The sequence below is a fragment of the Actinokineospora terrae genome (genome assembly GCF_900111175.1).
In the GTDB taxonomy this organism is placed as follows: domain Bacteria; phylum Actinomycetota; class Actinomycetes; order Mycobacteriales; family Pseudonocardiaceae; genus Actinokineospora; species Actinokineospora terrae.
The window spans coordinates 172233-229903 of sequence record NZ_FOGI01000008.1 but is presented as its reverse complement, the minus strand read 5'-3'; the positions used below and the strand labels follow the sequence as shown (position 1 = coordinate 229903).

The following is a 57671-nucleotide window of genomic DNA, read 5'->3' as shown; positions in this document are numbered from 1 at the left end:
GCGCCGAGGAAACCGCTGCTCAGCGCGAAGAAGCTCGGGTCGAGCCGCTCGGCGGGGAGCACCACCGCGCTCGCCTGCGCGCCCCAGGCCTCCCCGATGATGTCGAGGGCGTCCTGCTCGCCGGTGAGGACCGGGCCGTCCGCCGCGCAGTGCAGCACCGTCTCGACGCCGATCCGGGTGACCGTCATTCGCTTGCCCCTCCCTGGTTGGTGACCGCGTCGACCAGCCGCAGCAGCTCGGCGGTGGTGATAAGACCGCCGAGCAGCATCACGGTCATGCTCGCGCGCTGCTCGTCGTAGGAGAGCTGCACCCGCACCCGGTCGCCCGCTGTCCCCGATCCCGCCGCGGCGGTGAGCAGGGTCGCGACCCGGTCCATGTCACCGCGACTGATCGCGTCAACTCGCACCGTTGTCGCTACCTCGACGTGCCGGTGTCTGCGCACGGGAGGCGCGCCAGTCACCGCGTCCAGGTCTATCCGCGCGATCCGGTACTGCTTCCCGATGCGGACGGCCTTCAGCTTCCCGTCGCGCACGTAGTTGCGCACGGTCCGCACGTGCAGCCCGAGCTCTTCGGCGACCTGCTCGACCGACAGCCACTCCATATTCCCCAAAGTACCGTATAGAGCGCAGCGATAGGGAAGTTTACGGAGCGGTGAGCGCGGTCACGACCTTCTCGATCCGCCGCCGCCGGGTCGCGTCCGTCTTGGCGTCGGTCACCGACAGCACGTGGGCGCGCTGGTGGGAGTACGACAGCTTGTCGAACGCCGCCCGGCCGCCCGCCGCCGCCAACGCCGCCGCCAGGTCTTCCGGCACCTCGACCACGCGCGGCTCGTTGTCGACCTCGATGTCCACCGTCACCGCGTCCCCCGCGGCCACGCCTGCGGCCTTCCGGTTCTCGGCGCTGAGAGGCACGAAGTACCCATCGCCGTACGGTCCTACCGTCGTCCGATAGCTGTGACCGCCGACGGTGACCTTTACCGGCAGCCGCTTCTTGGTGCTCAACGCGGCCACGACCTCCTCGGGCACCCGCAACCCGGTGGCGTTCTTGCCGCCCAACTCGACGCTCGTCTCGAATCGCATGCCGAGAGTATTAACCGGCTGGACGCCCTGGGCTTGGAGGATGTCCGGCATGGACAGCGTCGGACTCGGCACGATCGCCCGCGAGTGGGGCCGGATCGGGTGCATCGGTTTCGGTGGCCCGCCCGCGCACATCGCGCTGCTGCGCGACCTGTGCGTCGTGCGGCGCCGGTGGCTCAGCGACGCCGAGTTCGAGGACGGTGTCGCGGTCACGAACCTGTTGCCCGGACCGGCCTCCACCCAACTCGCCATCCTCTGCGCGTGGCGGCTGCGGGGCGCGGCGGGGGCGATCGTCGGCGGCGTGTGCTTCATCGTCCCGGGTCTGGTCCTGATCATCGCCCTGGCCGTGCTGCTGCTCTCCGACCACGCGCCCTCGTGGGTGCTCGGCGCCGCCGCGGGTGCCGGGGCCGCGGTGCCCGCCGTCGCCGCGCACGCCGCGTACGGACTCGTGCCCGGGAGTTGGAAGCGGGTCGGCGCGGCGACCGCGGTCAGGGTCCGGTGGGTCGTGTATCTCGTACTGGGCGGGGTGGCGGCAGCGCTAACGGGGCCGTGGCTGGTGTTGGTGCTGGTCGCCGCCGGGATAGTCGAGATGACGGTGCGGGTGCCGTCCAATCGCCAGGTGGCGTGGCCGGTGCTCGCGGCGATGCCCGCCGGTGGGGGACTGGTGTGGGTGGCGGCCAAGGTCGGCGCGCTGTCTTACGGCGGTGGGTTCGTGATCATCCCGCTGATGCGCGAGGACGCTGTCCACACCTACGGCTGGATGACCGACTCCGAGTTCCTCAACGCTGTGGCGCTCGGCCAGATCACCCCGGGGCCGGTCGTGCAGACCATCGCCGTTGTCGGCTACGCGGCCTCTGGCGTCACCGGAGCGCTCTTGGCCGCTGCTGCCGCGTTCGCCCCATCGTTCGCGTTCGTCCTACTGGGTGGCCCACGCCTGGAACGCCTTCGCGACAACAAGCGCGCCCAGGCTTTCCTTACGGGAGCGGCAGCCGCCGCGATCGGTGCTATCGCGGGCTCGGTCATCCCGTTGGCTCTAGTCCTGTCGCACTGGTGGCAGTTCGTGCTGCTCGCGGCCGCAGGCGCGTGGCTGCTCCTGCTGCGCCGAGGTGTTGTCGCCGCGTTGATCGGCTCGGGCGTGGTGGGGGCGTTGGTCAGCCTGCTCTGACGGCGATCCCGTCCAACAGCACGCCGAGGCCGGCCTCGAAGCTCACGCGGGCCTCGTGCTCCATGTACGGCACTGTCTCGTTGGGCTCCTTGTCCGTCTCCAGCCACGTGAGCAGTGGGTACCGGCCGTCGAACCCTGGCGCTACATCGCCCAGCTCCGCCGATCGCGCGTACCACCACACGTCGTCGGTTTGCCCTGTCTCACGAGCGGCCCGCCGGGAGTCGTTGACCATCGTCGCCGCGCCCTGCACGAGATAGGTCAGGCTGCTCACGATCCCCCGCGCTACCGGAGCGCTCAGACCGGCAGGCTTGAGCACGCGCAGCAGCCGTTCGGTCGAGTCCAGCTCGTTAGGCCCAAGGACCGGCCGCGCCATCGACACGTGCAAGACCCACGGGTGGCGCAGGTAGAACTCCCACCGCTCCTCGGCCCAGGCCGTGATCCCGGCCCGCCAGTCGTCGACGACATCGGCGGTCAGCTCGGCGTGCACGTGGTCGTACATGAGGTCGAGCAGCTCGGCCTTGTCCGCGACGTAGGTGTAGAGCGCCATCGCGGTGCGGCCGAGGCGTTCGCCGACCGCGCGCATGGACAACCCGGCCATGCCCTCCTCGTCGGCGACCGCCACCGCGGCCTCGATGACCGCCTCCACGGTCAACGTCGGTCGAGGTCCCGGGCGCACCGGGGCGGCCCCCTGTTCGCGCCAGAGCAGGGCCATCGTCCGACGCGGGTCGCCCTGTGCGGCGAACACCACCACGCACCATCTCCTTATAGCGTAAAGTGACCGGGCCGACCTTAGTTTACCGCGTAAGGAATCACCGCATGCAGCACGTTCACCCCGCGGACAGCCACGACGTCATCCAGGTCAGGGGGGCGCGGGAGAACAACCTCGCCGACATCTCCCTCGACCTGCCCAAGCGCAGGCTCACCGTGTTCACCGGCGTGTCCGGCTCCGGCAAGTCGTCGCTGGTGTTCGGCACCATCGCCGCCGAGTCCCAGCGCATGATCAACGAGACCTACACCGCGTTCGTCCAGTCGTTCATGCCCAGCCAGGGCAGGCCCGACGTGGACGCGCTGCACAACCTCAGCGCCGCGATCATCGTCGACCAGGAGCGGATGGGCGCCAACGCCCGATCCACTGTCGGCACCGCCACCGACGCGTTCACCATGGTGCGGATCCTGTTCTCCCGCCTGGGCACCCCGCACATCGGCGGCGCGGGCGCGTTCAGCTTCAACGGGCCGGAGGGCATGTGCCCGGAGTGCGAGGGCCTCGGTCGGGTGTCCGCCATCGACGTGGACGAGCTGGTCGACCGCGACCTGTCGCTCAACGAGGGCGCGATCACCGTGCCCAACTTCGCCGTCGACTCCTGGTACTGGCAGGCCTTCGTCCAGTCCGGCCTGCTCGACGCGGACAAGAAGATCCGCGACTACACCGCGACCGAACTGGCCGACTTCCTGCACAAGCCCGCCACGAAGATCAAGACCGGCACGATGAACCTCACCTACGAGGGCCTGGTCGTCAAGGTGCAGCGGCTCTACCTGAGCAAGGAACGCGACTCCATGCAGTCGCACATCCGCGCCTTCGTCGACCGCGCGGCCACCTTCGCCACCTGCGGGGCCTGCCGCGGCGCCCGGCTCAACCCCGCCGCGCTCTCGGTCACCATCGACGGCCGCACCATCGCCGACTGCGCCGCGATGCAGATCAGCGACCTCGCCGCGTTCGTCGGCAAGGTCGAAGACCCGTCGGTCGGCCCGCTGCTCGCCGTGCTGCGCGGCACGCTCGACTCCCTTGTCGAGATCGGGTTGGGCTACCTGAGCCTGGATCGTGAATCGGGAACCCTCTCCGGCGGCGAGTCGCAACGCGTGAAGATGGTGCGGCACCTCGGGTCCAGCCTCACCGACGTCACCTACGTGTTCGACGAGCCCACCGTGGGCCTGCACCCGCACGACATCGCCAGGATGAACGACCTGCTGCTCCGGTTGCGCGACAAGGGCAACACGGTGCTCGTCGTCGAGCACAAGCCCGAGGTCATCCGGATCGCCGACCACGTCGTCGACCTCGGCCCCGGCGCGGGCACCAACGGCGGCACCCTCTGCTACAGCGGCGACTTCGCGGGCCTCGCCACCTCCGACACCCTCACCGGCCGCCACCTCGGCCACCGCGCGCGCTTGCGCCCGACCCCGCGTACCGCGACCGGCCAGATCCCGATCCGCGGCGCCAGTACGCACAACCTGGACAACGTCGACGTGGACGTCCCGCTCGGCGTGCTCACCGTTGTCACTGGCGTCGCCGGGTCCGGTAAGAGCTCGCTCATCCACGGCTCGCTGTCCAAGCGGCCCGGGGTGATCGTGGTCGACCAGTCCGCCATCCGCGGCTCCCGGCGCAGCAACCCGGCCACCTACACCGGCCTGCTCGACCCGATCCGCACCGCGTTCGCCAAGGCCAACGGCGTCAAACCCGCCCTGTTCAGCGCCAACTCCGAGGGCGCCTGCCCGACCTGCAAGGGCATCGGGCTGGTCTACACCGACCTGGCGATGATGGCCGGGGTCGCCTCGGTGTGCGAGGACTGCGAGGGCAGGCGCTTCACCCCGCAGGTGTTGGCGCACAAGCTCGACGGCCGCTCGATCAGCGACGTGCTGGCCATGTCCATCGCCGAGGCGCACGACTTCCTCAAGGTCCCGGCGGGCCGCAAGATCCTGGACCGGCTCGTCGACGTCGGCCTCGGCTACCTCAGCCTCGGCCAACCGCTGACCACCCTCTCCGGCGGCGAGCGGCAGCGCCTCAAGCTCGCGATCCGCATGGCGGAGAAGGGATCCACCTACGTGCTCGACGAGCCGACCACCGGCCTGCACCTCGCCGACGTCGACCAGCTGCTCGGGCTGCTCGACCGGCTGGTCGACGACGGCAACACGGTCGTGGTCATCGAGCACCACCAGGCCGTGATGGCGCACGCCGACTGGATCATCGACCTCGGGCCGGGCGCCGGGCACGACGGCGGCCGGGTCGTGTTCACCGGCACCCCCGCCCAGCTCGTCGACAGCGCAGGCACGCTGACCGCCCGGCACCTGCGCGAGTACGTGACCACAGTGGCCCCCTGACTCGACAGCCCCTGGCTCGACGGCCCCCTGACTCGACCGGGCCCGCTGAGCCGCATGGGCCCGCCAGCCCCTGACGGTGGACCGGTCAGGTGAGGTCGCCGGTGGCCTGGACCCGGTGCGTAACATCGGAAGGAGCCCAGGCCGAGGAGGCGCGCGTGGACGGCATCGGCATCTCCGTGACGCTCGACGGGGGCCACCTGTCGGTCACCCCGACCAACGCCGTGGGCAGGCTGGCCCTGGGCGGCGGGCCGCTCACCGTCGACCTGCGCGACATCGCGGCGGTCACCGTGCACGAGGCGGGGCCGCTGCGCAACGGCAGGCTCGACCTGCGGCTGCGCGACGGCCGCAGCTACCAGTTGGCGTTCACCCGAGCGCACCAGGACGATTTCGCCCGTCTGCAAGGCATCCTCGTCGCGCGACGGGGGCCGCAGGTTCCGTTGCCCCGTGCGGCGGACCTAGCGCCTCCGTTGCGCGGGCGCGGTTTCTTCAACGTGCCGGTGTTAGAGGAGACCGCGGTGGTTCGCACTCTCTGCGGTCCGGCGCCGACGGGGGAGCGGGTCTCCGAGGCGGAGCTGCGACTTCGGGACGACCACGTGCAGGTCTTGGTCGAGGGTTACGCGGTGGGGATCCTGTCGACGGCGGCCGCTTATGCCTACCGAGTCCCGTTGGAGCGTGTCGGCGGTTCTGGTCGGTGCCGTGTTCGATTGTGGTGGACTCGGGAGCACCCCGAGTTCGCCTGTTCGGTGGCGCTCGACCTCGCCGAGCCGGAGTTCACGCTGCCGCTCAACACCGTCGACCCGCTCGCGCCGCACCTGCCGCCCGGTCGGCCGTTCCGGCTGACCGGGGAACGCGAGCACCTCGACGTGCTGGTGCCGCTGATGGACTCCGCCTACCTGCCGGGCAAGGCGCTGGTGGTCGCGAGCCTGCACCTGGTCGAGCGGGCCGGGCCGCGGTCGACCAGCATGGTGGTGGCGCTGCGGGTGGACGGGCGCGACATCGGCGAGCTGGGCAGGCAGACCTCGGGCCGGTTCCGGCCGCTGGTGGGCCCGCTGGAGGAGGCGGGCCTGCCCTGCCACGCGGACGTGGTGCTCGTCGGCAACGCCATCGCGGTCGAGGGCAAGGCGCTGCTCACCCCGCCCGAGGAGCTGCCGGACGAGTTCATCCAGCGTGTCCGGGGCCTTCTTCGCGCCTGAGCATGGTGATCAGCCGGTCCAGCACCGCGCCGTCGCTGACCCGCAGCCCGTCGTGCTCGTACTCGGCGGTGAGCCAGGACCGGGTGCCCGCGATCGTGCGCGCGGTGTCCAGCGACAGCTCGCGTGCCACGTACATGTCGTCGTTGTAGACCGCGGCCGCGACGGGGACGGTGTTCGCCTTGAGCCGGTCGATGTCGTAGAGCTGTGGCCAGGCGTCTTCGGCGGCGATGAGGTGCGCGGTGTCGCGGAACGGCTGTAGCGCGGGATCGCTGTCGAACAGGGCCGGGTACACCATCTCGCCGGTGAACAGCAGCGGGTCGTCGTTGCCGAACTCGGGGAACTCTTGTCGTACCCGCTGCGCGGACCACTGCGTCGCGCCGTGTCCGCGGGCGTAAGAGGCCTCGTGTAGCAGGAAGTACAACGGTGCTGTGCTGGCCCAGGAGAGCTCGCGTTCGACATCGGTGAGGAACGCGTCCGCGAGGTGGTCGCCGTCGAAGGGCGCTTCCAGCAGGTAGTGCAAACGACTGCTTCCGGTCGACGCGCCCAAGAGGTTTCCCAAGCCCTGGAAGGCTTCTACCGTGAGGGTGCGCCCGGTGGGGAGTAGGACGGTGTTGTCCTTGAGGAAGCGTGCGACCGTACTGGCTCGTTCGACGTCTTCGGGGTAACGCTTGTAGTGCGCGATGTTCTTGCCTACGACTGTCTTGTAGAGCGTGTGGTAGATCTCGTCCGCTGTGGACTCCAGCGGGGGGAGGCCGCCGGTGATGAGGACTTCCGCGAGTGCCTCTGGCGCGAACGACAGGTACGTGACGGCGCAGTACCCGCCGAAGCTCTGGCCGAGGACACTCCACTGGTCGACCGCAAGCGCTTGCCGGATGGTTTCGGCGTCCTTGACGATGGAGTCGGCTCGGAAGTGCTTGAGGTAGTCGACCTGCTGCCTAGGAGTCCCCTGCCACGCAAGGGAATGCCGGGTGACTGGAGTGGACCTACCGGTGCCGCGCTGGTCTAGCAGCAAGAGGCGGTACTCGGCCAAGGCGCGTGTGATCCAACCTTCGCCGCCTAGCGGCCGCGGTGAGGGGAAGCCAGGGCCGCCGTTGAGATAGAGAAGGTAAGGGAGGTCTGTGCGGCCTCTAGTAACCTCTCGCGCATAGAGCTCGATTGTCGGGCCGCTGGGGTTCGCGTGGTCTAGCGGGACCGTGAAGGTGCGGTCGATGTTCATGCCGTGCCCGCGCTCTGCCACGCGGCCACACTGGCGGCCGTCTGCTCGCGCGTTCGGCCTACCTTGGTCCAGCCGCTGTCTGTCGCTAGAGCCGCCTCGTCGTCACTTAGGTCGGCGGCGCCGGTGAGGGCGGGGTAGCGCGTGGTGAGGTCGCCGAGGTAGGCGAGGACGAGGTCGTCCGCCTCGTAGCCGCGCTCGTCGAGGACGTCGTAGAGGCCCTCACCCCTGGCGATCACCAGCGGCGTGCGCTTGCTGTCCACAATGGACTGCGTGGTGAGCGTCCACGCGTCCGGGCTGACCGGGAACGGGTAGTCCGCCCCGAGCTCGCCGACCAGCCGCCAAGCCCCCGCGGGCTGCTCCCGCACCGGCGCCCACGCCCGCGGCTGCGACACCCGCACGTCCTCGTCGGCGGCCTCGTCCCACGGCCACCGACCCTCGCCGTCCGGCCACACCAACTGCGACACCGGCACCGTCTCCCCGTAGAAGTGCCGCGCCGCCCCGAACATCCCCGCGAACCACGACCCGTCCACCCCCCGCAACCGCGTGGCGACCCCGTCGATCACACCCCCGAACTCCCCCTCGGGCCACCCGCGCTCCAGCCCCAGCTCGACACACCGCCCCACCCACTCCAGCATGTCCTCCCCGTCCAGCCCGAACATCGCGACCTCGGCCACCCCCGCGCTGTGCCAAAGCCCCACCGTGTGCACGATGTCGAACTGAGCCCCCGAAACCCCGACAACCCCCCACCCCAACTCCTCGACGGCCTCCAACACCTCGGAGAACGACTCATCCCGTTCCCCCACACACAACTGACACCGACACTCCACGCCCGGACTGTACCGACCCCCACCCCCACCGACCCCGTTCCCGCTTGCCAATCCACCCCGTGTAGCCCGACGTGCTACACGGGGCTACACTGGTGTTGTGAAGGTCATCAGTCAGCGGGAGTTCCGCAACAACTCCGCCGCTGTCATGGACGCGGTAGAGGCGGGGGAGACCTACCACGTCACCCGCAACGGCGTGGAGATCGCCGAGGTCCGCCCGCTGTCCCGACGTCGGCGGCTGACCGCCGAGGAACTGGTCGAGCGGCACAAGAAGTTGCCACGCGTCGACCACGACCGACTGCGGCGCGAGGCGGATGACCACTTCGACACCGAGGACCGCATGGGCGACGACGATCCCTGGGAGCGCGGCCGTGGCTGACCGACACGAGTCGGGCGTGTTGGACACTTGCGCCTACATCGATCTCGACCTCATCGACCCCTCCGCGCTGCCCGCGGTTCCCGAGTTGACCGCCGTCACCTTGGCCGAACTCCACCAAGGCGTCGCGATGGCCAAGGATGTCGCGACGCGAGCCGCTCGAACCGAGATGCTGGCCGCGGCGATCGTCGAGTTCGACCCACTCCCGTTCGACGCGTCCGCGGCCGCCCGTTTCGGCACCCTCGTAGCGCTGACCTTGGAAGCCAACCGAAGCCCGAGGCCGCGCCGGCTGGACTTGATGATCGCTGCCATCGCCTCTGCGCGGGACTTGCCGCTCTACACCCGCAACGCCAAGGACTTCATCGGGCTGGAAGACATGCTCACCGTCGTCGAGGTCTAGCGGTCGCCGCCGAAGTGCGGTGGCAGTCCCGGCTGCTTGGACTGTGAACTCGTCGCACGTCCAGATCCGCTCGGCTGACCGAGAAATGGCGCGCGAACGCCGATGGGGCCGCCCGGGAGGCTCCAGGCGGCCCCATCGGGGGACGTTCACCAGCCTCGTGCGCGCCAGTCGGCCAAGTGCGGGCGTTGGTCGCCCAGGGTGGAGTCGTCGCCGTGGCCTGGGTAGAACCAGGTGGGGTCTGGGAGGTTGGCGAAGATTCGGGATTCGACGTCGTTCAGCAAAGAGGTGAAGTTCTCCGGGGAGGACGTCTTGCCGACGCCGCCGGGGAAGAGGGAGTCGCCGGTGAAGAGGTGGGGGGTGCCGGTGGGGTCGCGGTAGAGGAGGGCGATGGAGCCGGGGGTGTGGCCGCGGAGGTGGATGACCTCGAGGGTGACCTCGCCCACGGGAATCGTGTCTCCGTGTTCGACGAGGACGTCCGGTGGTACAGGCAGGGGGTCGGCGTCGAGGGGGTGAGCGATGGTGTTGGCTCCGAAAGCGCCCGCGGTGGCGCCGAGGCCCTGCCAGTGATCGGCGTGCTGGTGGGTGGTGACGATGGTCCGCAGCGTCGGGCGGTCCTGGCCGTAGCCGATCAGGTCCGACAGCCGCTGCGGGTCGTTGGCCGCGTCCACCAGGAGCGCCTCGCGCGTGGCGCGGCAGGTGAGGAGGTAGGCGTTGTTGTCCATCGGGCCGACCGAGAGCTTCGTGATGGTCAGCGCGGGGAGGGTGCGCCTGCTGGCTGCACCGCCGGGCTCGACGTGCCCGGTGTAGTCGTCGACGAGGTCCACGGGCGCCGACGGTACCTCCTCCGGCAGTCCCGAGTACGGCCCCTTATCCTGTTATCAGAGCGTGACCTGAAACCTACCCCCTGTCGCCGGAAACCTGTGAGCTCGTGCTGACACCTGAGACAGCGAACCAGAAGCGGTCCCCGCGCAAGATCAGCTGGGACGTGCTACGCGTCGTGGCCGTGTACACGGTCGTCGTCCAGCACATCACCCACCAGTCGCCGATCAACCACGCGGAACTCGGGCCGTACCCCTTCGTGCTCCCGTTGCAGTTCGGCGCGAGTACCCTGTTGGTGATCTCCGCGTTCTTCGTCTGCGTGACCGTACGCCGCGGGGCCACCAAGCGCTGGTTGTGGAACCGCGTCTCGCGTCTGCTCCCGGCCTACCTCGTCGCGGTAGTCATCACCTACGCCGCGTCCCGGGCTGTCGCCACCTCGTTCGGTTGGTACCTACCGACTCACACCGACCTGGTCGCGAATCTACTTCTTATCCAGGCCTGGGCGCCGGACTTCCATTGGGTGGACGCCTCTTACTGGACGCTGCCCGTGCAGCTCATGTCGTTCCTGATCGCCGCGCTGCTGTGGCCGAGGGGCTTGCTGCGCGGCAAGGTCATCCCGATCACGCTGTGGACCCTGGTCGTCGCGCCGCTGGTGATCCGCTTCGTGTGGCGCCACGACGACGCGGCGCAGTGGGTCAAGTCGCTGTTCGACGGGCTGGCGCTGCACCGGGTCGCGCTGTTCGGCGTCGGCGTGGCGATCTGGCTGTGGACCAGGCACCGGATGTCCGGCGCGCACCTCGCGGCCTACCTGGTCGCGGTGCTCGTCGCCCAGGACGCGCACTCCTACTTCGTCGACACCCCGTCCACGATCGCCTTCGGTGTGGTCCTGGTGGGCATCGTCGCCGCCGCGGGCGGGCCGGACTGGGCGATCCTCACCGGGCTCGGCAGGCCGATCCGCTGGCTCGCGGGCATCTCCTTCGGCGTGTACCTCGTGCACCAAGAGCTCGGTTTCGTGCTGGCCAGGTACCTGCTCGACAAGGGCATCGGACCGTGGGGCCGCCTGCTGGCCTGCGTGGCGATGGCGCTGCTGCTCGGCTGGGCGATCACCAAGCTGGTCGAGCAGCCCGCGCACCGGTGGCTCACCACCAAGGGGCCGACGGCGTGGGCGTGGCTGCGCGCCCGGCTTCAGCCCCAGGCGCCCAGCTCGGGCGGCGTCCCGGTCAGCGCGCTGCCGTCGGACCTGCCCGCCAGCCACCCCAGGACCACCGGCGCGGGCCCGGCGAGCTCCCGCGAGCTCGAGTGGGTGGCGATGGCCAGCTCCCAGGTGCGCTGACGCCCGTCCGGCAGGTCGGCGACCAGCCGCAGCGGCAGGCCCTCGGTGCGCGCCCGGTGCGGCCGGACCGCCAGGTCCAGCAGCCGGTCGAGGTGGCCTGCGGGGATGTCGGCGTACCCGGTGCCCGCGTCCAGGTCGACCAGGTGGTTCCACGCCTCGAACAGCGCGAGCTCCGGGACCTCGGCCGCGGGCAGCGTCCGGCCGGACGGGTGCGCGACGACCGCGGCCCAGTCGCTCTCACCCAGACGAGCGATGGCGGTGTGGAATCGGTCACACGCGGCGTAGAGGTCCTCGCGGATCACCTGCGCGACCCTGGTCGACCCGTCCTCGATGTCGGCGTCCCGGTCCGCGCGGCTGGTGTACGCCGGGTGCTCCACCCCGGTCCGCGCCCAGGTCAGCAGGTTGACCAGGGCGTCGGCGTTGCGCGCGAGGTGGCTGACCACGTGTGCCCTGCTCCAGCCGGGCAGCAGGCTCGGCTCGCGGAACGCCGGGTCGGGCAGCTCGGCCACCACCCGGTGCAGCACCGCCCACGCCTCGCGGACGCCCTGGTGCGCGGCCTGCGCCCGGCCGACCCCGTCGGATCGGCGCTGACCAGGCAGTCCGGGCTGCTCGGTGCCCGCTCCAGCGGTCTCGGTCGTGCTCGTGGACGTGTTGGACACGGTCATACCCACCCCCGACTGGTGCTGCTGGTGTGATCGGAGCAACGCGCTCCGACCTCCAGCGTAAGCCGGTCCGCTACCGCTGGGTACCTCCGTCGCGGGTGCACGGCGCAGGTCGGTCCGCGAGAATTGTCGGTGCCCCGGTCTAGCATCCCCAACGCCATCCCCGTAACCATCGTCCTAGGGTTGTTCCGCAGGTCGAGCACGGTCCGTGCCCGGTGCTTCCACGCCACCGGGTGGCGTCGGCCGCGACGACCGCGGGTACACCGTGCGAGGCGGCGGGGGCCGCGCGCCAGCGGTGCGATGGCACGAGCAGTTGACCCACCAGTGACACACCCACCAGCAGTTGACCCGTGAGCAGTGAGCCAGTGCCGTTCGCCCGGCGCCGCCGCTCAGCACTACCGAAGGGACCTCAGTGGCCGACCGCCTCGTCGTTCGCGGCGCCCGGGAGCACAACCTGCGCGGCGTGGACATCGACCTGCCCCGCGACAGCCTCGTCGTGTTCACCGGGCTGTCCGGCTCGGGCAAGTCCAGCCTCGCGTTCGACACGATCTTCGCCGAGGGCCAGCGCCGCTACGTCGAGTCGCTCTCGGCCTACGCCAGGCAGTTCCTCGGCCAGATGGACAAGCCCGACGTCGACTTCATCGAGGGCCTCTCGCCCGCGGTGTCGATCGACCAGAAGTCGACCAGCCGCAACCCGCGTTCCACGGTCGGCACCATCACCGAGGTCTACGACTACCTGCGCCTGCTCTACGCGCGCGCGGGCAAGCCGCACTGCCCGACCTGCGGTGAGCCGATCAGCAAGCAGACCCCGCAGCAGATCGTCGACCAGGTGCTGGCGATGGAGTCCGGGGTCCGGTTCCAGGTCCTGGCCCCGGTCGTGCGCGGCCGCAAGGGCGAGTACGTCGACCTCTTCGCGAACCTGCAGACCCAGGGCTACTCGCGCGCGTTGGTCGACGGGGCGGTGCACCAGCTGACCGACCCGCCGAAGCTCAAGAAGCAGGAGAAGCACCACATCTCGGTGATCATCGACCGGCTGGCGGTGAAGGCGAGCTCCAAGCAGCGGCTGACCGACTCGGTCGAGACCGCGCTGCGGCTGGCCGACGGCCTGGTCGAGCTGGAGTTCGTGGACCTGCCCGACAACGACCCGCACCGCATCCGCGGCTTCTCCGAGCACCTGGCCTGCCCTAACGGCCACCCGCTCGGCGTCGAGGACCTGGAGCCGCGGTCGTTCTCGTTCAACTCGCCCTACGGCGCGTGCCCGGAGTGCACCGGCATCGGCGTGAAGAAGGAGGTCGACCCGGAGCTGGTCGTCCCCGACGACGAGCTGTCGCTGGCCGATGGCGCCATCGCGCCCTGGGCGGGCGGGCAGACCGCGGAGTACTTCGTGCGGCTGCTCACCTCGCTGGCCGAGACCATCGGGTTCCGGATGGACACCCCGTGGCGCAGGCTCACCGCGAAGGCGCAGAAAGCGGTGCTGCACGGGGTAAGCGACCAGGTGCACGTCCGCTACAAGAACCGCTACGGCCGGGAGCGCTCGTACTACGCCGCGTACGAGGGCGTGATCCCGTTCCTGGAGCGGCGCCAGGAGCAGACCGACTCCGAGTACATGCGCGAGAAGTACGAGGGCTACATGCGGGAGGTGCCCTGCCCGACGTGCCGGGGCACCCGGCTCAAGCCGGAGATCCTCGCGGTGACCCTCGCGCACGGCACCGAGGGCGACAAGTCCATCGCCGAGGTGTCCAACATGTCCATCGGGGAGTGCTCGGCGTTCCTCGACGGGCTCAAGCTCGGCAGGCGCGAGTCGATGATCGCGGGCGCCGTGCTCAAGGAGATCCAGGCCCGGCTCCGGTTCCTGCTCGACGTCGGCCTCGACTACCTCTCCCTCGACCGCGCCTCCGGCACCCTCTCCGGCGGCGAGGCGCAGCGCATCCGGCTGGCGACCCAGATCGGGTCCGGCCTGGTCGGCGTGCTCTACGTCCTCGACGAGCCCTCGATCGGCCTGCACCAGCGCGACAACCACCGGCTGATCGAGACGCTGACCCGGCTGCGCGACCTGGGCAACACGCTGATCGTCGTCGAGCACGACGAGGACACCATCCGCGCCTCGGACTGGATCGTCGACATCGGACCGGGTGCGGGCGAGCACGGCGGCAAGGTCGTGCACAGCGGCACGTTCAAGGAGCTGCTGAAGAACAAGGAGTCGCTGACCGGCGCCTACCTGTCCGGTCGCAGCGAGATCCCGATGCCCGCGATCCGCCGCGCGATCGACAAGAAGCGACAGTTGACCGTGGTCGGCGCGCGTGAGCACAACCTGCGCGGTATCGACGTGTCGTTCCCTCTAGGCGCGCTCGTGTCGGTCACCGGTGTCTCCGGTTCGGGTAAGAGCACCCTGGTGAACGACATCCTCGCCACGGTCCTGGCGAACAAGCTCAACGGCGCCCGCCAGGTGCCCGGCAGGCACACCAGGATCAAGGGCCTGGAGCACGTGGACAAGCTCGTCCAGGTGGACCAGTCGCCGATCGGCCGCACCCCGCGGTCCAACGCGGCCACCTACACCGGCGTGTTCGACCACATGCGCAAGCTGTTCGCCTCGACGACGGAGGCCAAGGTCCGCGGCTACCAGCCGGGCCGGTTCTCCTTCAACGTCAAGGGCGGCCGCTGCGAGGCGTGCGCGGGCGACGGCACCATCAAGATCGAGATGAACTTCCTGCCGGACGTGTACGTGCCGTGCGAGGTGTGCAAGGGCGCCCGGTACAACCGGGAGACCCTGGAGGTGCACTACAAGGGCAAGACGATCGCCGAGATCCTGGACATGCCGATCGAGGAGGCGGCCGCCTTCTTCGAGCCGATCAAGGCGATCCACCGGCACCTGGCCACCCTGGTCGACGTCGGCCTCGGCTACGTCCGGCTCGGCCAGCCCGCGCCGACACTGTCCGGCGGCGAGGCGCAGCGGGTGAAGCTGGCCAGCGAGCTGCAGAAGCGCTCCACCGGCCGCACCGTCTACATCCTCGACGAGCCCACCACCGGCCTGCACTTCGAGGACATCCGCAAGCTGCTCGGCGTGATCAACGGCCTGGTCGACAAGGGCAACTCGGTGATCGTCATCGAGCACAACCTGGACGTCATCAAGGGCTCGGACTGGATCGTCGACATGGGACCCGAGGGCGGCTCCGGCGGCGGCACGGTGGTGGCGGAGGGCACACCCGAGGACGTGGTGAAGGCCGAGGGCAGCTACACGGGGGAGTTCCTCGCGCACGTGATGTGATCGGATCGGGTGCCGCCGGTGGCCTGGGTCACCGGCGGCGACTACCGCCGGAGTTCGCTCGGAGACGTGCGGTAACCAGCGGAAACGACATCTGGACATGGTGTATCCCGGTCGCGGATGCTGACTCCTACCTCGTAGCCGCGACTGCTGTCGCGGGTCGTGCGAGGAGGACAGCAGTGTTCGAGACAACGGAACTCGAGGCCAGAGTCGTGCAGCCGCGCCGGGTCACCGCAGCCTCGCTCGCCCTCGTCGACGGCGGCGCGGGCGTGCGCGCGTGGGACGGGCTCAAGGGCATCACCGCCCCCGCCGACTTCCGCGTGCTCTCCCGCGGCCGCCACCACGCCCGCCCCGGCCAGCGCGCCGGTCTCGGCCACGCGACTGGTGCAGGCCAGGCAAGTGGCCTTGGTCAGCGTCTCGGCCAGGCCGCTGGCCTTGGTCAGGCTGCTGGTCTCGGCCAGGCCACCGGCGAGCAGCGCATGCGGCTGGCCGTCGTGCCGACCGGGCGGACGGGCACCGATCACCGGGGGCCAGTGCGTGCCGGGTGACACGGACAACCGCACCGACGACCCCACGCGGGCGACCCCGGGCCGCGTCGCGTCCGGCGCCACAGTGGACGAACCGACCCAGGTGACCTCTCGGGCGGGCATCCTCAGTGTGGACGAACTGACGCAGGTGACCACAACGCGCGCACTCGCCGCGGAGGTCGTCGCCGCCGTTGACGCTGCCGCGGCTGCCGCTGCCGGGCGGCCGACCTCTGGTCAGCCCGCGGATGCCGCGCTACCTGGCGACGAGACGACCAAGATGATGGTCGTCCCCAAGGTCGTCGAGGCGCGTGCCGTGAGCGTGCGGGAGTGGGACCGGCACCTGCGGGACTGCCTGCGCCAGGAGTTCGGGTCGAAGGTCACCGTGTCCGGTGAGCCGTTGGTGCAGGGGGCACGGCTGGCCGTGGTGCGCGGTGAGGATCCCGCGTTCGAGCGGCGGGCGCGGGTCGCGAAGCTGCGGGTGTTGACCGTGACCGCGACGAACGGTGTGGTGGAGGTCGGGCCGTTGGCGGTGCCGGGGGAGCCGGGATGTGCGGCGTGCGCGCGGGGCAGGCGGCTCGGGGCGGCTGCGGCGACGGTCGACGAGCGTGATCCCGACGCCACGACGGTCGTGCGCGAGCGGGACATCCCCGCCGAGGCGATCGCCGTCGTGGACCAGATGCTGCGGGCCGCGGTGGAGGGCGACAAGGCCCTGGTCGGGTACGTCGTCGAGGTGGGGTCGGGTGAAACGCTGTGGCACAAGGTGATCCCGCTCCCGGACTGCGACCTGTGCGGCGGCGCTGACGGCATCGCGACAGTCGGCATCCCCGAGGACGAGGACGATCCCGAGGCGTTGTTGCAGGCGCTAGCGGGTTGGGTCGACCCTCTTACCGGTGTCATCCCGTGGGTCTCGGTGAGCGAACCGCTGACCGGTGGCCCCTACGTCGGTACCGCTGCTCCGCCGCATCTAGTGGTTGGCGGCGAGGTCCGGTCGATGCCGATCGGGTGGGGTAAGGGCATGACCAGGCACGCCGCGATCGTGTCGGCGGTGGGGGAGGCCATCGAGCGGTACTCGGCGTCGCTGCCTGACCCGGACAGGGTGGTGTGGGCGCGTGCGGCCGACCTCGACGGGGAAGTGCTTGATCCACGCGAGTTCCCCCTCTATGAGCCAGAGCAGTACGCGGCGCGCGGCTTCCCTTACGTTGCCTACGACCGCCGCATCGACCACCCGTGGGTGCGCGGTAGTTGGCTCGGCACCGATAAGGCTGTCTGGGTGCCCGCCGTGTTCAGCTACCTCGCGATGGGGCTGCTGCCCGAGCACCTGATCGCCCAAGGCACCTCCAACGGACTCGCCGCGGGTACCGACGCCGATAGCGCCGCCGTGTGCGCCACCCTCGAACTGGTCGAGCGCGACGCGATGATGTGCGCGTGGCTCTCCGGCGCGAAGGGCCGGTTCGTCGAACTGGACGACACCCTCGACATCGAGGTCGCCGACGTCGTCGAGGCGCTGCGCGAGGCGGGCCCGGCGGTCGAGGTGTACGTGCTGCCGACCTCCGCCTACGGCACCACCGCCATCGCCCTCGCGATCGGCGACGGCAGGCGCTGGCCCGCGATCTCCCTGGGCCTCGGCTCCGACCGGTCCCCCCGCGCCGCCATCCGCGCCGCCGTACTGGAACTCGCGCAGACCGCCCCGCACCTGGCCGCCCTCCTGCGCGACGGCCACCGCGCCCCCCGGCACGCGGGTGAGGTCCGGGAGATGCTCGACCACGCCGCGTTCTACTTCCCGCCCGCCCGCATGGAAGCCTTCGACCGCCTCCGCTGCGGCGGCACCTCCCGCCTGGCCGACCTCCCCGAACCCGCCTTCGACACCTCGGTCGCCGACCTCGCCGGCCACCTCGGCACCGCGGGCATCCGAGTAGCCGTCGTCGACGTGACCAGCGCGGACGTCGCCACCAGCCCCTTCCGCGTGGTCCGCGCGGTAAGCCCGGACCTCCAACCCATCAGCTACGGCCACGGCGTGCACCGAGCCCCCGTCGCCCGCCTCCGCCACCGCGGCGTCCCGATCCGCAGACTGGTCCACCCCATCTGGTGATCGTGGGCCCGGTCTGGGCCATCGAGGGGGGTTGATCCGCCGGCTGGCGCACGTGGGTTGGTGGTTCGGTGTTCACCGGGTGGACAGGGCGGGCGGGCAGGATCTTCGCGCATGCGCACCGCGGCCGTTGTCGGCTCCCTGGTCTTGATCCCGTTGCTCGCGTTGCCCGCCGCTGCTGGTCTTCCGCAGGTCAGGGCGTCGGTGGAGACGCAGCCCTACTACGACGACGAGGGGGCTGACGCTGATGATCCGGCGGTGTGGGTCGATCACGCGCGGCCGGAGCGGAGTCGGGTGGTGGGCACGCTCAAGAACGGCGGGCTCGCCGTGTTCGACCTGCGGGGGACCCAGGTCCAGCACATCGCGACCCCGCCCGCGCCGACCCCGGACGCCGAGGCGGGGCGGTTCAACAACGTCGACGTCGTGCAGGGTGCCCGGGTCGGGCGGCGCGTGCTCGACCTCGCCGTCGTGTCCGATCGGGGCAGGGACCGCATCCGGGTCTACGCGATCGACCGCGCCGGTGTCCTGACCGATGTCACCACCGACGCCCCGCCGCGGGCGTTCAGTGCCACCGAGGCCGAGGTCGACGAGCAGCGCACCGCCTACGGCCTCACCGTCGTGCCGGACCCGGACGGTGGCACGCCCTGGGTCGTCGTGAGCAGGCGCCACGACACCCGGCTCGGTGTGTTCCGCCTCGCCGACGACGGCCGCGGCCGTGTCACCTACCGCCGCGTCGACACGGTTGACCTGCCCGCCGCGTTCACCGTCCCGGCCGGCACCTGGTCGCCGTGCCTGGAGCCGGGAGAGGGCCCGCAGGTCGAGGGCATGGTCTTCGACCCGACCGACGGCACCCTCTACGCCGCCCAGGAGGACGTCGGCATCTGGCGGATCCCCGTGCGCGCGGGCCACTTCGGCCGCCCCACCCTGGTCGACAAGGTCCGCGAGTTCGGCAGGCCCGCGACCTACGACCCGGCCACCGAGGAGTGCACCTTCACCGGCCCGCCTTCCCCTGCCGCAGGCCGTTACCTCACCGCTGACGCCGAGGGCCTCACCATCGCTTACGGCAAGAGCGGCCAGAAGCAGCTCCTAGCCTCCAGCCAGGGCGACAGCACCTTCGTCACCTACGACATCACCCGCGGCCTCCCGAAGCACACCGGCGGTTTCACCATCGCTGACTCCTCCACAGTGGACGGCGTGCAGCACAGCGACGGTGCCGCCGTCATCACTACCCCGCTCGGCCGGGACTACCCCCACGGCCTGCTCGTTGTCCACGACGGCGAGAACAGCCCGGGGGAGCGCGAGAGCACCAACTTCAAGTTCGTCTGCTGGGAGCGGGTCCCGGGATCCATCCGCTAGACCGACGCCAGGGTGGGTGACTTCGGCGCATAGCGTTCCAACGCCGCACCGGTAGCCACGAGTGCCGCGGACGTGACCAGCGCCAGAGTCACCCACCACGTCGGGTGGTTGTTGTCCAACAGATCGTTGCCCAGCACTAGATCCCCCAAAGGCCCGGCCTGCGCTCCCACCAACCCCAGCACTACGACCACCACCAACGGCGCGTCACCGCACCGCTCGGCCGCAACAGCGCCAGACAGCACAACCAGCCCCACGCCAACAGCGAGCAGCGCCAACGCATACCCAGCCCCGTCGCCAACGAACACGGGTAGCACCAACGCCGCCGCAGTCGCCGCAACGGTGAACAGCAACGCGCGCGCCGCACTCAGCCCAAGAGCAGCGAAAACCAACACGCCCCCCACCAGCGCCACCCAAGCGAGCAGACTCGGCCGCGCACCGAACGGGTGCCCATCGAGGCGAATCCCGGCGCGCACCAACGCGATCCCCACCACCGCGACCACGACCAGCGCGGTCGTCTCCAAAGTCGCGCGCACCGCGGTCAGCGCCCCGACGACGATCAGCCCCACCACAGACACGAGCCGCAGCCGCTCGTCCAACGCAGGCAGCGCGCTCACCGCCACCGCCAGCACCCCGGCCGCGAGAACCCAAGGCGGCCCAGCGGGTGCCCGAGCGTCGCGACGGCTGATCAGCACTGCGGCCGCCGCCCCCGCGACAGCGAGCCCCGCCGCCACGAACGGCACCAGGTCCCAGATGGAGGGCTCGAACCGCGATCGGGCCAACGGCCCACTCACCGCGTACGCGCCCACCGCGATCCCGGCCAACGCGGACCCGTGAGCCCGATGCCCCACCGCGAGCAGTCGACCCGCGCCGCCCAGAGCGCCCAAGACGAGCAGCACCGCGGCCGAGGACGTCACCACCGACACCACCCGCAGCCGGACGGCCACGTCGACCCCCGCGGGCAACGGCCAGTTGTCCACCCACAGCACGGCGTCGGCGGTGCTCAGCGCGCCGCCGACCACCAGCACCCAGGGCCACGCCCGGCCGGGGAACCGCCACAGCGCGACCAGCGCGGCGATCGCGGCGACCAGGACCAGCCAGCCCCAGCCGCCCACGGCCCCCGGTGGCGCGGGGTGGCGCAGCAGCAGCGCGCCGGTGGTGGCGAGGGTGGCGACGAAGGCCCACCGAGAGGTCATGATCGTCACCGTACAGCGCACGAACAACGTCGGGGGACCGCTACGCCGAACCGCCCGCACCGGGGGCATCGGTCGCGGGCGGCTCACGCGGTACAACGAACGACAGCGCGGCCAGGCTACGCCTCACGCGCGCTTTCCCGTGCGTTCGCCCGTGCGGACGAGTCGGGCGCGGCGCTCGGTGGTGACTCCCGCGTAGCGTCACCGCCCGGTGCGTCCGGTTGGGTCGCCTCGTCAAACGGTTGGCGGCCGGAGAGCACCGCGACGGCCCGGTCGTGGTCGAGTTCCCGGGTCCACGCCCCGATCACGACGGTCGCCACCGCGTTGCCCGCGAAGTTGGTCAGCGCCCGCGCCTCCGACATGAACCGGTCGATGCCCACGATCAGCCCGACCCCGTCCACCAGGTCCGGCCGGTGCGACTGCAACCCGCCTGCCAGCGTCGCCAGCCCGGCCCCGCTCACCCCGGCGGCGCCCTTCGCGGCGATGATCATGAAGGCCAGCAACGAGAACTGTTCGCCGAGCGAGAGCGGCGACCCGGTCGCGTTGGCCACGAACAACGTCGCCATGGTCAGGTAGATCGCGGTCCCGTCGAGGTTGAACGAGTAGCCGGTCGGCACCGCGATCCCCACAACCGGCTTGCTGACGCCCAAGTGCTCCATCTTCGCGATCAGCCGAGGTAGCGCTACCTCCGACGACGACGTCGACAGGATCAGCAGGAACTCGCGGCCTAGGTAGCGCAGCAAGGAGAAGACGTTGAGCCGCGTCACCGCCCACAGCAGCAAACCCAGCACTACCAACACGAACAGCACGCACGTGGCATAGAACCCCAGCATGATCACCGCGAGGCTCTTGAGCGCTCCGGCACCGGTAGCCCCAACGACCGCGGCGATCGCGCCGAACGCGCCGATCGGCGCCGCCCACATGATCATGGCCAGGATCCGGAACACCAACCGCTGCACGTGCCCGACCCCGCGCAGCACCGGCTCGCCGGACGGCCCCATCAGCTGCAGCGCGAACCCGACCAGCAGCGCCACCAGCAGCGTCTGCAGCACCTGCCCCTCGGTCAGCGACGACAGCAGCGAGGTCGGGATCAGCCCGAGCAGGAACTCCGTCGTCGACTCGCCGCCCTTGACCTGCGCCGCGCCGCTCTCGCGCAGCGCCTCGGTCAGCCGCAGCCCGTCGCCGGGGTGCAGCACGTTGCCGACCAGCAACCCGATGCCCAGCGCCACCGTCGACATCACCAGGAAGTAGCCGAGTGCCAGGCCGCCGACCCGACCGACCCGGCTCGCCTTGGCCACCGAGCCGACGCCGAGCACGATCGTGCAGAAGATGATCGGGCTGATCATCATCTTGACCAGCGCCACGAACGCCGCGCCCAGCGGTGCCAGGGCCTTCGCGGTGGCCGGGAACACCAGGCCGACCAGCACGCCGAGCGCGACGGCCGCGATCACCGCCAGGTACAGCAGGTGTGTGCGGTCGCGCCGCGTCGGCGGCTCAGCGGGGTCGGCGGTCTGGCGCGGGGGTGGGATCGGGGCGGAACCGGGCACTGCTGCCTCCCTGGGGGTCCAGGGGGTCCACCTTCCTCCCGGGTGTGGCCGCGGTCACGCTTGTGGTCGTAGAGTTCGCGATCAGTAGACCGGTCCGGTGAACTTCTCTCCGGGGCCCTGGCCCGGCTCGTCCGGGAACGCGGAGTACTCGCGGAAGGCCTTCTGCAGCGACTGCAGCCCGTCGCGGATCGGCGCGGCGTGCGGGCCGAGGTACTCCACCGAGGCGGTCACCAGCCCGGCCAGGGCGGTGATCAGCCTGCGCGCCTCGTCCAGGTCGCGGCGGGGGCTGGTGGCGGGGTCCTCGTCGGCCAGGCCGAGCCGCTCGGCGGCGGCGGACATCAGCATGACCGCGGCCCGGCTGATCACCTCCACGCTCGGAATGTCGGCGAGCTCGCGCGCGTTGTCGAGGGTGTCGTCCGAGGTGGCGGGGCCGGGTGCGGCGGAAGCGTCGTTCACGGTCTGCTACCCTTGCACGTGCGACCAGCCCCCGTCAGCGCGGGGGCGGCAAAGTGGAGCCCCCGCTCCCACCCAGGCCACCGCGAGGTAGCTGGGTCCGGTTGCCGCGGACCGCCGGGTTCTGACCTGGTGGTCTTGTGGTGTGTCCTGACGCGTGTCGTCGGGCAATCGGTTGGAAGCGGGCCCCGGCGTGCCACCTGGCACCACGGGGTCCGAGCTGTTTTTGGGGACCTCACGTGCCGTGCACGTCGCGAGTTGGACGTGCCACGTCCGCCCACCCGGGCGGGCGGGGAACGCAACCGGCAGGGTGGTCCCGTCTTCTCGGGTGGCCCCGCCGGACAGCATTACCGGACCAAGGAGGCCCCATCAGCACGGAGACACGCATCAACGACCGCATCCGCGTGCCGGAGGTCCGACTCGTCGGACCCAACGGCGAACAGGTCGGGATCGTCCGCATCGAGGACGCGCTCCGCCTGGCGCAGGAAGCGGATCTTGATCTCGTCGAGGTCGCCCCCACGGCGCGCCCGCCGGTCTGCAAGCTCATGGACTTCGGAAAGTTCAAGTACGAGAGCGCGCAGAAGGCCCGCGAGTCCCGGCGCAACCAGGTGCTCACCGTCATCAAGGAGCAGAAGCTCCGGCCGAAGATCGACTCCCACGACTACGAGACCAAGAAGCGCAATGTCGTGCGCTTCCTCGAGCACGGGAACAAGGTCAAGGTCACCATCATGTTCCGCGGCCGCGAGCAGTCCCGCCCCGAGCTGGGCTTCCGACTGCTCAAGCGGCTCGCCGAGGACGTGCAGGACCTGGGCTTCGTCGAGTCGTCGGCCAAGCAGGACGGCCGCAACATGATCATGGTGCTCGCGCCGCACAAGAACCTGAAGCCGAAGCCGAAGTCGACCTCGGCGAACTCCGACGACGAAGCGGGTACCGAGGCGGCCGTCGAGCTGCCGATCGAGGCACCCGCCGACAACGTCGCCCAGGACTGACCCCGACCGGGACGACCGGTCGGCGCACAACCCCCGAAGGCCGCCCGCGGGCCTCACCGCCCGCGGGCGGCACGACGACGAGGATCGAACATGCCGAAGATGAAGACCCACTCCGGTACCGCCAAGCGCGTGCGGATCACCGGCAAGGGCAAACTTCGCCGCCAGCAAGCGGGCCTGCGCCACAAGCTGGAGAAGAAGTCCAGCGCGCTCACCCGCAGGCTTTCCGGCACCGAAGAGGTCGCCAAGCCCGACGTGCGCCGCCTGAACCGCCTTCTGGCCCGCTAGGTCGACCCCACCCCCTTGACCACCGGGCGCCTCGCGGCGCCCACTAGATCGACAGGACGGACCCCGTGGCACGCGTCAAGCGGGCGGTCAACGCCCAAAAGAAGCGCCGGACCACCCTCGAGCTCGCCAGCGGCTACCGCGGCCAGCGCTCGCGGCTGTACCGCAAGGCCAAGGAGCAGGTGCTCCACTCGCTCAACTACGCCTACCGGGACCGTCGCGCCCGCAAGGGCGACTTCCGCAAGCTGTGGATCCAGCGGATCAACGCCGCCGCCAGGCAGAACGGCATGAGCTACAACCGGTTCATCGAGGGCCTGCGCGTCGCCGGTGTCGACGTCGACCGCAAGATCCTCGCCGAGCTCGCCGTGAGCGACCCCACCGCGTTCACCGCCCTGGTCGAGATCGCGCGCGTCAACGCGGGCACCCAGGGCAAGGCCGCTTCCTGAGCACGCGCGTCCAACGACCCGGGGCAGTGCCGTTCACCGAACGCACCCCCCGGGTCGTTGCCGCTCGGGCCCTGACCCGCCGCCAGGCCCGCGACAAGGCGGGCCGCTTCCTCGCCGAGGGTGCCCAGGCCGTCCGCGAGGCCCTGGCGTTCGGTGAGGTCCACGAGCTGTTCGTGACCGAGTTCGCCGCCTCCCGCAACGAGGACCTGCTGACCCTGGCCGCCGAGTCCCGGGTGCCGGTCTCGGAGATCACCGAGAAGGCCGCGGCCGGGCTGTCGGAAACCGTGACGCCCCAGGGCTTGGTGGCCGTCTGCTCCCTTGTGGACCAACCGGTGGAGTCGGCGCTCGCCGCGTCGCCGCCGTTGGTGGCGGTACTGGTCGGGGTGTCGGACCCGGGCAACGCCGGAACCGTGACCCGCGTGGCCGACGCGGCCGGTGCCGGGGCCGTGCTGTTCGCCGGGGACACGGTGGACCCGCACAACGGCAAGTGCGTCCGCGCGTCGACCGGCAGCGTGTTCCACCTCCCCGTCGGGCGCTCGCGCAACGTCCCCGAGGTGCTGGGCGCCTGCCGATCCGCGGGCCTGCGCCTGGTGGCCGCCGACGGGCACGCCTCCCTTGACCTGGACGACGTCGCCGACGCGGGCGGCCTGTCGGTCCCCACGGCCTGGATCTTCGGCAGCGAGGCGCACGGCCTCGACCCGGACGTGCTGTCCCTTGTGGACGACACCATCAAGGTCCCCCTCCACGGCCGCGCCGAAAGCCTCAACCTGGCCACCGCCGCCGCCGTCTGCCTGTACGCCAGCGCCCGCGCCCAGCGCCGCCGCTGACGGCGCCCCACCCCCGCCTCTCCGAACGCCCGACGCCGTGACCACCGCAGTTGTCCACAGGCCGTCGCTTCGGTACCCGAGTCCTGTCGCCCTCTCCCGGTAGGCTGTGTATTGGGGGCTGCTCAGCTCGGCCCACCGAGTTGTCCACAGCCCGCACCGCTCGTGGCCCCGTTCTGTCGGTGCCCCTCGGTAAGCTGTATATCGGGGGCTGCTCCGCGCGGTTTGATCTTGTGACCGCCGCTTCGACCCCTTAGCGCACCGATCCCTTAGCGCTTCGACCCCTTAGCGCACCGATCCCTTAGCGCTTCGACCCCTTAGCGCACCGATCCCTTAGCGCTTCGACCCCTTAGCGCACCGATCCCTTAGCGCTTCGACTCCTTAGCGCTTCGACGCCGCAGCCGCGTGGGCGAACCCACCCGCCGCGCACGTTCCGCGGGACGACCATCGTCCAGCACGGCGCCCGCGTCCGACCGGTCCACCTTCCCGTCAGTCCACAAGCGACATATGCGTGGATCTGATCTATACGGCACTTGTCGACAATGGTTATCGTTGGCGGTCGGTGTGGGTCGGCCTGGGGTGAGGAGTGTTGGTGGGGCACCTGGTGATGGTGGAGAGCTGGGTCGGGGCGATGAGCGCGTTGTTGCCCAGGGCGGTGCGGGAGGCGGGGCATCGGTTCAGCTTCGTGACCAGGGACGTGCAGCACTACCTGCGGTCGAACCCGGGTCCCGGGCCGCATCCGTTGCTGGCGGCGGACAACGTGCTCGCCGCCGAGACCAACGACGTCGAGTCCCTGGTCGCCCACGTGGGCAAGCTGCACCGAGCGCTCCGGTTCGACGGTGTGGTCAGTTCGTGCGACTACTACCTGCCCGCCGTGGCGGTGCTCGCGCAGCGGCTGGGGTGGGCCGGGCCGTCGCCGGAAGCGGTCGAGCGGGCTTGCCGCAAAGACCTTGCGCGGGTGGCGCTGAAAGGCGTGCCCGGGCCTGATTTCGCGGTCGTGCACGGCTGGGACGAAGCGGTCACGGCGGCGCGGGGGATCGGTTTTCCCTTGGTGGTGAAGCCGGTCGACCTCTGCGCGGGCATGTTCGTGCGGGTGGTGCACAACGAGACCGAGCTCGGGGACGCGGTCAGGGCGCTGGCGGGGTTCCCGGTCAACGCGCGGCAGCAGGTGCGAAACCCGGCCGTACTCCTGGAAGAGCTGCTCGTCGGACCCGAGGTGAGCGTCGAGACGGTCACTGTGGACGGTCGCACGACGGTCGTCGGGGTGACCGACAAGTCCGTTGTGGGCGCTCCGTGGTTCGTCGAAAGTGGACACATGTTCCCGGCCGCGCTCAGCGAGGCCGAGTACACCGCGGTCACCGAGGTCGCGGTCGCCGCGATCGAGGCGCTGGGCCTCGACCGCGTGGTCGGGCACACCGAGGTCAAGCTGACCGCGACCGGCCCGAAGATCGTCGAGGTCAACCCCAGACCCGCGGGGAACCGGATCACCGAACTGGTCCGCAGGACGACCGGCGTCGACCTGCCGATGCTGCACGTCCGGTTGGCCCTGGGCGAGACACCGGAGATCGCCGCCACCCCCACCGGCGCGCGCAGTGCCGCCGTCGGGTTCCTCCTGCCCACCCGCCGGGGCGTGGTCGCGGAGATCAACGGGGTGGACGCCCTCGCCGCCGCCGACGTCGTGGAGTGGGCGGTGAAACCGGCCGGGCACACGGCGGGCGACCCGACCAGCAACAACGCCTACCTCGGCCACGTCATGGTCGTCGACCGGGCCGGACCCGGCGCGCGGGCGCGGGTCGAGGAGCTGGTCGCGGGCCTCACGGTCCGGTACGCCGGATGAGCGCGGTCGTGGCGGACCTGGTCGACCAGGTCCGGGGCGGCGCGTTCGGCCTGCCCACCGACAACGAGGTCAGCGTCGGGTTCACCACCCGGCAGGCGGTCCGGCACGACACCAGGGGGACCGGTTACCGCAACGAGGTCCTCAGCCTGCGGGTCGGCCGCGCGGTCGGGTCGTGCGCGGTCGAACCCGGCACCGTTGACGACGACCTGGTCTACGACTGCATCGGTGCGCCCGTCGACGCACTGTTCGACCACCCGGTGCTCGCCGTGCGAGTGGCGGCGTTGGACGCGTACCTGATGGCTGCCCGGCCGCACGAGGAGCACGCGGACGACAACGTTCGGATCGACCAGGGCACGTCGCTGGAGAAGTCACTGGTGCGCGCCGGGCACGTCGTCGACCTGCTCGGTGCGGTGCCGGGGCAGCGGGTGCTCGTCGTCGGCGTCGTGAACTCACTGTTGCACCACCTGCGCGACCGCGGCATCCACTACCGGCCGTGCGATCTGCGGGGCGGTCGGACCGAATGGGGCGAGCCGATTAGCAACGATGCGGACCTCACCGGGTGCGATGCGATCCTGGCGACCGGGATGACCCTCGGCAACGGCTCGTTCGAGACGTTGCGCGCTGCGGCCGTTGCGGCGGACGTCCCGTTGGTGATGTTCGCGCAGACCGGCAGCGCAGTGTTGCCCTGTCTGATCGGCACCGGCGTCACGGCCGTGTGCGCGGAGCCCTACCCCTTCTTCTGGCTCGACGGCGGCCCCACCGTGCTGCACCGCTACCGGGAGGCCCGGTGAGACCCGAACTGCTCGACCTGGTCGGCGGCACCCCGCTGGCCAGGGTCACCACCCCGCTGCCGCACCAGCACACCGGGTTCTGGGCGAAGCTGGAGTGCCTCGGCGCGGGCGGGATGAAGGCGCGCGCGGCGGTGTCGATGCTCATGGCCGCCCGCACCGACGGCAGGCTCGCCCCCGGCGCCCCGGTCGTGGAGTCCACCAGCGGCACCCTCGGCCTCGGCCTGGCCTTCGCCGGTCAGGCCCTGGGCCACCCGGTCGTCCTGGTGGTCGACGACGAGCTCGAACCGGTGATGCGCGCCCTGCTCACCGCGCACGGCGCCCGCCTCGAGGTCGTCACGCGGCCGCACCCGACCGGCGGCTGGCAACGCGCCAGGCTCGACCGGCTGCACGCGGTGCTGGCCGAGATCCCCGGCGCCCACTGGCCCGACCAGTACAACAACCCGGCCAACCCGACCGGGTACGCCGCACTCGCGCGCGAACTGCTCGACCAGCTCGACCACATCGACGTCCTGGTGTGCAGCGTCGGCACCGGCGGCCACAGCGCGGGCGTCGCGGGGGAGTTGCGCAGGCACCGGCCCGATCTGCGGCTGATCGGGGTCGACGCGGTCGGCTCGACGATCTTCGGCCAGCCCGCGCTGCCCAGGGTGATGCGCGGGCTCGGCAGCAGCATCCACCCGCGCAACGTTGCGTACCGCGAGTTCGACGAGGTGCACTGGCTCGGCCCGGTGGAGGTCGTCGCGGCCTGCCGCGCACTGGCCCGCGACGGGTTCGTCAGCGGCGGCTGGAGCACGGGCGCGGTCGCCACCGTCGCCGCCTGGGTGGCCAGGGTCGAGCCGGGCGCGGTCGTGGTCACCGTGTTCCCCGACGGCGTGCACCGGTACCTGGAGACGATCTTCGACGACGGGTTCTGCCAGGCCAGGGGCCTGCTCGGCCGCCCGTCCGACCACCCCGTCGAGGTCGCGGACCCGGCCGCGGCGCCGCTGAGCCGCTGGTCCCGGTGCACCACCGTCACCGACCCGCTGGGGGTCCCGGCATGAGGCTCGACTGGACCCGCTCGACCCTGCGCCTGGCCGAGCCGCTGCGCATCTCCCGGTCGGTGATGAACGAGCGCGAGGCCGTCGAGGTCACGCTCACCGACCACGGCGACGTCGGCCGAGGGGAGATCATCACCAGTGTCTACTACGGACTGGACGCGGCGGAGATCGCCAAGCAGCTCGCCGTGGTCGCCGACGCCTTGCCTGACATCGGCGAGGACTTGCTCGCCGGTCTCCACCCCGGTGTGAGGGCCGGGGTGGACGCCGCCTTGTGGGAGTTGGCCGCCGTGCGCACCGGCGTGCCCGCGCATGAGCTCTTCGGACATCCACAGTGGACGGATGTGTCGACCGCGCGCACGATCGGTCTCGGCGTACCCGCCGGAGAAGCCGCCGAAGCGCTGGTGGGCCGAGGTTTCACCGTCCTGAAGGTCAAAGCCGGTTCGCCGGACGATGTCGCCAGGGTCGCGCAAGTGCGGGCGGCGGCCCCTCAGGCACGGATCATGCTCGACCCCAACGGTGGCTGGACCCCGGACGAGGCCGTGCGGACGCTGGAGCGGATGGCACCGTCCCGAGTGGAGGTGGTCGAGCAGCCGATCGCGCCGGGCCAACGGGCACGACTGGCCTGGGTGACCGCGCGCTCGCCGATCCCGGTCGTCGCCGACGAGGACGTCGAGACGGTCGACGACGTGGCCGACCTCGCCGGGGTGGTCGACGGGGTCAACATCAAGCTGGCCAAGTTCGGCGGTCCCACCCAGGCACTCGCCGCGATCGAGGCGGCGCGGTCGGCGGGCCTGGACGTGCTGCTCGGCTGCCTGGTGTCCAGTTCGCTGGGCATCGCGCCCGCCGTGCACCTGAGCGGGCACGCCCGCTGGGTCGACCTCGACGGTCACCTGCTGCTCGCCGACGACCCGTGGACCGGGCTCGGCGGGGTCGACGGCACGGTGCGGCTGCGCGGCGGCCCCGGCTGGGGCCTGGTGCGGCGGTGAGGTCGTTCCCCCTCCCGGTGCGCGTGCTGCTGGTCAACCAGTTCGGCGTCAACACCGGGTTCTACCTGCTGATCCCGTACCTGGCGACGCACATGACCGAGGACCTCGGCCTCTCCGCCGCGCTGGCCGGAGTGGTGCTCGGCGTGCGCAACCTGAGCCAGCAAGGGCTCTTCCTGCTCGGCGGCACCGCGGCCGACCGGCTCGGCGTGCGCGGCGTGATCATCGCGGGCTGCGCCGTCCGCGCCCTCGGGTTCGGGCTGTTCGCCCTCGGCGACGCGCCCGCGGTGCTGCTCGCGGCGGCGGTGCTCAGCGGCGTCGCCGGTGCGTTGTTCAACCCCGCGGTGCGCGCGTACATCTCGGTCGAGACACCGTTGCCGCGGCGGGCCGAGGTGTTCGCCCTGTTCGCGGTCTACGGGCAGACCGGCGCCCTCGTCGGGCCGGTGCTCGGGAGCGTGCTGCTGCTGGTCGACTTCCGGCTGTCGGCGACCGTCGCGGCGGGCATCTTCGCGGTGCTGACCGTCGTCCAGGCGCTCGTGCTGCCCGCGCGGGCGGTGCCCGCCGCGCCGACCTCGGTGTTCGCCGACATCAAGGCGTGCTTGGCGAATCGACCGTTCCTGGTCTTCAGCGCGGCCGCCGCGGGCCTGTTCACGTTGCAGAACCAGCTGTACCTGGTGCTGCCGTTCGAGGCCACCCGCGCGACCGGCTGGGCAGGCAGTGTCGCCGGGGTGTTCGTGCTGTCCACTGTGGTCACTTTGATCGGACAGGTGTGGATCACCAAGGCACTCAAGGACATGCCGCGTCGGCGGACTGTCGCGGTCGGACTTGGCTTGATGGGTTCGGGTTTCCTCGCCCCGGCTGCGTCTTACCTGTGGCCCGCGCTCTCGATCGCCGCTGTGGTCGTCGCTGTTCTCGGGCTGGCCGTCGGGTGCATGGTGGCGCAACCGTTCGTCTACGAGCTGGTCCCCGTGTTCGGCGAGGAGCGGGTCACCGGCACCTACTTCGGCGTCTTCTACCTCGTCTCCGGCGCGTTGGCCGCGGTGACGACGGTGGTCGTGGGCTGGGTGAGCGACCTCGGCGGCTGGGCGGCGTGCCTGGTGTGCGCGGCGGTCGGGCTGGCGTGCGCGGTGTGCGTGCGGATTCCGGAGAGGACGGCGACATGGGCAACTTCCTGACCGACAACCCCGAACTCTACGAACGCCGGTTCCCGGATCCCGACCACCGCGCTGCCCGGTTCGCGCACGACGTCATCGGCCGCTTCGGCGGCGGCACGCGGGTGCTCGACGTCGGCTGCGGGACCGGCCGCGACGCCGGGTACCTGGCGCGCCTGGGCTACGAGGTCACCGCGGTCGACCTGTCCCACTCGATGCTGGCGTTCGCCGCCGCCCGGCACAACGGTGTCGACTTCAAGCACGGCGACATGCGCGCGTTCGACATCGGTCGCACCGTTGACGTCGTCACGTGCCTGGACAGCACCATGCTCTACTGCCACACCGATGCGGACCTGCGCGCGTTCCTCGACAACTGCCACGCCCACCTCGCACCGGGTGGCCTGCTGATCGCCGAGATGCGCAACGGTGCGTTCTTCCTGGGCAACACCGAGCTGCTCAACGAGGTCACCGTCCGCACGGTCGCGTGGGACGGGATCGCCTACACCGCGCGCACCCGGCTGTGGATCGACCACGCCAACCAATTGTTGCGCAGGCACCGGGTGTGGACCTGGGCCGAACTGGCCGACCCGGTGGTCGAGGAGACCGCGTGGCGGCTGCTGTTCCCGCTGGAGTTGCGCGCGCACCTGGCGGCGGCGGGGTTCGACGTGCTCGCCCTGTTCGACGAACCCGGCCCGCGCACCGACGTGCGGTGGGCCCCCGACGCCGTGCTGTCCACCGCGTTATCCGGCGACCGGTTGCACCTGGTCGCCCGCTCCCGTCCCCGCTAGCCCCTTCCTGGAGGCCCGCCATGTCCGACCCGTTCCCGACCCTGCGCCGACGCGGCTTCCTGGCCCTCGCCGGTGGTCTCGCGTTAGCCGGGTGCGCGTCCAGCCCTGGGCAGTCCGCTCCGCGTTCGGGTGGCCGAGTGCGGGCCGCGTTCGCCGGTGGCGGCGCGAAAGAGGTGCTCGACCCGCACATGGCGAGCCTGTTCGTCGAGGCGGCGCGGTCCAAGGCGCTCTACGACAAGCTCGCCGACTTCGGCGACGACCTGACCCCGGTGCCCCGGCTCGCCGAGAAGTGGGAGTCGAATGCGGACGCCACAGTCTGGCGGGTCTCGTTGCGCCAGGCCACGTTCCACGACGGACGGCCGGTGCGGGCCGCCGACGTGCTGTCGAGCTACGCGCGCATCCTGGACCCGAAGCGCGCGTTCCGGGCCAAGGCCAGCCTGGCGGTGATCGACCTGACGGCCAGTCGCGAGGTGGACGACCGGACAGTCGAGTTCGTGCTGACCCGGCCCTACGTCGAGTTCCCGAATGCCCTGGCGACGTTCTCCGCCTACATCATCCCCGAGTCTACTGAGGACTTCGCCAGGCCGGTCGGGTCCGGGCCGTTCTCGTTCTCCTCGTTCACCCCTGGTCGGTCCACTGTGGTCAAGCGGTACGCGGACTACTGGGACGGCGCCGCCAAGCTGGACGAGCTGGAGTTCGTGCTGGCCAACGAGGAATCGGCGCGGGTCAACGCCTTGCTGGCCGGTCAGGTCGAGTACGCGCACGACCTGTCGCCGGTCACCGCCCGAGCGCACGAGGCTGGTGGTCGGGTGCGGATCCTGCGCTCGCCCAACAGCGGCATCCAGGCGTTCGCGATGAAGGTCGACCGGCCGCCGTTCGACAACCGCGACCTGCGCGAGGCGATGTTCCTGCTGGCGGACCGCCCGCAGCTGGTCGAGTCGGTGCTGTCGGGGTCGGGTCAGGTGGCCAACGACCTGTACGGCAAGGGGTACAGGCACTACGCGGACGACATTCCGCAGCGGGCCCGCGACCTGGACAAGGCCCGGTTCCTGATCAAGCGGGCCGGTGCCGATGGCCTCAAGGTCGCGCTGAACACCTCGGAGGCGGCGACCGGCTTCGTCGAGGCGGCGACCGTGCTGGCCGACCAGGCGAGGCAGGCGGGGATCACGCTCGACGTCACGGTCGGCGACAAGGACACGTTCTGGTCGGACACGCTGAAGAACGGCTCCCTGTCGAGCTTCCGCTCCGGCGCGATGCCGATCGAGTCGCACCTGTCCCAGCGGCTGCTGTCGAAGTCCACCACCAACGTGACCAAGTGGGCGCGGCCCGAGTTCGACGCGCTCTACGACAAGGCAGTGTCTACTGTGGATGCTGGCGTGCGAGACTCGGTGTACCAGGAGATGCAGCGGACTCTGCACGCCGAGGGTGGGTATCTGGTGTGGGGCTTCGCTGACTGGGTCGTGGGTACGTCTCCGAGTGTTGACGGCGTGGGGACGGCGCCCGCGAACACCCTCGGCTGGGCCCGATTCGACCGCGTGTGGCTGCGGTGACCCTGGGGCGGTACGCGTCCCGCCGGGTGGCGTTGGGGCTCGTGCAGGTGCTCGTGGTTCTGGTGGCGGTGTTCTTGCTGGTCGAGGCGCTGCCGGGGGACGCTGCTGTCGCACTGGCTGGTGACAACCCGGACCCCGCGCGGGTGGCGGCGATCCGCGCCTCGATGGGGTTGGACCAGTCCGCTGTGGAGCGCTTTGTCGGCTGGCTCGGCGGCTTGGTCACGGGTGATCTCGGAACGTCCTTGGTGTCTGGGCGGCCGGTTGTGGATTTCATCGCGGGTGGGTTGCCGACAACGTTGCTCCTGGCAGGGGTGACGTTGCTGCTCCTGGTGCCGTCGTCGGTGCTGCTCGGGGTGTTCGTGGCCCGCCGCGCGGGTCGCGGGGTCGACCGGGTGGTCACGGCCGCCACGATCGGGTTGCACGCGGTACCCGAGTTCGCCCTGGCGATCGTGCTGGTCGCCCTGTTCGGGGTCACCCTGGGTTGGCTGCCACCGACCGCCCTGGGCGCGGACCCGCTGGCCGACCCGCTCGTGCTGGTCCTGCCCGTGATCGTCCTACTGGCCCGCCCACTCTGCGCGATAACCCGCCTCGTCCGCGCCGCCATGATCGACGCCCTCGCCTCGGACTACGTCCGCCACGCCCGCCGCCTCGGCCTGAGCCGATCCCGCGTCGACTACCGGCACGCGTTGCCGAACGCCCTGGCGCCCGCGGTGCAGCAGTTGGCGCGCACGACGGATTGGTTGCTGGGCGGGGTGATCGTGGTCGAGGCGGTGTTCGTGATCCCCGGGCTGGGGACCGCACTGGTGGACGCGGTCGCTGGGCGCGACATGCCGGTCGTCCAAGGCTTGGCGGTCCTGTTCGGCGTGACGACGGTCTTGGTGAACCTCGCCGCCGACCTACTCGCCTTCCGCCTGGCACCTCGCGCCGGAACCGCCGCATGACGATGACCGAGCCGGGTCGGCGGGAGCGCTGGACGAACTGCTGGGTGGGGTGGGATTGCCGTGCTGGTGCGCGTGGTGGGTTTGTGGGTGGTGCGGGGTGAAGGGGCGTTGGGGGCTGGGGGTTGGGGGTGTGTTGTTGGCGGTGCCGTTGGTGATTGCTGTGGTGGGGCCTTGGTTTGTGGGGGAGGTGGAGCGGGGGCGGGCGTTTGTGGACAGGGGGGTGCTGGGGACGGACTTCGTGGGGCGGGACGTCCTGGAGTTGGTGTTGGGGGGTGGGCGGTCGGTTGTGGGGATTGCGCTGGTGGCGACTGGGGTGTCGTACGCGGTGGGGGTGCCGTTGGCGTTGGTGGCGGCCATGGCGCGGCGGCGGTGGTTGGACGAGGTGGTGATGCGGCCGCTGGACGTCGTGCTGGCGGTGCCGTCGTTGTTGGTGTTGATCCTGGTGGCGGGGATCGCGCCGCGCGGGTACGGGACGGTGGTCGTGGTGGTGGCCGTGGTGACGGTGCCCGACCTCGTGCGGGTGGTGCGGGCGGCGGCGTTGGAGGTCGCCAGCCGACCCGCGCTCGAAGCGATGCGACTCCAGGGCGAGACCCGGCGGCGACTGGCGTTCGGCTACGTGGTCCCCGCCGTCGCGCCGACGCTGGTCGCCGACCTCGGGGTCCGGATCACCACATCCCTCTACCTCGTCGCCTCGGCAGGCTTCCTCGGCGTCGGCGTGGCCCCGGACGCGGCCGACTGGGCGGTGATGGTGGACCGCAACCAAGCGGGCCTCTTCCTCATCCCCTCCGCCGTCGTCGTCCCGGCGCTCCTGATCATCGCGTGGTCGGTGGGCGTGAACCTCGTCTTCGACCGCGCGGTACGGCGGTGACTCCCGTGCCACCACGATGGCGCGGAACGACGGGCGGCGATCCATTTGCGCGGTACGGCGGTGACTTCCAGGTCACCACAACGGCTCCGAACGATGCGACTACGCGGCGGGCGGCGCCCCACTTGGCCTGTGTTCAGCGTGTGGCATCGGGGCGGCGGCGAGGTCTATGCCCGCCGGGGTGGCGGGTGGCGGTGAACTGCGTCGGGTGGTCTCGCGCTCCCCATGGGTTGCGCTACCGGGTGAACTTCGCCTGGGCACATGGCGTGGGTGCAGGTCGGAGTTGTCCACAACGGCCGAGTTGTCCACAGATCGACGCGAACCGGGTTGTGCGCAACCGTGGGCCGATAGACTGGCGACGGGGACGCCCCCCGGGACTGGGTGGGGGCTGGGGGTTTGCGGGGTGGGTCTCCGGAAGTGGGTGGGGTGGTGAGCGCGGTGGTGGTTGAGGTGGTGGGGCTCCGGGTCGAGGTGGGCCGGGCGTTGGTGGACGGGGTTTCGTTCGGGGTGGGGAAGGGGGAAGTGCTGGCGATCGTGGGGGCGTCGGGGAGTGGGAAGACGACTGTGGGGTTGGCGTTGTTGGGGGAGTTCCCGGTGGGGGCGGGGGTATCCGGGGACGTGCGGGTGCGGGGGCGGGTGGGGTTCGTGCCGCAGCACCCGGGGGCGGTGTTGAACCCGGTTCGACGGGTGGGGGCGGTGTTGCGGGAGTTGGCGACCGCCGCCGAGGTCGGGCGGGCGGTGGAGGCGGCTCGGTTCCCGCGGGCACTGCTCGATCGGTACCCGCACCAGCTCTCCGGCGGGCAGCAGCAGCGGCTGGTGCTGGCACAGGCCTTGCTGTGCGATCCCGCTGTCGTCGTGGCGGACGAGCCGACGACCGGGCTCGACCGGGAGACGCGGGATGAGGTGGTGGCCGAGTTCGCGAGCATCGTTGCGCGCGGGACGGCGCTGGTGGTGCTCAGCCACGACATGGAGGTTGTGCGGGCGCTGGCGGACCACGTTGTCGTGTTGCGGGCGGGGAAAGTCATCGAGTCAGGGCCTGCCGCGGAGTTGCTGACCGCGCCTCGGCATCCCTATACCCGTGCGCTGCTGGTCGAGCCGTTGCGGGCGGCCGCGAACGATGCGATCAGCGCGGAGCGGCTGCGCATCGAAGGGCTCACCGCCAAGCACGGGCGCAACGTTGTTCTCCAGGACATTGATCTGCACGTGTCGGCGGGGGAGTGCGTCGCTGTCATGGGGCCATCGGGTAGTGGCAAGACCACGCTGGCCCGGTGCATCGTTGGTCTGCACCCGCCAAGCGAAGGCACCGTTGCGCTCGACGGTCGGCCGCTTGCCCGCACGCTCAGGTCCCGGTCACGAGAAGACCTCGCCGCCGTCCAGTACGTCTTCCAGGACGCCAGAGCCTCGTTCGACCACCGCCGACCCGTGCTCGACCAGGTCGCCCGCACCGCCGCACGACTTCGCGGCATGTCCACAGCGGACAGCAGAAGCGCCGCCCTGGCCGCGTTGGCCGAGGTCCGGCTCACCGAGGAGACCGCCCGCCGAAGACCCGCCACCCTCTCCGGCGGCGAACTCCACCGCGCCGCCCTCGCCCGCGCGCTCCTCGCCCGGCCGCGGGTCCTGGTCTGCGACGAGATCACCACCGGCCTCGACGCCGTCACCCGCACGAGCGTCCTGCGCCTGCTCGCCGCGCTCCGCGCCGCCCACGGCCTCACCCTGGTCCTGATCACCCACGACCACGCCGTCGCCGACCACCTCGCCGACCGCGTCGTGACCCTCCACAACGGACTGGTCCGCAACTCGAAGATCGGGAACCCATGACCTACACCATCCGAGCCGCCACCCCCGCCGACGTCCCCGGCGCGCGCTCGGTCATGCTCGACACCCTCTACCGGGACCTGGGCTACGGCTACCACCCCCGCTGGCACGACGACGTCGTCGACCCGGAAACCGTGTACCTGCGCGACCCCAGGCACGCGCTGTTCGTCGCCACCCTGGACGACGAGGTGGTGGCCACCACGGGAGTCCGGGCCGTGCTCCCGCAGAGCCCGCCGCATCCACAGTGGCTGGTCGACCGCTACCCGCGAGGCCGCACCGCGCAACTGTTCCGCGTCTACGTGCGTGGCGAACACCGGCGACACGGCCTGGCACGCAAGTTGGTGGCGGAGGCGACCAGGTTCGTGGCGGCGGAAGGCGGCTACGACGTCCTCTACCTCCACACCGACGCCCGCGTCCCCAGCGCCGCGCCCTTCTGGCGTTCAGTCGCCAAGGAAGTCCACGACGGCGGCAACGGCGACCCAGCGACCTTCCAGACCGTGCACTTCGAGATCCCGTTCTAGAAAGCCCAAAGGGCGGACGCGAGATCGCGTCCGCCCTTTGAGGTCTGGCAACTAGCCGCGTGCGCCGATGATGAGCTTCTGGAGGTCGGCGCGGGTGATGTCGTTCGCCGCGATGGACGCCTTGCGCTGCGCCGCACCAGCGGGAACCGGCTGCGGGAGCGGTTCGCACTGGGCGTCGGAGCGGCGGCCCGCCACCCGGGCGGGGAGCTTGCCCGTGGCGAGGTAGTCGGCGATCTTGTCGTCCACGCACGCGATCCCGTTGAGGGAACCGGAGTGCGTGGTGCCGCCGACGCCCTCGACGAGGACGGACTTCGGGAACCGCGAGCGCAGTTCCAGGCTGCCCTCGTACGGGGTCGCCGCGTCGAGGGTCTCGTTGAGCAGCAGGATCGGCGGGGCCTTCGAGCCGTCGACCTTGACCGGCGTGCCGACCTTGCCGCCCCAGTTCAGGCAGGGGGCGTTGAACCACGCGTTGCCCCACGTCTCGAACGGCGCGCGCAGGTGGGTGATCCAGTTGTCGATCTGCCACCTGGTCCACGAGGTGGGCCACTGCACGTCGGTGCACTGCGTGGCCAGGTACATCGCGAAACCGTTGTCAGTGCCGGGACCCTGGCTGTTGGACGCGTCGTAGAGCGCCTTCAGACCGGCGTAGTCGCCGCCGTTGACCCACGCGGAGAACGCGTTCGCCACGTCCTCCCAGCCGAACACGTAGTACCCGGCCTGCAGGAAGATGTCGGTCCACTCGTCCGGGCCGATGATGCCGCCCGCGGGCTTGGTGATGAACTTCAGCTGCTCGCGGTAGAACAGCGCCTCGACGTCGCGGCCCTTCTTGCCCAGGTGGTACACCGCGTCGTTCTTGGCGATCCAGTCGAAGTAGACCTTGATGTTGCGGTCGAACGCGACGTCCTGGTCCAGGTTCGCCTGGTACCAGACCTTGCGCGCGTCGACGTTGCCGTCGAGCACCATCCGGCGCACCCGCTCCGGGTACAGGGTCGCGTAGACCTGGCCCAGGTAGGTGCCGTAGGAGAAGCCGTAGTAGTTGATCTTCTCCTGCTTGAGCGCCTTGCGCAGCACGTCGATGTCGTTGACCGTGTCGGTGGTCTTGACGTTGTCGAGCAGCTCGCCGCCCGCGGTGTCGCAGGCCTTCGCGTAGTTCTTGGACCTGGTCAGCCAGGTCTGCTCGAGCTTCTGCGTCACCGGCACGTAGTAGGGCCGGTTGTAGGCGAAGTACGTGCCGTCGCAGGCCAGCGCGGGCTGGCTGGAGCCGACGCCGCGCGGGTCGAAGCCGATCCAGTCGTAGAACTCGCCCGCGCCGTTGGGCACGTACTCACCGAGCACCGACAGGGTCAGGCCGGAACCGCCGGGACCACCGGGGTTGGTGATCATGACGCCCTGGTACTGGTCCGCTGGCGCCTTGGCCGCGATCCGGGAGACCGCGATCTTGATCTTCGTGCCCTGCGGCTTGCTGTAGTTCAGCGGCACCTCGAGGAAGCCGCACTGCGCGCCGCGCCTGGCGAGGCCCGGGCTGGCACAGGTGCCCCACGCGATCGGCGCGGGGTCGTAGCCGACCTGGGTGGGTGCGGGCTTGGCCTGTGGGGCCGCGGAGACCACCGGCGCGAGCACCGCCCCGCCCACCACGAAGCCTGCCGCGGCGAGCACCGCCACGATTTTCTTCACATTGCCCCTTTTCTCATGCTTCGTCCGCACCCGGGTTGTGGTTCGCGGACCGCCCGATGCTGCCCCAGTGGCGTCCGGTTGGGAATAGCCGAACACCGATTTTTGCTAACGCGAAACCATGGTCGATCGACGATACCGGGCGCCGCGGGGAAAACCGGACCATCCACATCGGACCAGCCGGGTCGTCGTGGTCCGAATGCCCCGGTCCGGCCGACCGGGCCCGCGCGCACCACGCACGCAAGGAAATCGCGAAACCGACACGGGCACGGCGACAACCCTGCGTACCGCACCGGGTGGAGATCGGAATGCGCGTGGGCCAGTGGTTCGACTCGAAGCGGAGATCGGCGGGAAACGACGACGGGGGTGGACCCCAAGGCCCACCCCCGTCGCACAGTGCGTCCGATCAGCCGCGCAGTGTCGCGCCGTGCCGCTCGGTGGCCGCCGCGACCGCCGCGTCCCGCGCCGCCGTCGCCTCCTCCACCGTCAGCGTGCGGTCGGTCGCGCGCAGGCGCAGCGAGTAGGCCAGCGACCGCTTGCCCTCGCCCACCTGGCTGCCGCTGAACACGTCGAACAGGCTCAGCTCCTCCAGCAGTTCGCCGCCGCCACCGCGCAGGGTGTCGGTCAGCTCCGCCACCGGGACCTCGTCGTCGACCACCAGCGCGACGTCGAGCAGCACCGGCGGGTACGGCGACACGACCGGCACCACCTTGCGCTCGCGCACCGGCAGCAGGTCCAGGTCGAGTTCCATCGCGCAGGTCCGCTTCGGCAGCCCGAGCGCCTCGACGACCTTCGGGTGCAGCTCGCCCGCGTGCCCCACCGGGAACCCGCCGACGCTCAACCGCGCGCACCGGCCGGGGTGCCACGGCGCGAGCGCGTCGGCGCTCACCGCCAGCTCCACCCCCGCGGCCTCGGCGACCACGCGCGCGGCCTGCACGGCGTCGGCCCACGACGCGGCCTCACCGGCACCCCACCAGCCGACCCGCTGGTGGTTGCCCGCCAGCACGACGGCGACGTGGGTCGGCTGCGCGGGCAGCGCCGCGGCCAGCTGGGCGAACTCCTCGTCACTGGGTCGCCCCGCCACCGGCACGTCCGGCATCGGCGCGGCGTCCGCGCGCGGCAGCACGACCTGTCCGATGTGGAACAGCGCCACGTCCTTCGCGCCCCGGGAGACGTTGCGCGCCAGCGTGTCGAGCAGACCGGGCAGCAGCGTCGTGGCCAGCTGGTCGCGGTCGGCCTCCAGCGGGTTGCGCACCGCGACGGTGCGGCGGCGCACGTCGTCGGCGTCGAGCCCGAACGCGTCCCACACCCTCGGCGAGACGAACGGGAACGGCAGCACCTCGACGTAGCCCTGCTCGGCCAGCGTCCGCGAGATGTGCCTGCGGCGGCGCTGGGCCAGGGTCAGGCCGTGGCCGGCGGGCGCGGTCGGCAGCACCGACGGGATGGTCTCGTATCCCTGCAACCGCAGGACCTCCTCGACCAGGTCGGCGGGCTGGGTCAGGTCCGCGCGCCAGCTCGGCGGGTACGCGGTGACCACCGGCGTGCCGTCCTCGGCGGCGCCTACCTCGACCCGGCAGCCGATCTGCTGCAGCCTGGCCGCGGTCACGCCGCGGGCGTAGCGGGTGCCGGCGACCCGGTCCGGCAGGTCCATCGCCATGACCACCGGCTCGGCGGCGTGCGGGGTGCCCTCGTCGGTGCGGCCGGGCTGGATGCTGCCCTCGCCGTACTGGCGCAGCAGCCGCGCGGCCCGCTCCAGCGCGACCGGCGGCAGCGCCGGGTCGACGACCCGCTCGTAGCGCCGCGACGCCTCGCTGGGCAGCTTGTGCCTGCGCACCGCCCGCGCGATCGACGGCGGGTCCCAGACGGCCGCCTCCAGCAGGATGTCGGTGCTGTCGTCGCGCACCTCGGTGCTCGCGCCGCCCATCACCCCGGCCAGCGACACCGGGCCGGACTCGTCGCTGATGACGATGTCGTCCGGGTCCAGGGTCCGCTCGACGCCGTCGAGGGTCACCAGCTTCTCGCCCGCCACCGCGTGCCGCACGGTCAGCCCGCCGCGCAGCCGCGAGGTGTCGAACGCGTGCATCGGCTGGCCCAGCTCGAGCATCACGAAGTTGGTGATGTCGACCGCGAGCGAGATCGACCGGATCCCGGCCAGCATCAGCGTGCGGCGGATGTGCCACGGCGTCGGCGCGGTCGGGTCCACACCGGTCACCCGGCGCACCGCGAACCGCGAGCACGCGCCCTCGGCGGCCAGGTCCACCGCGATGGCCCGGTTCTCCGCCGCGGGGACGTCGATGGCCGCCGGGTCCGCGAAGCCCAGGTCGAGCGCGCAGGCCAGCTCCCTGGCCAGGCCGCGCATCGACAGGCAGTAGCCGCGGTCGGCGGTCGGCGCCAGCTCGATGACGGTGTCGGTGAGCCCGAGCAGCTCGATGGCGTCGTCACCCGGCGCCACGTCGTCGTCCACGGGCAGCACCAGGATGCCGGAGTGGTCGTCGCCCAGGCCCAGCTCGTCGGCCGCGCAGATCATGCCGCGGCTGACCTTGCCGTAGGTCTTGCGCTCGCTGATCGCGAAGTCGCCGGGAAGCACCGCGCCGGGCAGCGCCACGACGACCACGTCGCCCTCGACGAAGTTGGTGGCACCGCAGACGACCTGGGTGGTCAGCGGCTGCTCGCCGTCCTCCTCGGGTTCGCCGATCTCCACGGTGCAGTACCGGATCGGCTTCTTGAACTCGGTGAGCTCCTCGATCTGCGCGACCCGGCCGACCACCACCGGACCGGTGACCGGGCCCAGCGGCAGGACGTCCTCGACCTCGATGCCGACCCGGATGAACGCCTCGGCGATCTCGGTCGCGCCGATGTCGCGGTGGTCCTCGGTGAGTTCGAGCTGCTGGATCAGCCAGCTGACGGGGATCCGCACTACGCCTCCGTGCCGAAGGGAAGGGTGAACCGGACGTCGCCCTCGACCATGTCGCGCATGTCCGGGATGCCGTCGCGGAACTGCAGGGTGCGCTCGATGCCCATGCCGAAGGCGAAGCCGGAGTAGACGTCCGGGTCGACGCCGCAGGCGCGCAGGACGTTCGGGTTCACCATCCCGCAGCCGCCCCACTCGACCCAGCCGGGGCCGCCCTTCTTGGCGGTGAACCACACGTCGAGCTCGGCGGAGGGCTCGGTGAACGGGAAGAACGACGGCCGCAGCCGCACGTGCGCCTCGTCGCCGAAGATGGCCCTGGCGAAGGCGTCCAGCGTGCCCTTGAGGTGGGCCATGGTCAGGCCCTTGTCCACGGCGAGGCCCTCGACCTGGTGGAAGACCGGGGTGTGGGTGGTGTCGAGCTCGTCGGTGCGGAAGGTCCGACCGGGGCACACCACGTAGACCGGCAGGTCGCGGTCGACCAGCGAGCGGATCTGCACCGGCGAGGTGTGCGTGCGCAGCACCAGCCCGGAGTCCCGCGCACCGGCGTAGAACGTGTCCTGCATGGTGCGCGCCGGGTGGTCCTTCTTGAAGTTCAGCGCGTCGAAGTTGAACCACTCGCCCTCGAGCTCGGGGCCCTCGGCGATCTCGTAGCCCATGCCGACGAACACGTCGCCGATGCGCTCCGAGAGCGTGGTGATCGGGTGCCGGGCGCCGCGCGGCCGCCGGTCCCACGGGAGGGTGACGTCGACGCCCTCCTCGCGCAGCACCCGCTCGTCGCGTTCCACCTTCAGGCGGGCGAGGCGGTCCTCGTAGGCGGCCTTCACCAGCGCCTGGGCCTCGTTGACCCGCTTGCCCGCCTCCGAGCGCGCCTGCGGGGGCAGCGCGCCGATCTCCCGGCGGGCCTGCAGCAGCGGCGAGCGGTCCCCGAGGTGGGCTGGCTTCACCGAGGCGAGCGCGTCGAGGTCGGCCGCGGAGCCGAACTCCTCGCGGGCCTTCTCCACGGCGGCCTGGAGGACGTCGGGCGAGAGCGCCGCGACCTCCTTGGGGTCGTACGGGTCGTTGGCTCCGGACATGGTTTCTGGACAGCTCCCCGGGGGTCCTCGTGCGGACGGCTGCGCACCCGGCGGGGCGGGTGAGCTGCCTCGATCCTAGGTGATCGCCCTCGGGGTCCGACACCGAGTTGGCGCAGCGCCGCCCGGTGGGGTTGCCCCGGGTAGCGGTACGGGTTCGCGCGGCCGGGTGAAGGCCGGGCCGATGTCATAGGACGCCTGTACTGTGACCTGGGCCGGTCGGTTGCCCAGCCCCTGCCCGCCCTGCCCGTCCGCCCGCGTCCCTACCCCGCAGAGGTCCACCTTGGCCCAGACATTCGGTGTCAACCTTCGCGGTGTCATCGACCTGCTCAGTCACCACCTCTACAGCAGCCCGCGGGTCTACGTGCGCGAGGTGCTGCAGAACGCGGTGGACGCGGTCACCGCGCGGGGGCTGGTCGAGCCGGGGGCGCCGCGCCGGATCACCCTGGAGTGCCCCGAGCACACCGGTGACGGGACGCTGCGGGTGCGCGACACCGGCATCGGGTTGGCCGAGGACGAGGTGCACGCGCTGCTGTCCACCCTCGGCGGGACGTCCAAACGCGACCAACTCGGCTTCGCCAGGCGCGACTTCCTCGGCCAGTTCGGCGTCGGGCTGCTCTCGTGCTTCCTCGTCGCCGACGAGGTGCGGCTGGTCAGCCGCTCGGCCAAGGGCGGGCCCGCGGTGCGCTGGACCGGGCGCAACGACGGCACCTACACCGTGCAGGTCGACGACTCCGCGCGCGACGAGGTCGGCACCACGCTGACCCTGCTGCCCAGGCGGGACTGCGACCACTGGGCCGAGTACGCCACGGTCGCGCCGCTGGCCGCCGAGTTCGGGTCCCTGCTTCCTTACGAGGTGCGCGTCGTGGGCGCCACCGACACGGCGGTGGTCACATCGGGTGGATTCCCGTGGACCCGGGTCGAGGGGGAGACCAGCGCCGAGCACCGCGACCGGATGGCCGGGTACTGCAAGGCCGTCTTCGGGTTCGAGCCGTTCGACGCGTTGCCGCTAGAGGTCGGCGCCGCCGGACTCACCGGGGTCGCGTTCGTCCTACCGGAAGGCGCGCACCCCGGAGCCCGGCAGGCCCACCGGGTCTACCTGAAGCGGATGCTGGTCGGCACCTCGGTGGAGGGCCTGCTGCCGGACTGGGCCTACTTCGTGCGGTGCGTCGTGGACACCTCCGCGCTCCGCCCGACCGCGAGCCGCGAGGCGCTCTACGAGGACGAGACGCTGCTGGCCGTGCGCGACGCCCTCGGCGGCCGGGTGCGCGACTGGCTGGTGCGGCTCGCGGCCACCGAGCCGGAGCGGGCGGGCGCGCTGCTGGCCGCGCACCACATGGGCATCAAGTCCCTCGCCCTGGTCGACGACGAACTCCTCGGCCTGGCCGAGCGGTGGCTGCCGTACGAGACCACCCGGGGCGCCATGCCGCTGCGCCAGTTCCGCCGCAGCCACCCGACCGTGCTCTACACCCCGGACGTCGACGAGTTCCGCCAGCTCGCCCCGGTCGCCGCCGCCCAGGACATCGGGCTGGTCAACGCCGGGTACGCCTACGACACCGACCTGTTGCGTCGCATCGCCGAGCGCGACGGCCCCGACACCGCGCGCCGGGTCGACCCCGGGGAACTGCTGGCCGCGCTCGGCCGCCCCGACGCGGGCACCGAGGCCGCGCTGGCCGACACGGTCCGGGTGGCCACCGCGGTCCTGCACGACCACGACTGCGAGCCGACGCTGCGCGAGTTCGACCCGGTGTCGCTGCCCGCCCTGCTCATCGCCGACGCCGACGGGGAGCGCAGGCAGGACGCCGAGGACGCCCGCGCGGGCGCCGACCCGCTGTGGCAGGACCTGCTCGGGCACCTGGTCGACGCCGGGTCCGGCGCCGCGCAGCGGCTGGTGCTCAACACCCGCAACCCGCTGGTGGCCCGGCTCGCCGAGGTCGCCGACACCGCGCTGCTGGAGTCCGCGGTGCGCGCGCTCTACGTCAACGCCCTGCTCCAGTCGCACCGCCCGCTGCGCCCCAAGGACACCGCCGCGCTCACCGGGTCGTTCCTCGACCTGCTCGACCGCGCCATCGGACACTGACCCGGAGGATCGACGTGCCCGAGCCCGACCCGCGTGAGCGCCTGGCCAGGCAGCTGCACGAGTCCGACGACCTGCCAGCCGGGGCGGCCAAGTGCGAGGCGCTGGAACGGGTCGCGCGGTCCGCCGACGCCGCCGGGCTGCCCGACCTCGGCGTCGCCGCGCGGCTGGTGCTGGTCAACGCCTACCGCGAGATCCGCCGCTACGACCTGATGCTCACGCCGTTCGCGTGGCTGCGCGCCACCGAGGCGCGGCACCCGGAGGCGTTCGACGAGTGGGCGGTGCACCAGTTCACCTGGATGCACAAGTGGCTGGCCACCGGCCTGCTCGGCGACCCCCGGTTCACCCTGGCGCAGATCACCGCCCTGGTCGACCAGCTCGAACAGCGCTACCGGCTGCACGGCTACTCGCTGCACCCGGTGCACGACAAGCGCCGCGCGCTGGCCCACCACGTGGGTGACACCGGCGCCGCCGACGCCCACTTCACCGCGTGGCGCGGCGCCGAGCCCGACGACATGAGCGACTGCCCGGCGTGCGTCGTGGACAGCCAGGTCGGCTACTTCGTGTCCCGGGAGCGGTTCACCGAGGCGATCGCGGTGGCCAGGCCGGTGCTCGACGAGCCGTCCGACTGCGCGGAGCAGCCGCACGGGGTGCTCGCCTCGCTCATCGAGGCCTACCTGGCCACCGGCAGGCTCGACGACGCGGCCCGGGCGCACCTGGTGTCGTACCGGGTGGTGCGGGGCACGCCGCAGGGCCGCTCCGCGCTGCACGCGCACCTGCGGTTCTGCGCGATCACCGACAACGCCGCGCGGGGCCTGGAGATCCTCGTCGACAACCTCGACGTCCTCACCGATCCGCCCAGCCCGAAGGTGTTGCAGGAGTTCGCCGCCGCGGCCGCGCTGGTGCTGAGCCGGGTGCCCGACCGGGCGCGGCGGGTGTTCGCCGTGGGCGAGGTCGAGCTCGACGGCGAGGCGCTGCGGGTGTTCTGCGCCGAAGAGGCGTTGGCGACAGCGGCGGCGTTCGACCGGCGCAACGGGACGGACGCGGTGAGCAGGCGGGTCCGCGCCACGCTGGAGCTGGCGGACGTGGGGCCGGTGCTGGTCGCGGTGCCGGGGGCGTCATTCGGCGAGCAGGCCGGGTCGTTCAGCGGCGAGCTCGACACCGGGGCTGTCGTCGAGTCCGGTGTGGTCGCTGATGCCGGAGTGGTCGGTGATGTTGGGGCGCTCGGTGATGCTGGGGTGGCCGGTGATTCCGGAGTGCTCGTCGCCGGGGTGCTGCCCGGTGCCGAGGTGGACCGGGTCGCGGCGGCCGAGGCGGCGTGCGCGGCGATCGAGGCGGGGCAGGTGCTCACCGGGGTCCGGCAGCTGGCCGGGGTGCGGTCGGTGGCCGGGCTGCCGGACCGGCTCGCCGCGCGGGTGACCGCGCACCGGCTGCGGTTCCAGCGCGTGGACGACCCGGTGGCCTCGGCGGAGCGGTTGATGGCGTGCCAGGGGCGGCTGGTGGAGGTCGGGGAACTGGTCCTCGCCGCCCGGCTGCACCAGGTGCTCGCCGGGTTCTGGCAGGCGGCCGGGCAGACCGCGCGCGCTCGTGACCACGCGCTGCTGGCCATCGCGGAGGGCACGACCCTGGCGGACCCGCTCGCGGTGGTCTACGGGCACCTCGCCGTGGTGGACCTGGATTTGGCGGCGGGTGCCGCCTCTCTGGACACGGCGGAGGAGGTGGCGACCGCCACCGCGCCGGAACTGCTCGGCGCGGTGCGCGACGTCCGGGCCGAGCTGCTGGCCGCGCGCGGTGACGAGGAGGGCGCGCTGGCGGTCGTGGCCGGGCTGCTCGACGAGGCCCACGCCTGGCCCGAGCTGACCACGCTGCGGCTGGTGGAGCACCGGGCGCGGCTGCTGGCGGACATGGGCCGGTTCGAGGAGTCCGCCGGCTGGTTCGAGAAGCTGGTGGCCCGGTGCCGGACCAGCCCGGGCCCGTGGCTGGCGGACTCGCTGATGCAGTACGCCATCCTCATCGACCACGCGGGCCTCGCGGCCGACAACCTGCCGATCCTGCTGGAGACAGTGTCGGCCGCCCGCGCGTACCTGCCGCCGGTGGGCACCGCGCAGGCGTGCCTGCACCTGTCCGCCGGATACCTGGCCACCGGCCGCGCCCTCGAAGCGGCCGAGACCCTCGAAGAAGCCCTCCGCCTCACCCCACCCACCGCGACCGACCTCCTCGGCAAGATCCACTACCGCCTCGCCATGGCCTGCCGCGACCTCGGCGAACACACCTCCGCCGAAACCCACCTCACCGCCGTCATCAACGCGGGCCCCACCGACGACGCCCTCCTGGGCCACCTACTCCACCAGTTGGGCGACGTCCGCATGCACCTCGGCGCCCTCCCCGAAGCCGCCACCGCCTTCGAACACTCCGCCGCCCACTGGCGCGTCGTCGACAACCCGATCGCCGCCAGCGAGTCCTTGGTGCGCTTGGCTCATGCGCGGGGGATGGGGGATCTGACGATGGGACTGTCCTATTTGGACGAGGCGGAGTCGTTGGCTGCTTCGACCGAGGACGGGCTTGATCAGCTTGCGGAGACTGTTGGGTTCCGTGCTGCTTTGCTTGCGCACCATGAGCACTATGACCAGGCTCTCACTGCCAATGCCGCTGCGGAGGAACTGGCGGTGCGGTTGGGGAATCCTGACTGGCAGGCTTTCCTTGCTGGTCGGGCTGCGCATCTGCACCTGGACATCGGCAATCATGGCACGGCTGAGGCTGAGGCTCGGCGCGCCGCTGCTTTGCTGGGGGATACGCCTAATCCGCAGACGTTGGGGGTGGTGTTGGGGACGTTGGCGCGGACTTTGGAGGAACAGGGAAAGCCAGTGGACTCCGACCCCCTGGTCAAGTCCTTGACGACCCAACTGGACTGACCACCCGCCCCTCTCAAGTGTCGATCCGCAGGTGTCCCTCCCAGGCGTTGGTCCCCACGTGCCCCTCACGATCGTTGGCCTCCGCGCGCCCCATCGAGCCAGCTCGGCACCAGCGACTCCGAGGAGCGTTGTAGGGCCAACGTCTGAGAGGGGCGTGTTGGGGCCAACGTTGTTGGCTCGGTTCAAGAGAATTGAATCAAGAGATGTGTTTCAGAGCCTCTCGTCGGGACAGGCCCGACAGGCCGGGGTGGTCCTCCACAAAGGTCCGCACCCACTCGGCGTCCACCCGCGCATACTGCCGCAACGCCCACCCGATCCCCTTGCGCAGGAAGAAATCGGCATCATCCACATTGGCCTCCACCGCATACGTCAGCAGCGAGAGATCCGTCTCCCCCTTCGCCCCGAGTTGGCAGATCACCGACGCCCGGCGCTTCCAGCGGTCCGCATCAGTCGCCCACTCGCGGATCACCGGGGTCACGACGGGTCGGTGGGCCATCAGGAGCGGGCCGACGTGGTGGCTGGCCAGTTCGTCCACATAGTCCCACCACGCGCCTGTGATGATGAAGTCCTCGTACAGGGGGAGTAGGTCGGGTTCCTGCCAGCGGGCGTAGCGGCGGAGGAGGTCCAGGGCGACGTAGCGCTCCTCGCGGTGTTCGGCCTCGTGCCACAGGCGGCGGACGGTGTCGAGCCATTCGGCGCGGGAGGTGAGGGCGGGGAGTTGGCGGACGAGGGTGTCCCTGGTGGGTTTGGGGACGCCGTGGAAGGGCATGTCGGACTTCATGTAGCGCTGCATGTCCGGTGCGCGGGTGGGGTCCGCGGCCGCGGCGAGGCGGGAGCGGGCGAGGGCTGCCATGTCCACAAGGGAACGCTACCGCCGGGTGGGGTGCCCCGACCACGGGGCACCCCACCCGCGCTCACTCGCCGAGCGGGTTGAGCAGGTCGGCCTTGCCCTCGAAGGCGAACAGCAGCAGGTCGGTCATCCGGAACGTGGACGCGTCCGGGCCCAGGGTCGGGCGCCACCACGGCTCGCGGACCGTCGAGTGCCTGCTGCCCTCGATGGCGCGGTGGAAGACCTCGGCGACGATCCGGCCGCCGACCTGGCCGAGGCGGCCGTCGTTGAGCTCGGCCTCGCGCAGGACGTAGAACCACAGCGGCGTGTTCGCGGCGACCGAGGCGCGTTGCTCGGCGCTCAGACCCGCGAGGGAGGCGCCACCGTTGCCGGTCAGGATCTGGTCCCTGGTCAGCGGTGTGACGCCGAACAGGGCGGCCATCTGCTGGCCGGACGCGAGGCGCACCATGTCGGCACGGGTCAGGTTGCGGAACGCGAGGTTGCGGTGGATGTCCGGGAAAGTGCTGCCCCGACCACCGAACGTGCCCGCGGGCAACTGCGCGAGCGGGTCCACCAGCACCGTGTCGATCCGCTTCGCCACGTTGCCCGCCCCCGCGGGCGGCGCGAGGTCCGGGCGACCGGCCTCGGTGAAGTCGTAGAGCCGTCGGAAATCCGCGATCCAGTTGGTCGGCAACCGGTCCACGGTGCCGAAGTCCGGGTCGTCCAACTCGGGCAGCCCGCCGCCGGTGAAGTTGCCGCTGACCCCGCTGAAGGTGAACAGCAGCAGCAGCGTCCCGAGCGGACCGGGGCCGCCGGTGGTGAACACCCGGTTCCACTCGTAGGCGTCGCGCACCATGCTGTGGCCCATCCGGTACGCCGCGACGGCGAACTCGACCGGCATCGTCGGCCGCCTGCCGTGCCCGCGCGCCTCGAAGAACCGGCGGCCGTTGGTGAACACGTCGGACACCACCGCCGGGTCGACGATCCTGGGCAGGAAGTCGGTGCGCAGCATCCACTGGTAGTGCTTCACGACCTGCTCGCGCGCCGCCTCGAACAGCCGGCGCTCGTGGATCCCGGTCAGCGCCAGGTGCTCCACGACCCGGTTGTGGAACCGGATGAACGCCAGGTGGGTCTGCGCGACCACCAGGTTCTCGTCGTTGCGCAGATCGGGGATCAGCGGCGCGCGCCGGTCGGCAGCCGTGCCCGCGGTGCCGCCCGCCCTGGGCAGGTCGAAGCCCTCCAGGTCGACCCGCACCCGGTCGTCCGGGAACCCGGTCGCCGAGGACGTGCCGACCTTGAGCCGGACCCCGTCCTCGGCGTAGAACCGCCGGTCGAGGCGGTCGCGCGGTCCCCGCCCGTAGACGGAGTCCAGGTCCAGCGCGGGCGAGCGGCCCTGCACCAGGTCGTCCACCGTGACCTCGGACCCGAGCTGGGTCGCGGTCCGGTCGAGCGTCAGGTCGTGGTCGACGAACTGGCCGAGGTAGGTGAACCCGGCCGGGATCGTGCCGTCCGGCTGCCCGGCCGAGACGTCGGTGATCGCGGCGGCCAGCGCGGCGCGCGTCGGCTCGTCGGTCCGCTTGCCCCTCGGGCCGAGCCGGGAGAACCGGAACCGGCGCAACTCCTCTTCCGCCGACGCCGGACGGGCGGCGACATCGTCGCTCCCCGCGGCCGCGGCGGTCTCCGTCGTCGATCCCTCACCCAGAATGCCCTCGCCGACGATGAAGAAACTGTCGCGGGCATGACGGTGTGCCATTGGTGAACCCCCACAAGTCCGGCCGGGAGCCACGCGTCGGCGCCCGGGGAAAAGGGGCGGACGTGGCCGCCGTACCGAGTTCCCTCCCCAGAGAACCGGCGTGCCAACGACTTCCCCTCCCGGCCAGGCTACCGGAAAAGGGGAACGCGTCACGTCGGGAATTCGCTGATGGCTCTTTTCCGCAGGCGTGCGGAAACCGGAGCCACCGCGCGGGGAATCAGCCCGCGGTGTCCGCACGACCGGTCGGCGGCTTCCGGGTGGCGAGGTCGACGCCGACGTCCACCAGGTCGGTCCGGTCCAGTGTGGACACCTCGGCCAGGTCGAACCAGGCCGCCATGTCGGTCGAGCCGTTCTCCTCGTAGCGCAGCTCCCCGCCCAGCACGCTGGCCGCGTAGACCACCCGCAGCCCGTGCCAGTCGGTCGCCTTGCCCGCCTTGGTCAGCGCCCGCCGCACCCCGGTGCGCTCGCGGAACTCCCGGTGCACCGAGTCGATGCCCAGCAGCGCGTCCACCCGCACCGCGTACCCGGTCTCCTCGGCGACCTCCCGGACCACGGCGTCGAGCGGGTCCTCGCCGTGGTCGATGCCCCCGCCGGGCAGCGTCCACTTCTTCTCCGTGCGACCCACCCACCTGGCCAGCAGGATCTTCCCCGCCTCGACGCACACGGCGTAGGACGCCACCCGCAGAGAGCGCTTCTTCACAGGAGGTCAACCTACCCAAGACCGGCCGTGAGCGGGGTAGCGTGCGGCCATGGGTACCGATGTCATCGTCGTCGGCGCCGGGGTCATCGGGCTCAGCACCGCGATCCGGTTGGCCGAGTCCGGCGCCAGGGTGCGGGTGTGGGCCGCCGAGCCGCCCGCCGAGACGACCTCCGCCGTCGCCGCCGCGCTCTGGGGACCGGACTTCGCCGACCCGGGCCGCGCCTGGGCGTACGCCACCGGCCCCGAGCTGACCAGGCTCGCCGTCGACCCGGCCACCGGCGTCCGGCTCTGCCGGGGCACGCAGTCCTCCGACATCCAGAGCGAGCCGCCGCCGTGGGTCGACCGGCTGCCGGACGTGCGGATGCTCGAACCCGACGAGTTGGCGCCCGGGATGCTGGTGGGACTGCGCACCACGGTTCCCATCGTCGACATGCCGCGGTACCTGGACTACCTGACCGCCCGGCTGGACGTCGAGATCGAGATCCGCCGGATCGCGTCGCTGGCCGAACCGGCGGCCGAGGCGCCCGTGGTGGTCAACTGCACCGGTGTCGGCGCGCGCGAGTTGACCGGCGACGAGGGGTTGCGGCCGTGGTGGGGGCAGCACGTCGTGGTGGTCAACCCGGGGGTGGACGAGTTCTACATCGAGGCCGTGCGCGGGCGCGAGTGGGCCGGCTTCTTCCCGCACGGCGACGTCGTGGTGCTCGGCGGGGTGTCCCGACCGGACGTGTGGGACCGCACGCCCGACCCGCTGGTCGCCGCGGGCATCGTCGCCCGCTGCGCCGCCATCGACGCCCGGCTGGCCGACGCGCCGGTCGTGGGGCACCGGGTCGGGCTGCGGCCGTGGCGGGCGGCACCCCGGCTGGAGCGCGAGCGGCTGGGCGACGCGGTGGTGATCCACAACTACGGGCACGGCGGCATGGGGGTCAGCCACTCGTGGGGGAGCGCGGACGCGGCCGCCGCGCTGGTCTGATTTAGACTGGTTCCCCGTGCCGACCACGCCGATGATCGCCCCCAGCATCCTGTCCGCCGACTTCGCCAGGCTCGCCGACGAGCTGGCCGCCATCGAGGGCTCCGACTGGGTCCACGTCGACGTGATGGACAACCACTTCGTGCCGAACCTGACCCTCGGCCTGCCGGTGGTCCAGTCGCTGCTCAAGGCCACCGACATCCCGGTCGACTGCCACCTGATGATCTCCGACCCGGACCGCTGGGCGGTCGGCTACGCGGAGGCGGGCGCCTACAACGTCACGGTGCACGTCGAGGCCGCCGCCGACCCGATCGCCATCGCCCGCGACCTGCGCGCCGCCGGGGCCAAGGCGGGTCTGTCGATCAAGCCGGACACGCCGGTCGAGCCGTACCTCGAGGTGCTGCGCGAGTACGACACGCTGCTGGTCATGTCGGTCGAGCCCGGTTTCGGCGGCCAGAGCTTCATCGAGCACGTCCTGGACAAGGTCCGCACCATCCGCCGCCTCGTCGACACCGGCCACCTCAACCTCCTGGTCGAGATCGACGGCGGCATCAACGCCACCACCATCGAACGCGCCGCCGAGGCAGGCGTCGACTGCTTCGTAGCAGGCTCCGCCGTCTACGGCGCCGCCGACCCCACCAAGGCCATCACCGCCCTCCGCGACCAGGCCCGCACCGCCAACCACCGCTTCCTCCCCGCCTGATCCCCGCCCCGCTTCGTACCGGAATCGGCGGTCTGTCAAGGGGTTCCGCGCCGCCCTGTGGATGAGTCCGACCGTTGGGGACAACCCGGTGCGGCGGGTCCACAGTGGAGTGGAGGGCGGGTGCGGCCCGGTGTGGGGATGTCGTGCCGGGCTGGGAGACTGTCCTGCGTGGAGGACAGGCTGGCCGCGGCGATGCGGTTCGCGGTGGGGCTCGCTGAGGGCGCGCGGGGGGTGACCAGTCCGAACCCGCCGGTGGGGTGTGTCGTGCTCGACGCGGCGGGGGAGCGGGTTGGGGAAGGCGCCACGAGGCCGCCGGGTGGGCCGCACGCGGAGGTGGTGGCGCTAAGCGAGGCAGGCGCGCGCGCCAGGGGTGGTACCGCGGTCGTCACCCTGGAGCCGTGCGCGCACTACGGCCGCACGCCCCCCTGCACCGACGCCCTCATCGCCGCCGGTATCGCGAGAGTCGTCTACGCCGTCGCCGACCCGAACCCCGTCGCGTCCGGAGGGGCCAGGACGCTGGAGGGCGCGGGCATCAGCACCCAGGGCGGACTGCTCGCCGACGAGGTCGCCAAGGGGCCGTTGCGGGCCTGGCTGCACGCCGTCCGGCACGGTCGCCCGCACGTGACCTGGAAGTACGCCGCCACCCTCGACGGCAGGGTCGCCGCCGCCGATGGGACCAGCCGGTGGATCAGTTCCGCTGTCTCCAGGGCCGAGGTCCACGAGCTGCGCGGGCGCGTCGACGCCATCGTCGTGGGCACCGGAACGATCAAGACGGACGACCCCGCGCTGACCGCCCGCACCGCTGGTGGAACACCCGGGGCCCGGCAGCCGTTGCGGGTTGTCGTGGGACACGCAGACCTGCCCGACACCGCCAGGGTGCTCGACGACTCCGCCGAGACGCTGCTGGCGCGCACCCACGACCCGGCCGAGGTGCTGGCCGCGCTGCACGCCCGCGGCGTGGTCGACGTGCTCCTCGAGGGCGGTCCCACGCTGGCCGGGGCCTTCACCGAGGCCGGTCTGGTCGACCGGGTGCTGCTCTACCTGGCCCCCGCCCTGCTCGGCGCCGGGCCTGTGGCGTTGGGCGCATCGGGCGTGTCGACCATCACCGAGGCGCACCGGCTGGCCGTCGAAGAGGTCACCATGAGCGGACCGGACGTGCGGGTCTCCGCCGTCCCGGTCCGGGACTGAGGAGGAACACCGGTGTTCACCGGGATCGTCGAGGAACGCGGCGCGGTCGTCGCGGTCGAGCAGCTGGCCGACGCCGCGCGGGTCACCATCGCCGGGCCGCTGGTCACCAGCGACGCCAAGCAGGGGGACTCGATCTCCGTCAACGGCGTGTGCCTGACCGTCGTCGAGCACGGCGGCGGGTCGTTCACCGCGGACGTCATGCGTGAGACGCTGGTGCGCAGCAGTCTCGCCGGGATCGCCGCCGGGGACGCGGTCAACCTGGAGCGCGCCGCCGCGGTCGGGCAGCGCTTCGGCGGCCACATCGTGCAGGGCCACGTCGACGGCACCGGCGAGCTGGTGTCGCGCTCACCCTCCGAGCACTGGGACGTGGTGCGCTTCGGCCTGCCCGCGAACCTGGCCCGCTACGTGGTGGAGAAGGGCTCGATCACCGTCGACGGCGTCTCGCTGACCGTGGTCGAGGTGGGGCCGGACTGGTTCACCGTGAGCCTGATCCCGGAGACGTTGCGCGCCACCACCCTCGGGCTGCGCGAGCCGGGGGACCGGGTGAACCTCGAGGTGGACGTCATCGCCAAGTACGTGGAGAAGCTGGCCGGGCCACACCTGGCCGCCGAGGAGGGGGACCGCAGGTGAGCGACTTCGCCGCCATCGAACGCGCCATCGCCGACATCGCCGACGGCAAGGCCGTCGTGGTGGTCGACGACGAGGACAGGGAGAACGAGGGCGACCTCATCTTCGCGGCCGAGAAGTGCACCCCGGAGCTGCTGGCCTTCATGGTCCGCTACACCTCCGGCTACATCTGCGTGCCGCTCACCGAGGCCGACTGCGCCCGGCTCGACCTGCCGCCGATGTTCCACACCAACCAGGACGTCCGCGGCACCGCCTACACCGTGACGGTCGACGCCGCGGTCGGCGTGTCCACCGGCATCTCCGCCGCCGACCGCGCGCACACGATCCGGCTGCTGGCCGACGAGGCCACCACGCCGAAGGACTTCAACCGGCCCGGCCACGTGGTGCCGCTGCGCGCCAAGGAGGGCGGGGTGCTGCGCCGCCCCGGCCACACCGAGGCCGCCATCGACCTGGCCAGGATGGCCGGGCTGCGACCGGCGGGCGTGCTCTGCGAGATCGTGTCGCAGAAGGACGAGGGCGAGATGGCCCGCTACGACGAGCTGCAGGTCTTCGCCGCCGAGCACGACCTGGCGATCATCACCATCGCCGACCTGATCGCCTACCGCCGCCGCACCGAGAAGCAGGTCGACCGGGTCGCCGAGGCCCGCATCCCGACCGCGCACGGCGCCTTCCGCGCGGTCGGCTACGACAGCCGCCTCGACGGCATCGAGCACGTCGCCCTCGTCTACGGCGACATCGGCGACGGCGAGAGCGTGCTGGTCCGGGTCCACTCGGAGTGCCTCACCGGCGACGTGTTCGGCTCGCTGCGCTGCGACTGCGGCCCGCAGCTCGACGCCGCGCTGGAGGCCGTCGCCGCCGAGGGCCGCGGCGTGGTGCTCTACATGCGCGGCCACGAGGGGCGCGGCATCGGCCTGATGCACAAGCTGCAGGCCTACCAGCTCCAGGACGACGGCGCGGACACGGTGGACGCGAACCTCGCGCTCGGCGTCCCCGCCGACGCCCGCGACTACGGCACCGGCGCGCAGATCCTGGTCGACCTCGGGGTCAAGTCGATGCGGCTGCTCACCAACAACCCGGCCAAGCGGGTCGGCCTGGAGGGCTACGGCCTCGCCGTGGTCGACCGGGTGCCGCTGTCGGTGTGGCCGAACCCGGAGAACCTGCGCTACCTGCGCACCAAGCGCGACCGCATGGGCCACGAGCTGGGCAACCTGGAGCAGTACGAGATCGGCGCGGCCGGTGCTGCCGCGGCCGGTACCGGTGTCGGCGCCGGGGACGACGCGTGAGCGGCGAGGGCAGGCCGGAGCACGGCGTCCCCGACTGCACCGGCATCCGGCTCGGCATCGCGGTCACCCGCTGGCACGGCGAGATCACCGAGCAACTGCTGGTCCGCGCGCTGGCCGCCGCCGAGGAGGCGGGCATCGAGGAGCCGACCGTCGTCCGAGTACCGGGCGCGGTGGAGCTGCCGGTGGTGTGCCAGGAACTGGCCCGCCACCACGACGCGGTGGTCGCCCTCGGCGCGGTCGTGCGCGGCGGCACCCCGCACTTCGAGTACGTGTGCGACGCGGTGACCTACGGCCTGACCAGGGTGTCGCTGGACGAGTCCACGCCGGTCGGCAACGGGGTGCTCACGGTCGACACCGAGGAGCAGGCCCTGGACCGCGCCGGGCTGCCCGGCTCGGCCGAGGACAAGGGCTACGAGGCGTGCGCGGCGGCCCTGCAGACGGCCCTCGTGGTCCGGGGCCTGCGCCAGCCGTGGACCGAGCGGGGCTTCGAGTGACCGCCCGCCCGCGCAAGGTCTGGTTCGTGACCGTGCCCATCGCGGTGGTCTTCATCGCCGTGTTCGCCGTCGTGGCCGCCCTGCTGCGCGACAGCGGCACGGGGGTGTACTTCCAGGTGTCCGACCAGGTCGCGATGGTCGGCATCGGCGTCCTGCTCGCCGCGGGCGTGCTGTGGCTGACCTGGCCTAAGGTGACCGCGGACGCGGACGGCATCACCGTGCGCAACCTCCTGGGCCGCACCCGCTACCCCTGGACCGCCATCGTCTCCATCACCTTCCCGGACGGCGCCGCCTGGGCCCGCCTCGAACTCCCCGACGACGAGTACGTCCCCGTCATGGCAGTCCAGTCCATCGACGGCGCGCGCGCGGTGGCGGCGATCCGTGAGCTGCGCAGCCTGCACCGCGCGGCAGTGGGCTCAGCGGACAGCGCTGGAACTACGAGCTAGACGAGCGCTGCTGGGTTTACCGAGGCCGGAGCACTTAGGTGCTGCTGGCGCCTGTTGGGCTGCGTCCGTGCTGCCCAGGGGCAGGTGTGCGGATCGAGGCTTGCCTGTCATTGACGTGGCTGTGCGACCGGCTAGTGCTGGGCATGGTGTCGGCAGGCAGTCGGAGCGCTGGTGGGTGGGTTGTGTGCCGCGCCAGCGCCGATTCTGCGGGTCGCCGGTCAGCGGTCGTCGAAGGCCGGGCGCTGGCAGGCAGAGCTAGTGCCGCAGCTACACCTGTGCGCAAACGATGCGTGTTCAGGAATGATGCCGCTCCCGTGATCTCTGCCCGGCTGGTGCGGGCTACTGGCAGGCAGTCATATGCCGACTACTCGCGGCGGGTTGTGCGCCATCGCCAATCCCAAGCGGAAGTTGATGTCGGCCAGGGCGCCTGCAGAGCGTCGCGCACTAGTGGTGAGTGGCTGCGAGGTCATCCATTTGCCGGGCCGGCTGTGCGGGCCGCTGAGGGGCGGGTTGTGAGCGGTAGCTGTGTGGCGTGGTTCGTCGGGTGGGGGTGGGATTGTGGGCGGGCTGGTGGCAATGGGGGTAGTATTGGGGGTGTGAAGCTGAGTGTGAGTCTGCCGGAGGTCGATGTCCAGTTCATCGATG

At 71.4% G+C, this 57671-nt stretch carries 51 protein-coding genes and 1 pseudogene (2 of these 52 cut by a window edge); 35 read left to right on the top strand and 17 right to left on the bottom strand.

Annotated features, from left to right (window positions below):
- The 3 genes in view from BMY07_RS19830 to BMY07_RS19820 are tightly spaced (at most 40 nt apart) and all read right to left on the bottom strand, a layout consistent with a single transcriptional unit that may run on beyond the window.
- Positions 1-188 carry the 5' portion of a DUF4180 domain-containing protein gene (locus tag BMY07_RS19830; protein ID WP_092780499.1) on the bottom strand. 166 nt of this gene lie to the left of the window's left edge, so only the first 188 of its 354 coding nucleotides appear in the window; it begins with the start codon at positions 186-188; its stop codon lies beyond the left edge, outside the window.
- Positions 185-601 carry a helix-turn-helix domain-containing protein gene (locus BMY07_RS19825; protein WP_092780496.1) on the bottom strand — a complete coding sequence of 139 codons (417 nt, stop codon included), beginning with the start codon at positions 599-601 and terminating at the stop codon, positions 185-187. The genes BMY07_RS19830 and BMY07_RS19825 overlap by 4 nt, the downstream gene beginning before the upstream one ends.
- 40 nt (positions 602-641) lie before the next feature.
- A complete protein-coding gene (locus BMY07_RS19820) occupies positions 642-1079 on the bottom strand; it encodes a YdeI/OmpD-associated family protein (protein ID WP_092780493.1) in 438 nt (145 codons plus the stop codon).
- Positions 1080-1128: 49 nt separating this feature from the next.
- Between BMY07_RS19820 and chrA the strand changes: the two genes are divergently transcribed.
- Positions 1129-2241 (top strand): chromate efflux transporter, encoded by a 1113-nt coding sequence (gene chrA / locus BMY07_RS19815; RefSeq protein ID WP_092780490.1) that lies wholly within the window; start codon positions 1129-1131, stop codon positions 2239-2241.
- Here chrA and BMY07_RS19810 read toward each other — a convergent pair.
- Positions 2228-2992 carry a TetR/AcrR family transcriptional regulator gene (locus BMY07_RS19810; RefSeq protein ID WP_092780487.1) on the bottom strand — a complete coding sequence of 255 codons (765 nt, stop codon included), beginning with the start codon at positions 2990-2992 and terminating at the stop codon, positions 2228-2230. The genes chrA and BMY07_RS19810 overlap by 14 nt on opposite strands.
- A gap of 65 nt (positions 2993-3057) precedes the next feature.
- On the opposite strand from BMY07_RS19810, the gene BMY07_RS19805 reads away from it, so the two are divergent.
- Together BMY07_RS19805 and BMY07_RS19800 are read left to right on the top strand one after the other, a co-directional pair.
- Entirely contained in the window at positions 3058-5334 is a 2277-nt protein-coding gene (locus BMY07_RS19805) for an ATP-binding cassette domain-containing protein (protein ID WP_092780484.1), read from the top strand.
- A gap of 155 nt (positions 5335-5489) precedes the next feature.
- On the top strand, positions 5490-6527 hold the full coding sequence (locus tag BMY07_RS19800) for a DUF4429 domain-containing protein (protein WP_092780481.1): 1038 nt from the start codon (positions 5490-5492) through the stop codon (positions 6525-6527).
- Here the strand turns inward: BMY07_RS19800 and BMY07_RS19795 are convergent.
- Both BMY07_RS19795 and BMY07_RS19790 read right to left on the bottom strand, forming a co-directional pair.
- Positions 6493-7743, bottom strand: coding sequence for an alpha/beta fold hydrolase (locus tag BMY07_RS19795; RefSeq protein ID WP_092781119.1), 1251 nt, complete (start codon positions 7741-7743; stop codon positions 6493-6495). The two genes, BMY07_RS19800 and BMY07_RS19795, sit on opposite strands and share 35 nt — an antisense overlap.
- A complete protein-coding gene (locus tag BMY07_RS19790) occupies positions 7740-8546 on the bottom strand; it encodes a DUF4262 domain-containing protein (RefSeq protein WP_177215654.1) in 807 nt (268 codons plus the stop codon). The genes BMY07_RS19795 and BMY07_RS19790 overlap by 4 nt, the downstream gene beginning before the upstream one ends.
- Before the next feature lie 121 nt (positions 8547-8667).
- On the opposite strand from BMY07_RS19790, the gene BMY07_RS19785 reads away from it, so the two are divergent.
- Complete coding sequence (locus BMY07_RS19785; RefSeq protein WP_092780475.1) at positions 8668-8946, top strand: type II toxin-antitoxin system Phd/YefM family antitoxin; 279 nt, start codon at positions 8668-8670, stop codon at positions 8944-8946.
- Positions 8939-9343 carry a type II toxin-antitoxin system VapC family toxin gene (locus tag BMY07_RS19780; RefSeq protein ID WP_092780472.1) on the top strand — a complete coding sequence of 135 codons (405 nt, stop codon included), beginning with the start codon at positions 8939-8941 and terminating at the stop codon, positions 9341-9343. The genes BMY07_RS19785 and BMY07_RS19780 overlap by 8 nt, the downstream gene beginning before the upstream one ends.
- A gap of 146 nt (positions 9344-9489) precedes the next feature.
- Here BMY07_RS19780 and BMY07_RS19775 read toward each other — a convergent pair whose 3' ends face one another.
- Positions 9490-10167 carry an MBL fold metallo-hydrolase gene (locus BMY07_RS19775; protein WP_092780469.1) on the bottom strand — a complete coding sequence of 226 codons (678 nt, stop codon included), beginning with the start codon at positions 10165-10167 and terminating at the stop codon, positions 9490-9492.
- Between the two features lie 104 nt (positions 10168-10271).
- Between BMY07_RS19775 and BMY07_RS19770 the strand changes: the two genes are divergently transcribed.
- Positions 10272-11495, top strand: a complete 1224-nt coding sequence (locus BMY07_RS19770; RefSeq protein ID WP_245782509.1) for an acyltransferase family protein — start codon at positions 10272-10274, stop codon at positions 11493-11495.
- Here the strand turns inward: BMY07_RS19770 and BMY07_RS19765 are convergent.
- Positions 11462-12160, bottom strand: a pseudogene (locus tag BMY07_RS19765) (maleylpyruvate isomerase N-terminal domain-containing protein); the annotation flags it as partial. The gene BMY07_RS19770 and the pseudogene BMY07_RS19765 sit on opposite strands and share 34 nt — an antisense overlap.
- Before the next feature lie 409 nt (positions 12161-12569).
- Here BMY07_RS19765 and uvrA point away from each other — a divergent pair.
- The 4 genes from uvrA (at position 12570) to BMY07_RS19745 (ending at position 19388) form a co-directional block, all read left to right on the top strand.
- Positions 12570-15422 carry an excinuclease ABC subunit UvrA gene (uvrA, locus tag BMY07_RS19760; protein ID WP_092780463.1) on the top strand — a complete coding sequence of 951 codons (2853 nt, stop codon included), beginning with the start codon at positions 12570-12572 and terminating at the stop codon, positions 15420-15422.
- A 176-nt stretch (positions 15423-15598) separates the two neighbouring features.
- Positions 15599-15967: a hypothetical protein gene (locus BMY07_RS19755; protein ID WP_092780460.1), complete on the top strand. Its 369-nt coding sequence runs from the start codon at positions 15599-15601 to the stop codon at positions 15965-15967.
- The gene (locus tag BMY07_RS19750; protein WP_092780457.1) at positions 15957-18035 is read left to right on the top strand and encodes a TOMM precursor leader peptide-binding protein; all 2079 of its coding nucleotides are present in this window, start codon (positions 15957-15959) and stop codon (positions 18033-18035) included. The genes BMY07_RS19755 and BMY07_RS19750 overlap by 11 nt, the downstream gene beginning before the upstream one ends.
- 111 nt (positions 18036-18146) lie before the next feature.
- A complete protein-coding gene (locus BMY07_RS19745) occupies positions 18147-19388 on the top strand; it encodes a phytase (RefSeq protein ID WP_092780454.1) in 1242 nt (413 codons plus the stop codon).
- Here the strand turns inward: BMY07_RS19745 and BMY07_RS19740 are convergent.
- From BMY07_RS19740 to BMY07_RS19730, 3 genes are all read right to left on the bottom strand, one after another.
- Positions 19385-20581 carry a hypothetical protein gene (locus BMY07_RS19740; RefSeq protein ID WP_092780451.1) on the bottom strand — a complete coding sequence of 399 codons (1197 nt, stop codon included), beginning with the start codon at positions 20579-20581 and terminating at the stop codon, positions 19385-19387. The two genes, BMY07_RS19745 and BMY07_RS19740, sit on opposite strands and share 4 nt — an antisense overlap.
- Positions 20582-20697: 116 nt before the next feature.
- A complete protein-coding gene (locus BMY07_RS19735) occupies positions 20698-22125 on the bottom strand; it encodes a cation:dicarboxylate symporter family transporter (RefSeq protein ID WP_425426329.1) in 1428 nt (475 codons plus the stop codon).
- An 81-nt stretch (positions 22126-22206) separates the two neighbouring features.
- The gene (locus BMY07_RS19730; RefSeq protein ID WP_092780448.1) at positions 22207-22581 is read right to left on the bottom strand and encodes a DUF1844 domain-containing protein; all 375 of its coding nucleotides are present in this window, start codon (positions 22579-22581) and stop codon (positions 22207-22209) included.
- 401 nt (positions 22582-22982) lie between these two features.
- Here BMY07_RS19730 and infC point away from each other — a divergent pair, with 401 nt between their 5' ends.
- The 15 genes from infC (at position 22983) to BMY07_RS19655 (ending at position 37395) form a co-directional block, all read left to right on the top strand.
- Complete coding sequence (gene infC / locus BMY07_RS19725) at positions 22983-23567, top strand: translation initiation factor IF-3 (RefSeq protein WP_245782508.1); 585 nt, start codon at positions 22983-22985, stop codon at positions 23565-23567.
- A 90-nt stretch (positions 23568-23657) separates the two neighbouring features.
- On the top strand, positions 23658-23852 hold the full coding sequence (rpmI, locus tag BMY07_RS19720) for a 50S ribosomal protein L35 (RefSeq protein ID WP_092780442.1): 195 nt from the start codon (positions 23658-23660) through the stop codon (positions 23850-23852).
- A 65-nt stretch (positions 23853-23917) separates the two neighbouring features.
- Positions 23918-24295 carry a 50S ribosomal protein L20 gene (gene rplT / locus BMY07_RS19715; RefSeq protein ID WP_092780439.1) on the top strand — a complete coding sequence of 126 codons (378 nt, stop codon included), beginning with the start codon at positions 23918-23920 and terminating at the stop codon, positions 24293-24295.
- Between the two features lie 26 nt (positions 24296-24321).
- On the top strand, positions 24322-25122 hold the full coding sequence (locus tag BMY07_RS19710) for a TrmH family RNA methyltransferase (protein WP_245782507.1): 801 nt from the start codon (positions 24322-24324) through the stop codon (positions 25120-25122).
- 589 nt (positions 25123-25711) lie between these two features.
- Positions 25712-26956: an ATP-grasp domain-containing protein gene (locus BMY07_RS19705; protein WP_092780436.1), complete on the top strand. Its 1245-nt coding sequence runs from the start codon at positions 25712-25714 to the stop codon at positions 26954-26956.
- Positions 26953-27747, top strand: a complete 795-nt coding sequence (locus BMY07_RS19700) for a Rossmann-like domain-containing protein (RefSeq protein ID WP_092780433.1) — start codon at positions 26953-26955, stop codon at positions 27745-27747. The genes BMY07_RS19705 and BMY07_RS19700 overlap by 4 nt, the downstream gene beginning before the upstream one ends.
- Positions 27744-28784, top strand: a complete 1041-nt coding sequence (locus BMY07_RS19695) for a PLP-dependent cysteine synthase family protein (protein ID WP_218150690.1) — start codon at positions 27744-27746, stop codon at positions 28782-28784. The genes BMY07_RS19700 and BMY07_RS19695 overlap by 4 nt, the downstream gene beginning before the upstream one ends.
- The gene (locus tag BMY07_RS19690; protein WP_092780430.1) at positions 28781-29767 is read left to right on the top strand and encodes an enolase C-terminal domain-like protein; all 987 of its coding nucleotides are present in this window, start codon (positions 28781-28783) and stop codon (positions 29765-29767) included. The genes BMY07_RS19695 and BMY07_RS19690 overlap by 4 nt, the downstream gene beginning before the upstream one ends.
- On the top strand, positions 29764-30939 hold the full coding sequence (locus tag BMY07_RS19685; protein ID WP_092780427.1) for an MFS transporter: 1176 nt from the start codon (positions 29764-29766) through the stop codon (positions 30937-30939). The genes BMY07_RS19690 and BMY07_RS19685 overlap by 4 nt, the downstream gene beginning before the upstream one ends.
- A complete protein-coding gene (locus tag BMY07_RS19680; RefSeq protein WP_092780424.1) occupies positions 30924-31703 on the top strand; it encodes a class I SAM-dependent methyltransferase in 780 nt (259 codons plus the stop codon). Before BMY07_RS19685 ends, BMY07_RS19680 begins: the two co-directional genes overlap by 16 nt.
- Positions 31704-31723: 20 nt before the next feature.
- A complete protein-coding gene (locus BMY07_RS19675; protein ID WP_092780421.1) occupies positions 31724-33253 on the top strand; it encodes an ABC transporter substrate-binding protein in 1530 nt (509 codons plus the stop codon).
- Complete coding sequence (locus BMY07_RS19670) at positions 33250-34194, top strand: ABC transporter permease (protein ID WP_092781106.1); 945 nt, start codon at positions 33250-33252, stop codon at positions 34192-34194. Before BMY07_RS19675 ends, BMY07_RS19670 begins: the two co-directional genes overlap by 4 nt.
- Before the next feature lie 301 nt (positions 34195-34495).
- Complete coding sequence (locus BMY07_RS19665; RefSeq protein WP_245782506.1) at positions 34496-35062, top strand: ABC transporter permease; 567 nt, start codon at positions 34496-34498, stop codon at positions 35060-35062.
- A 426-nt stretch (positions 35063-35488) separates the two neighbouring features.
- Complete coding sequence (locus BMY07_RS19660) at positions 35489-36877, top strand: ABC transporter ATP-binding protein (protein ID WP_245782505.1); 1389 nt, start codon at positions 35489-35491, stop codon at positions 36875-36877.
- Positions 36874-37395, top strand: a complete 522-nt coding sequence (locus BMY07_RS19655) for a GNAT family N-acetyltransferase (protein WP_092780415.1) — start codon at positions 36874-36876, stop codon at positions 37393-37395. The genes BMY07_RS19660 and BMY07_RS19655 overlap by 4 nt, the downstream gene beginning before the upstream one ends.
- Positions 37396-37446: 51 nt before the next feature.
- Here the strand turns inward: BMY07_RS19655 and BMY07_RS19650 are convergent, their stop codons facing one another.
- The 3 genes from BMY07_RS19650 to pheS form a co-directional block, all read right to left on the bottom strand.
- Complete coding sequence (locus BMY07_RS19650) at positions 37447-39069, bottom strand: alpha/beta hydrolase (RefSeq protein WP_092780412.1); 1623 nt, start codon at positions 39067-39069, stop codon at positions 37447-37449.
- Between the two features lie 403 nt (positions 39070-39472).
- Complete coding sequence (pheT, locus tag BMY07_RS19645; protein WP_092780409.1) at positions 39473-41983, bottom strand: phenylalanine--tRNA ligase subunit beta; 2511 nt, start codon at positions 41981-41983, stop codon at positions 39473-39475.
- On the bottom strand, positions 41983-43050 hold the full coding sequence (pheS, locus tag BMY07_RS19640) for a phenylalanine--tRNA ligase subunit alpha (protein ID WP_092780406.1): 1068 nt from the start codon (positions 43048-43050) through the stop codon (positions 41983-41985). The genes pheT and pheS overlap by 1 nt, the downstream gene beginning before the upstream one ends.
- A 280-nt stretch (positions 43051-43330) precedes the next feature.
- On the opposite strand from pheS, the gene BMY07_RS19635 reads away from it, so the two are divergent.
- The gene (locus BMY07_RS19635; RefSeq protein WP_092780403.1) at positions 43331-45127 is read left to right on the top strand and encodes an HSP90 family protein; all 1797 of its coding nucleotides are present in this window, start codon (positions 43331-43333) and stop codon (positions 45125-45127) included.
- Positions 45128-45141: 14 nt separating this feature from the next.
- On the top strand, positions 45142-48036 hold the full coding sequence (locus BMY07_RS19630) for a tetratricopeptide repeat protein (protein ID WP_092780400.1): 2895 nt from the start codon (positions 45142-45144) through the stop codon (positions 48034-48036).
- A gap of 196 nt (positions 48037-48232) precedes the next feature.
- Here the strand turns inward: BMY07_RS19630 and BMY07_RS19625 are convergent, their stop codons facing one another.
- From BMY07_RS19625 to BMY07_RS19615, 3 genes are all read right to left on the bottom strand, one after another.
- Entirely contained in the window at positions 48233-48889 is a 657-nt protein-coding gene (locus BMY07_RS19625; protein ID WP_092781100.1) for a DNA alkylation repair protein, read from the bottom strand.
- A 61-nt stretch (positions 48890-48950) separates the two neighbouring features.
- Complete coding sequence (locus BMY07_RS19620; protein ID WP_092780397.1) at positions 48951-50618, bottom strand: peroxidase family protein; 1668 nt, start codon at positions 50616-50618, stop codon at positions 48951-48953.
- A 217-nt stretch (positions 50619-50835) separates the two neighbouring features.
- Positions 50836-51318, bottom strand: coding sequence for an NUDIX hydrolase (locus BMY07_RS19615; protein WP_218150689.1), 483 nt, complete (start codon positions 51316-51318; stop codon positions 50836-50838).
- 49 nt (positions 51319-51367) lie between these two features.
- Here BMY07_RS19615 and BMY07_RS19610 point away from each other — a divergent pair, with 49 nt between their 5' ends.
- The 8 genes from BMY07_RS19610 to BMY07_RS19575 form a co-directional block, all read left to right on the top strand.
- On the top strand, positions 51368-52288 hold the full coding sequence (locus BMY07_RS19610) for an FAD-dependent oxidoreductase (RefSeq protein ID WP_092780394.1): 921 nt from the start codon (positions 51368-51370) through the stop codon (positions 52286-52288).
- Between the two features lie 31 nt (positions 52289-52319).
- Positions 52320-52988: a ribulose-phosphate 3-epimerase gene (gene rpe, locus BMY07_RS19605; RefSeq protein ID WP_092781095.1), complete on the top strand. Its 669-nt coding sequence runs from the start codon at positions 52320-52322 to the stop codon at positions 52986-52988.
- Between the two features lie 138 nt (positions 52989-53126).
- Positions 53127-54176: a bifunctional diaminohydroxyphosphoribosylaminopyrimidine deaminase/5-amino-6-(5-phosphoribosylamino)uracil reductase RibD gene (gene ribD, locus BMY07_RS19600; protein ID WP_092780391.1), complete on the top strand. Its 1050-nt coding sequence runs from the start codon at positions 53127-53129 to the stop codon at positions 54174-54176.
- 12 nt (positions 54177-54188) lie between these two features.
- A complete protein-coding gene (locus tag BMY07_RS19595) occupies positions 54189-54806 on the top strand; it encodes a riboflavin synthase (protein ID WP_092780388.1) in 618 nt (205 codons plus the stop codon).
- Entirely contained in the window at positions 54803-56086 is a 1284-nt protein-coding gene (locus BMY07_RS19590) for a bifunctional 3,4-dihydroxy-2-butanone-4-phosphate synthase/GTP cyclohydrolase II (RefSeq protein WP_092780385.1), read from the top strand. Before BMY07_RS19595 ends, BMY07_RS19590 begins: the two co-directional genes overlap by 4 nt.
- Complete coding sequence (gene ribH, locus BMY07_RS19585) at positions 56083-56580, top strand: 6,7-dimethyl-8-ribityllumazine synthase (protein WP_092780382.1); 498 nt, start codon at positions 56083-56085, stop codon at positions 56578-56580. Before BMY07_RS19590 ends, ribH begins: the two co-directional genes overlap by 4 nt.
- Positions 56581-56606: 26 nt before the next feature.
- Positions 56607-57026: a PH domain-containing protein gene (locus tag BMY07_RS19580; RefSeq protein ID WP_245782504.1), complete on the top strand. Its 420-nt coding sequence runs from the start codon at positions 56607-56609 to the stop codon at positions 57024-57026.
- Between the two features lie 596 nt (positions 57027-57622).
- A protein-coding gene (locus tag BMY07_RS19575) for a ribbon-helix-helix domain-containing protein (RefSeq protein WP_092780376.1) crosses the window boundary here: on the top strand, positions 57623-57671 show its start. The gene runs 188 nt beyond the window's last position; only the first 49 of its 237 coding nucleotides appear in the window; the start codon lies at positions 57623-57625; its stop codon lies beyond the right edge, outside the window.

Bases quoted from the DNA above. Each gene is read 5' to 3' on its own strand.
- BMY07_RS19825 (WP_092780496.1), bottom strand. From the start codon at position 601: ATGGAGTGGCTGTCGGTCGAGCAGGTCGCCGAAGAGCTCGGGCTGCAC.
- BMY07_RS19820 (WP_092780493.1), bottom strand. From the start codon at position 1,079: ATGCGATTCGAGACGAGCGTCGAGTTGGGCGGCAAGAACGCCACCGGG.
- chrA (WP_092780490.1), top strand. From the start codon at position 1,129: ATGGACAGCGTCGGACTCGGCACGATCGCCCGCGAGTGGGGCCGGATC.
- BMY07_RS19805 (WP_092780484.1), top strand. From the start codon at position 3,058: ATGCAGCACGTTCACCCCGCGGACAGCCACGACGTCATCCAGGTCAGG.
- BMY07_RS19795 (WP_092781119.1), bottom strand. From the start codon at position 7,743: ATGAACATCGACCGCACCTTCACGGTCCCGCTAGACCACGCGAACCCC.
- BMY07_RS19745 (WP_092780454.1), top strand. From the start codon at position 18,147: ATGCGCACCGCGGCCGTTGTCGGCTCCCTGGTCTTGATCCCGTTGCTC.
- BMY07_RS19740 (WP_092780451.1), bottom strand. From the start codon at position 20,581: ATGACCTCTCGGTGGGCCTTCGTCGCCACCCTCGCCACCACCGGCGCG.
- rpmI (WP_092780442.1), top strand. From the start codon at position 23,658: ATGCCGAAGATGAAGACCCACTCCGGTACCGCCAAGCGCGTGCGGATC.
- BMY07_RS19700 (WP_092780433.1), top strand. From the start codon at position 26,953: ATGAGCGCGGTCGTGGCGGACCTGGTCGACCAGGTCCGGGGCGGCGCG.
- BMY07_RS19690 (WP_092780430.1), top strand. From the start codon at position 28,781: ATGAGGCTCGACTGGACCCGCTCGACCCTGCGCCTGGCCGAGCCGCTG.
- BMY07_RS19680 (WP_092780424.1), top strand. From the start codon at position 30,924: ATGGGCAACTTCCTGACCGACAACCCCGAACTCTACGAACGCCGGTTC.
- BMY07_RS19675 (WP_092780421.1), top strand. From the start codon at position 31,724: ATGTCCGACCCGTTCCCGACCCTGCGCCGACGCGGCTTCCTGGCCCTC.
- BMY07_RS19655 (WP_092780415.1), top strand. From the start codon at position 36,874: ATGACCTACACCATCCGAGCCGCCACCCCCGCCGACGTCCCCGGCGCG.
- pheS (WP_092780406.1), bottom strand. From the start codon at position 43,050: ATGTCCGGAGCCAACGACCCGTACGACCCCAAGGAGGTCGCGGCGCTC.
- BMY07_RS19625 (WP_092781100.1), bottom strand. From the start codon at position 48,889: ATGGCAGCCCTCGCCCGCTCCCGCCTCGCCGCGGCCGCGGACCCCACC.
- BMY07_RS19620 (WP_092780397.1), bottom strand. From the start codon at position 50,618: ATGGCACACCGTCATGCCCGCGACAGTTTCTTCATCGTCGGCGAGGGC.
- BMY07_RS19610 (WP_092780394.1), top strand. From the start codon at position 51,368: ATGGGTACCGATGTCATCGTCGTCGGCGCCGGGGTCATCGGGCTCAGC.
- rpe (WP_092781095.1), top strand. From the start codon at position 52,320: ATGATCGCCCCCAGCATCCTGTCCGCCGACTTCGCCAGGCTCGCCGAC.
- ribD (WP_092780391.1), top strand. From the start codon at position 53,127: ATGTCGTGCCGGGCTGGGAGACTGTCCTGCGTGGAGGACAGGCTGGCC.